This window comes from Microcoleus sp. Z1_A1 (assembly GCF_036700305.1).
Classification (GTDB): domain Bacteria; phylum Cyanobacteriota; class Cyanobacteriia; order Cyanobacteriales; family Microcoleaceae; genus Microcoleus.
Map to the genome: position 1 here is coordinate 99136 of NZ_JAUBOR010000003.1, position 46823 is coordinate 145958.

At 45.6% G+C, this 46823-nt stretch carries 31 protein-coding genes (1 of these 31 running past the window's edge); 13 read left to right on the plus strand and 18 right to left on the minus strand.

Features of this window, described 5'->3' with window-relative positions:
• Nucleotides 1–2006, plus strand: the 3' portion of a protein-coding gene (locus QT973_RS02865; RefSeq protein ID WP_333054991.1) for a PhoX family phosphatase. It extends 343 nt beyond the left edge of the window; the window shows 2006 of its 2349 coding nt (coding positions 344–2349); the start codon falls outside the window, past its left edge; it ends in the stop codon at nt 2004–2006.
• A 289-nt stretch (nt 2007–2295) separates the two neighbouring features.
• Here QT973_RS02865 and QT973_RS02870 read toward each other — a convergent pair whose 3' ends face one another.
• Nucleotides 2296–2859 carry a Uma2 family endonuclease gene (locus QT973_RS02870; protein WP_333205591.1) on the minus strand — a complete coding sequence of 188 codons (564 nt, stop codon included), beginning with the start codon at nt 2857–2859 and terminating at the stop codon, nt 2296–2298.
• 251 nt (nt 2860–3110) lie between these two features.
• Nucleotides 3111–4547 (minus strand): nickel pincer cofactor biosynthesis protein LarC, encoded by a 1437-nt coding sequence (larC, locus tag QT973_RS02875; protein WP_333390537.1) that lies wholly within the window; start codon nt 4545–4547, stop codon nt 3111–3113.
• A gap of 75 nt (nt 4548–4622) precedes the next feature.
• Here larC and QT973_RS02880 point away from each other — a divergent pair, with 75 nt between their 5' ends.
• On the plus strand, nt 4623–5288 hold the full coding sequence (locus QT973_RS02880) for an L-threonylcarbamoyladenylate synthase (RefSeq protein WP_333390540.1): 666 nt from the start codon (nt 4623–4625) through the stop codon (nt 5286–5288).
• 333 nt (nt 5289–5621) lie between these two features.
• Here the strand turns inward: QT973_RS02880 and QT973_RS02885 are convergent, their stop codons facing one another.
• Entirely contained in the window at nt 5622–5906 is a 285-nt protein-coding gene (locus QT973_RS02885) for a DUF427 domain-containing protein (RefSeq protein ID WP_333037862.1), read from the minus strand.
• 97 nt (nt 5907–6003) lie between these two features.
• Between QT973_RS02885 and recQ the strand changes: the two genes are divergently transcribed.
• Entirely contained in the window at nt 6004–8199 is a 2196-nt protein-coding gene (recQ, locus tag QT973_RS02890) for a DNA helicase RecQ (protein WP_333054987.1), read from the plus strand.
• Between the two features lie 609 nt (nt 8200–8808).
• Here the strand turns inward: recQ and QT973_RS02895 are convergent.
• The 8 genes from QT973_RS02895 to QT973_RS02930 all read right to left on the minus strand — a co-directional run bounded on the left by QT973_RS02895 (nt 8809) and on the right by QT973_RS02930 (nt 19248).
• Nucleotides 8809–9549: a peptidylprolyl isomerase gene (locus QT973_RS02895; protein WP_333208756.1), complete on the minus strand. Its 741-nt coding sequence runs from the start codon at nt 9547–9549 to the stop codon at nt 8809–8811.
• Between the two features lie 85 nt (nt 9550–9634).
• The gene (locus QT973_RS02900) at nt 9635–11551 is read right to left on the minus strand and encodes a hypothetical protein (RefSeq protein ID WP_333390542.1); all 1917 of its coding nucleotides are present in this window, start codon (nt 11549–11551) and stop codon (nt 9635–9637) included.
• Between the two features lie 149 nt (nt 11552–11700).
• Nucleotides 11701–11940: a hypothetical protein gene (locus QT973_RS02905; RefSeq protein WP_333054979.1), complete on the minus strand. Its 240-nt coding sequence runs from the start codon at nt 11938–11940 to the stop codon at nt 11701–11703.
• Between the two features lie 128 nt (nt 11941–12068).
• Nucleotides 12069–12329 carry a hypothetical protein gene (locus QT973_RS02910; protein ID WP_333054978.1) on the minus strand — a complete coding sequence of 87 codons (261 nt, stop codon included), beginning with the start codon at nt 12327–12329 and terminating at the stop codon, nt 12069–12071.
• Nucleotides 12330–12438: 109 nt separating this feature from the next.
• Nucleotides 12439–12699, minus strand: a complete 261-nt coding sequence (locus tag QT973_RS02915) for a hypothetical protein (RefSeq protein WP_333054977.1) — start codon at nt 12697–12699, stop codon at nt 12439–12441.
• A 723-nt stretch (nt 12700–13422) separates the two neighbouring features.
• Nucleotides 13423–13893 (minus strand): HetP family heterocyst commitment protein, encoded by a 471-nt coding sequence (locus QT973_RS02920; RefSeq protein WP_333054976.1) that lies wholly within the window; start codon nt 13891–13893, stop codon nt 13423–13425.
• 59 nt (nt 13894–13952) lie between these two features.
• Nucleotides 13953–15755 carry an HlyD family efflux transporter periplasmic adaptor subunit gene (locus tag QT973_RS02925; RefSeq protein ID WP_333390544.1) on the minus strand — a complete coding sequence of 601 codons (1803 nt, stop codon included), beginning with the start codon at nt 15753–15755 and terminating at the stop codon, nt 13953–13955.
• A 325-nt stretch (nt 15756–16080) separates the two neighbouring features.
• Entirely contained in the window at nt 16081–19248 is a 3168-nt protein-coding gene (locus tag QT973_RS02930) for an ABC transporter transmembrane domain-containing protein (RefSeq protein WP_333390547.1), read from the minus strand.
• A 779-nt stretch (nt 19249–20027) separates the two neighbouring features.
• On the opposite strand from QT973_RS02930, the gene QT973_RS02935 reads away from it, so the two are divergent.
• Together QT973_RS02935 and QT973_RS02940 are read left to right on the plus strand one after the other, a co-directional pair.
• A complete protein-coding gene (locus QT973_RS02935; RefSeq protein ID WP_333054970.1) occupies nt 20028–20165 on the plus strand; it encodes a hypothetical protein in 138 nt (45 codons plus the stop codon).
• Between the two features lie 468 nt (nt 20166–20633).
• The gene (locus tag QT973_RS02940) at nt 20634–20936 is read left to right on the plus strand and encodes a UPF0175 family protein (protein WP_333054969.1); all 303 of its coding nucleotides are present in this window, start codon (nt 20634–20636) and stop codon (nt 20934–20936) included.
• Nucleotides 20937–20944: 8 nt separating this feature from the next.
• On the opposite strand, the gene QT973_RS02945 is transcribed toward QT973_RS02940, so the two are convergent.
• Nucleotides 20945–21940 (minus strand): leucine-rich repeat domain-containing protein, encoded by a 996-nt coding sequence (locus tag QT973_RS02945; protein WP_333390549.1) that lies wholly within the window; start codon nt 21938–21940, stop codon nt 20945–20947.
• Nucleotides 21941–22075: 135 nt separating this feature from the next.
• Between QT973_RS02945 and QT973_RS02950 the strand changes: the two genes are divergently transcribed.
• From QT973_RS02950 to QT973_RS02960, 3 genes are all read left to right on the plus strand, one after another.
• Nucleotides 22076–24025: a long-chain fatty acid--CoA ligase gene (locus QT973_RS02950; protein ID WP_333390552.1), complete on the plus strand. Its 1950-nt coding sequence runs from the start codon at nt 22076–22078 to the stop codon at nt 24023–24025.
• A 154-nt stretch (nt 24026–24179) separates the two neighbouring features.
• Nucleotides 24180–24620, plus strand: a complete 441-nt coding sequence (locus QT973_RS02955) for a YlqD family protein (protein ID WP_333054966.1) — start codon at nt 24180–24182, stop codon at nt 24618–24620.
• Between the two features lie 173 nt (nt 24621–24793).
• Complete coding sequence (locus QT973_RS02960) at nt 24794–26089, plus strand: dihydrolipoamide acetyltransferase family protein (RefSeq protein ID WP_333055090.1); 1296 nt, start codon at nt 24794–24796, stop codon at nt 26087–26089.
• Between the two features lie 398 nt (nt 26090–26487).
• Here QT973_RS02960 and QT973_RS02965 read toward each other — a convergent pair whose 3' ends face one another.
• Complete coding sequence (locus QT973_RS02965; RefSeq protein ID WP_445305684.1) at nt 26488–31782, minus strand: AAA family ATPase; 5295 nt, start codon at nt 31780–31782, stop codon at nt 26488–26490.
• A gap of 713 nt (nt 31783–32495) precedes the next feature.
• On the opposite strand from QT973_RS02965, the gene surE reads away from it, so the two are divergent.
• Nucleotides 32496–33173: a 5'/3'-nucleotidase SurE gene (gene surE / locus QT973_RS02970; RefSeq protein ID WP_333261815.1), complete on the plus strand. Its 678-nt coding sequence runs from the start codon at nt 32496–32498 to the stop codon at nt 33171–33173.
• Between the two features lie 1283 nt (nt 33174–34456).
• Nucleotides 34457–35329, plus strand: a complete 873-nt coding sequence (locus QT973_RS02975; RefSeq protein WP_333056290.1) for a pentapeptide repeat-containing protein — start codon at nt 34457–34459, stop codon at nt 35327–35329.
• 146 nt (nt 35330–35475) lie between these two features.
• Here the strand turns inward: QT973_RS02975 and QT973_RS02980 are convergent, their stop codons facing one another.
• The 3 genes from QT973_RS02980 to QT973_RS02990 all read right to left on the minus strand — a co-directional run bounded on the left by QT973_RS02980 (nt 35476) and on the right by QT973_RS02990 (nt 39481).
• Nucleotides 35476–36690: an FAD-dependent oxidoreductase gene (locus QT973_RS02980; RefSeq protein ID WP_333390556.1), complete on the minus strand. Its 1215-nt coding sequence runs from the start codon at nt 36688–36690 to the stop codon at nt 35476–35478.
• 388 nt (nt 36691–37078) lie between these two features.
• A complete protein-coding gene (locus QT973_RS02985; protein ID WP_333390559.1) occupies nt 37079–38611 on the minus strand; it encodes an NAD(P)/FAD-dependent oxidoreductase in 1533 nt (510 codons plus the stop codon).
• A gap of 384 nt (nt 38612–38995) precedes the next feature.
• The gene (locus QT973_RS02990) at nt 38996–39481 is read right to left on the minus strand and encodes a CRR6 family NdhI maturation factor (protein ID WP_333390562.1); all 486 of its coding nucleotides are present in this window, start codon (nt 39479–39481) and stop codon (nt 38996–38998) included.
• Between the two features lie 380 nt (nt 39482–39861).
• Here QT973_RS02990 and QT973_RS02995 point away from each other — a divergent pair, with 380 nt between their 5' ends.
• From QT973_RS02995 to QT973_RS03005, 3 genes are all read left to right on the plus strand, one after another.
• The gene (locus tag QT973_RS02995) at nt 39862–40449 is read left to right on the plus strand and encodes an SMI1/KNR4 family protein (protein ID WP_333056296.1); all 588 of its coding nucleotides are present in this window, start codon (nt 39862–39864) and stop codon (nt 40447–40449) included.
• 200 nt (nt 40450–40649) lie between these two features.
• The gene (locus QT973_RS03000; protein WP_333056297.1) at nt 40650–41243 is read left to right on the plus strand and encodes a Hint domain-containing protein; all 594 of its coding nucleotides are present in this window, start codon (nt 40650–40652) and stop codon (nt 41241–41243) included.
• A gap of 6 nt (nt 41244–41249) precedes the next feature.
• Nucleotides 41250–41666 (plus strand): hypothetical protein, encoded by a 417-nt coding sequence (locus QT973_RS03005; protein ID WP_333056298.1) that lies wholly within the window; start codon nt 41250–41252, stop codon nt 41664–41666.
• A gap of 659 nt (nt 41667–42325) precedes the next feature.
• Here QT973_RS03005 and QT973_RS03010 read toward each other — a convergent pair.
• Both QT973_RS03010 and QT973_RS03015 read right to left on the minus strand, forming a co-directional pair.
• Nucleotides 42326–44254 carry a DUF3685 domain-containing protein gene (locus tag QT973_RS03010; RefSeq protein WP_333231916.1) on the minus strand — a complete coding sequence of 643 codons (1929 nt, stop codon included), beginning with the start codon at nt 44252–44254 and terminating at the stop codon, nt 42326–42328.
• A gap of 47 nt (nt 44255–44301) precedes the next feature.
• Nucleotides 44302–46509, minus strand: a complete 2208-nt coding sequence (locus QT973_RS03015; protein WP_333056301.1) for a hypothetical protein — start codon at nt 46507–46509, stop codon at nt 44302–44304.
• Nucleotides 46510–46823: the final 314 nt, after the last annotated feature.

A 46823-nucleotide genomic window follows, 5' to 3' on the forward strand; every position in this document is an offset into this window, starting at 1 on the left:
CGGCAGACTATTTCGGCTACAACTGCGACTACACCGGCTTTGTAGGCCTTCGCGGCAGCAATGACGACGGTTATCTCTGGGTTAACCACGAGTACGTATCCTTCCCAATGTCGAAAGAGGCACCCGATACCCCGTCAGACTTGGCATCATTTCCAACAACCGAGCGCGCCGTCCTCGGTATAGACTTATCCGTAAAGAATCGCGATACCATCGGCGAATTCCTGTACAATCTCGGTGGTTCGATCGTCCGCATCACCAAACAAGCCAACGGCAGATTTCAGGCGATCGCCGGCGACCCCCTCAACCGCCGTATTCACGGACTTTCCGGCCTCGGAATCAACAGCCAGCGTACCGACAAATACAAAGATGTCACCTCCTGGGGAACCAGACAAGGGGACGACAACTACCTCATCGGCACGGGCCCTGCAGCTACCCAAGTCTTCGCGCAAGTCAACACCGACGGACTCGGCAACCGCATCATCGGTACAGCCTACAACTGTTCCGGCGCCACAAGCCCTTGGGGAACAATCCTCTCCGCCGAAGAAAACTTCCAAGGTAGCGAAGCATTTTTCGTCGGGGTTCAGGAAAACGTCAAACCCAACGGTGGCCAAACCAGCTACGCCAAGGGCACTATCGGTGAGGAATTTGGCTTAGTCGGCGAAAAATACGGCTGGATGGTAGAAGTCGATCCCCTAGATCCAAGTTTCCGCCCCCGGAAGCACTCATGGTTGGGCCGTTTCCGCCACGAAAACGTCGCGATTCGCGCTGAAGCAGGCCGCAAGTTAATAGGCTACATGGGGGACGATCGGCGCGGCGGACACACCTGGAAATTTGTCAGCAACGGTAATGTCACCAATCCCGCAGATAAAAACAACAGCCGATTGTTTGAAGATGGGGTTTTGTACGTTGCCCAATATAACCGCAACGGTACTGGAAGATGGCTGCCACTGACATTAAATACCCCGACAAATCCGGTGCGTCCTTCTAGAGTTGGCGAGGCGGAATTAGCAAGTTTTGGCAAAGCTCAAAGAGATGCCGCTACTCGCTTGCCCAAACGCGCCGGAATTGCTGGTCAAACCGAAGACGGCGGTTCTTTTGTAGTAGATACAACCAATGAAGCAACAGCAATTTCGGGCTACCAAAATAAAACTCTGGCTAATTTCTACAGCAGCCAAGGCGCGGTTTTAGTTGATGCTTTCTTAGCTGCTAATTTGATTGGTGGCACTCCGACGGCGCGGCCGGAAGATTTGGAAGTTAATCCTACTACGAAGGAAGTTTTCATTGCTTATACTGACGGCGCACCGGGAAGCGACGGCTATCCAGATTCTCGCATTTTTAATGTTGCTAAATACGGTAGCGCAGTCAACAGCAATCAGCAGTCGGGAGGACTTTACAAAATAATTGAAGACAGTCCCGACGGTGCGGGTTTGACGTTCCGCTGGCAGCGTTTGGCTCAGGGTGGAGAAGCCGGTGCGGTAGATGGGGCGGGATTTGCTAATGCAGACAATTTGGATTTTGACCCTCAAGGCAATGTTTGGGTCGTCACTGATATGTCTACGAGCACGCACAACGGTTTTGATGTCGGTGCGAGTGGAGAGCCAAAGACGATCGACCACAACAAGACTGGAAATGTGTCAGATTTGACTGGTGTTTTTGGCAACAATTGGCTGTTTTATATTCCCACTTCTGGGCCGAATGCAGGAACAGTAATTCCGTTTGCTTACGGCCCGAACCGATGCGAAATGACGGGGCCGACTTTTGTGGGAGATACGCTGTTGCTTGCGGTGCAGCATCCTGGGGAAGATTGTCCGATCGATGATGGTACTGTACTGAGTCGGCAAATTGAAATGTTGGATTTGAACGGTGCTGTTTTTAATCAGACTCGTAGTGTTTCTCGCGGCAGTTTGTGGCCGAGTAATATTGAGAATGACAGGCGTCGTTCGCCGATGCCGTCGGTGATTGGAATTCGTCGGGTGCGATCGACTCCAACGGGCCAGTTTGTTTAAATAGGACTTACGATGGGGCTCAGAAACCGGGTTTTTTACGAAAAGACGCGTTGCAGTCCGAAGATTTGGTAAAAAACCCGGTTTCTTTTGTCGAGTGCGTAAATCCTGGTTAAGTAAGCTCATTTCAAAAAACTGAACACCCAAAGCCCCGACTTGGCTGAAGAAGTCGGGGCTCTGAAATATTAGCACCACACAAATGGTAAGGTGCGTCGCCACCCGTCAATCTGCAAGTTCCATTTCTCATCTGGTAGCGACGCACCCTACAAATTAGTAACACACAAATACGAGACTAAGAAAATTGTACTTGGCGATATAAATCGGCGATCGCAATTTCTAGATTCACCGATTCAAGTTGCAAGGAATCGCCCAAACCATACTCGGAGAGAACCCATTGCCCCTGTTGATTGCGCCGAAATATCTCTACTCCTGGCTGTTCAACTTGCACCAATACATACTCTTGCAGTGTTGAAAATTGGCGGTATTTAGCAAATTTTATGCCGCGATCTGCTGCTTCAGTGGAAGGCGATAAAACTTCGATAATTAAGGAAGGAAATTGCACTAATTGCGGATCGTTATCATGCTCATCACAAGTTACCACAACATCAGGATAAAAATATTTTTGCCCTCGTTCCACTTGGACTTTGACATCCGCGATGTAAGGTTCGCAAGGGCGATCGACAAGGGCATCATCTAGGATTCTGAAGAAATTTCCTGAAATTCGATTGTGATTGCGGGTGCCCCCACTCATGGCGACGACTTCGCCATCCCAATACTCGTAGCGTTCCTCTTGGGTGGGTTCCCAAGCCAGGTATTCTTCTGCACTCATCGATGGGCGATCGGGTAAGGCAACCATAATGCGATCGAGAATCAAGTATGTTTCTATAATAGCTTGAAGAAAAAGCGATTAAAAGGGCGGGTTTTTGAGATGGTCAATTATTGGCAGATATTTTTCGTGAACCCGCCCCTATCGTATTAGGGGTAATCGACCCGACATGATATCAGAGGTTTTGATTCCTCTGATTTAGATATTCCTCAAGCCTGCTGGGTCTGACTGATTGTCAGCCCGTCAGGGACTAAATTCCTCATGTAAGTCACTGTAATTGATTAAGTGCGATCGTACCAACTTTGCAGCGCCAAGCGGTGAACTTCCCGCCAGCTAATATTTTTAAGTCTGGCAATTTCCGCGCAATCTTCGTATTCCGGCTGTACATTAACAATCGTTTGTCCAGACTTCGCCACTTTGATCTTGACTTCGCCGTATTCTGTTTGAACAGTCTGGATTTCTCGGTGCAAAATAGTTCTCTGTTGAGTCGATCGCCTAATTCCCAAAGTAGTAGTCTCGCGAAAGATCACAGCTTCGCAAGCATCCTCAAATTCTGGATGACAAATGGCAGTTAACAAAACCCCAAGCCGCGACTTTTTCATCACAATTGGGGCAGTAAAAACATCCAGAGCTCCGGCGGCAAACAAAGCATCAAAAACATAGCCGATCGCCTGCGGACTCAAATCATCAATTTGCGTTTCCAGTACCGTAATAGTTTCTATGGAATTGGTAATTGGTAATTGGGAATCCGTAATTGGGAATTGAGTATTGTTTAAAAACTTCCCTCTTCCTTCTGCCCTCTTTCTGACATCCGTTACATCCGTTACAGAATCCGTTGCCGAACTTCCTTCTGACTTCTCCCCAATCCAGAGGCGCAAAATATTAGGAATTGCCAGGTTTCGAGAACCTGCACCCAAACCGATCGCCTGAACTTGCATCGACGGTGGCGGGCCGAAACCAGCGGCGAGAGTACAGGCGATCGCAGTTCCCGTAGGAGTGCACAATTCGCGATCGATCCCATTGCTATAAACCGGCACTCGGTGCGTTTCCCACAACCGCATCACCGCCGGCGTCGGCACCGCTAATCGGCCGTGGGCCGCCTTCACCGTACCGCCACCAGTCGGCATCGCCGAAAAGTAAAACTCCTCAATATCCAACCAATCCAAACCCAAACAAGTACCCACAATATCAATAATTGCATCCGTCGCCCCCACCTCGTGAAAGTGAACCTCGCTTGCGGGGATACCGTGTACGGCAGCCTCTGCCTCTGCTAATTTGCCAAATACGGCCAAACTCCAGGCTTCCACGCGCGGAGGCAATTTTGCAGAGACGATGATTTGCTCAATTTCGGGCAAATTGCGGTGATGAGTGTGGCTAATTTCTGCATCTTCTTCCCCGTGACTGTGAGAATGTTCTTCCCCGTGATGATGGTGGTGGCGGGCGTCGAAAGTCGGGGATTCGGTTTCCGAGGGATCGAGTTCGGTAGCGGGATTTTCTGGTTTTAACGACAAATCCGCAGCTAAATCGACATAAAATTTAGTTGCTTGTTGAGTATTCCGGTGGACTAATTCCGTCCGCAACTGGTACTCTGTCGAAATGCCGAGCAAATTGAGTTTTTCGATTAGGTATTCTAAAGGAACGCCAGCGTGGACAAGAGCTCCGATGCACATATCGCCAGCAATGCCGGTTGGACAGTCAAAATAAGCTATTTTATTCATTGTTAACAATTAATTTTTAGCATTGATTGTTTCACTCGATATTTCGATCGCCCACTTAGCCTGCAATATCTTAACATGGCAACTATTTACGAAGTGCATCCAGTTGCACCCCAAAGAGACCGGATCGAGAAAATTAACAAATCTCTAAAAGATGGGGCAGTGATGCTTTATCCGACAGATACAGTTTATGCGATCGGCTGCGATCTCAACTCCAAGTCTGCTGTAGAACGAGTCAGGCAGATCAAGCAACTATCCAATGATAAGCCTTTAACGTTCCTGTGTTCATCTCTGTCAAATATCACCGACTATGCTACAGTCAGCGATGAAGCATACAGAATTATCAAGCGGTTAATACCAGGGCCTTATACATTTCTGCTGCCAGCTACCAAGTTAGTGCCACGGTTGGTAATGAGCCCGAAGCGCAAAACCACTGGAATTCGCGTTCCAGACCAGCGGCTTTGTTTTACCATGTTGGAAGCCTTGGGAAATCCAATTATTTCAACATCCGCTCACATTACCACGGATGATGAAGGTGCTGCACCGGTGCCAGCAGAAAAAGCAGAAAGTTTTGGCAAAGCTGAACTTTTTGATTGTTTTTCAAAGTTAGTAGATATCATTGTCGATGACGGTTCCGATCCGGGATATCAAGTTTCTACCATTCTCGATTTGACACAAAGCGAACCGATTGTTGTTCGCCGTGGTTTGGGTTCGGAAGCTGTCGCCGTTTGGGAAAACGATTAAACTTTGAGGATGCTTTCGCTTCTCCAACAGTCCGCCGGGGGTTCAAAACCCCCGTCGAGAGAGCGAAAGTCCTCTCAAAGAGGACTGTTAAATATAGCGGTTATGGTATTGAATTTAATTAAGCTCTGTCCTATATTTTAAAGGATTGACAATTATCATAGGAGCAATCGCTATCAGTAGATATTAGATATTATTTCTATTTGAACTCATCGCAACTTATGTTATTCCTCCCTAATTTCCACAGTCGTCTTAAGACGACTTCAGCTATGAGCCAGGGAATTAATTCCCTGGCGGCCTGTCGGAATCGCCAGCTAACAAACCTGCGGAAAAAACCTAAGCCTCTACCTTAACTCCTTTCCAAAAAGCAATATATCCGGCAATATTTTTAGCAGCATCTTTTGGAGTTGGATAGTACCAAGCAGCATCTTTATTAACTTGTCCGCCGACTTCGACATTGTAGTAACTAGCAACACCTTTCCAACCGCAAGTAGTGTGAGTGCTGCTGTCTTTGAAATACTCACGGTTGATGGCATCGGCGGGGAAATAATAGTTGTTGTCTACAATTTCGCACTTGTCGCTCTCGGCCAAAACGGCACCATTCCAAATTGCTTTCGGCATCTGTTTTTCTGGTTAAATTGAGATTCTCAATTATTGTAACTGTATTTGTGCTCAAAAGGCATAGAATAGTTGAGAAGCCAACAACCAACTACTGCAAATGCCAGCGTCTCATCCGCCAATATCTTCTGTGCCACTGTCCCTGGAACAAGCTCTTAAACATTTTTTTGGCTATGACTCTTTCCGTCCGGGACAGCAGGAAATTGTCGAAGCTGCTTTACAAAAACGGGATATGATGATTGTCATGCCGACGGGCGGTGGCAAGTCTTTGTGTTTTCAATTACCGGCACTGTTGAAACCGGGATTGACAGTGGTTGTTTCGCCGTTAATTGCTCTGATGCAAGACCAGGTGGAGGCTTTGCAGGATAATGGAATTGGGGCGACTTTTCTCAACAGCACTTTGAGCTCTCAGGAAACCCGATCGCGCGAAACAGCAATTCTCGAAGGTAAGATTAAATTGCTCTACGTTGCACCCGAACGCTTGCTCGGTGAGAGATTTTTACCGTTTTTAGATATAGTAGCAAATAAGTTAGGAATTTCGGCATTTGCGATCGACGAAGCCCACTGCGTTTCGGAATGGGGGCACGACTTTCGACCAGAATACAGGCAAATGCAGCGAGTGCGCGATCGATATCCCGACATTCCCATTATGGGACTAACCGCCACCGCCACCGAGCGCGTCCGCCAAGACATCATCCAGCAGCTAACTCTGCGAAATCCCTACATCCACGTCGCCAGCTTCAACCGCCCCAATTTATACTACGAAGTTCGCCCCAAAACCAAACACAGTTTTGCCGAAGTTTTGCAAATCATCCAAAAAAAAGGCGGTTCGGGAATTATCTATTGCCTCAGCCGCAAAAAAGTTGACGAAGTTGCCTATAAATTGCAACAAAGTGGCATCCAAGCCTTACCATACCACGCCGGCATGAACGATGTCGATCGCGCCACCAATCAAACCCGCTTCATTCGCGACGACGTGCAAGTAATGGTAGCCACAATAGCCTTTGGTATGGGCATCAACAAACCAGACGTGAGGTTTGTAATTCACTACGACTTACCCAAGAATCTCGAAGGATACTATCAAGAATCCGGCCGCGCAGGCCGAGACAACGAACCCGCCCATTGCAGCTTATTTTTCGGCTACGGCGATGTCAAAATGATCGACTACATCATCGAGCAAAAACCCGACCCGCAAGAACAACGAATTGCCCGCCAACAGTTGCGTCGAGTAATCAACTATGCAGAATCCACCGAGTGCCGTCGCACAATCCAGTTAAGTTATTTTGGCGATTCATTCCCCGGAAACTGCGGTACTTGCGATAACTGTTGCAACCAAAAACCCGTAGAAGATTGGACGATTGAGGCAATGAAATTTCTTTCTTGCGTCGCCAGATGCCAAGAAAAATTCGGCATGAATCACATTATTGACGTGCTGCGCGGTTCCAAAAATCAAAAAGTATTGCAATACCAGCACCACAAACTTTCTACTTACGGAATTGGCAAAGATAGAAGTGCAGACGATTGGAAAAAATTGAGTCGTTCCCTGTTAAATCAAGGTTTTTTAGAGGAAAGAACAGACGGATTTCCCATTTTGAAACTGAATGAAAAAAGTTGGGAAATTATGAAACGTCAGCGCACAGTTGAAATCGCCATTGAACCCCAACGGGAAGTACAGGCGAAAGTTCGGTCTTTGGCAGTAGAAGTAGAAGCTTTATTTAGCATACTGCGGACACTACGCAAACAAATTGCCGACGAACAATTTGTGCCACCTTACGTAGTTTTTGCCGATAAAAGCTTGCGAGATATGGCAGAAAAACGCCCGCAAAATCTCAGAGAATTCGAGGAAGTTTACGGCGTTGGTAGCAACAAGCGAGATAAGTACGGTAAGGTTTTCTTGGAGGCAATACGCACTTTTTGTCAAGAACAAGGATTGCCAAGTGGTGCTGCATCTTCTGATGTCGCTAATCTTCCAAATCTTTCCAACGTTGCGTCTTATTCGCAGATGCAAACCTGGGAATTATACCGACAAGGTTTGACTGTTCAAGGAATAGCTAATGCGCGGGGGATGAGCCCTAATACTATTTCTGGGCATCTGATAGAATTGATGGAAATGGGCCGGGAAGTTGATATAAATTTGTTGGTAGAATCGGAACGCCAGCAGGCGATAGTGTACGCTATTGAAGTTATGGGGGATGAAAAACTGAGAGCAATTTATGATTTTCTGGAAGAACGTTATACGTTTGAGGAAATTAAGTTTGTGCGGGCTTGGTGGCGGCAAAATTATGTCGGTTTTTAACCGCAGATGTAGGCAGATGTACGCTGATGGACGCAGATAATTAATAGAGAGGAGGGAAAAATGAGAATGCAAAAAGTAGCTTTTGGGATAATATATTAGAGTGGCGTTTTTAACAGATATATTTTTTTCATTTGGCTTTGCTAGCTGGCGTATAGGGGGTGGGCAAAACTTAAATTTAACAAGTGATTTTAAGAGGGCTATAAGTCAGTAAGCTTGGGTTAGCTAAGTGTGTCATTGTTCGCTATGATTCGCGCAGTTGCGAGGGTACGAAGCAATCCAGAAGCTATCGCCGAGACTTTCTTTTGTTCTCAATTTTCGTGAGCTGCTAGGGCGATAAAATACCTTTTTAACTGAACCTTATTGAGCTATAAGTACCTCGTAAAACCAGTTTTTATCTAAGTAGTAGAGTGCGTGAGAGGGAGGAATATTTAAATGCACAAGCATGAGACTGTTTACACTCACGCACAGCCCCAAGGATTGAATAATATTGATGCAGCCGGAAACGATATTAAGTCTCTCTCTTCACCCAGAAGTACCCTAAGTTTTAGCATTGTACTTTGTTTTGGCAAAATTATATATAGGGGTTTTTGACGGCGAGAAATTAAGTTTCTACACTTTAGAAGTGTACAATAAATGGTTGACTTCGTTAGCCAGCCATTCGTTAAACAGATTGTGCAAAATTTCTTGATACCGTTCAGGGGTTAATTCCGCTGGGAGAAACTTTTCAACCAGAAACAAGTGATATCCTAGTTCTGTTTCAATTGGACGAATTACTTCTCCGGGTTGAGCGCTAAATACGGCGACGGCTATGTCTGGTTTTAAACCCCACCGATAAACCTTGCCTTCGCAACCGCATATATGCCGACGATTTTCGTCAATATCGTAAAGGTGAGCAGCATCGAAAAAGCTGATTTCTCCTTCTTGAATTTGATAAAATAGTTCCTGAGCAAGCTGGGGGTTGGCAACAATTATTTGATAAAGAATTATTTGGTCGAATTGCAATTTGTTTTGAACAAAAATCTTTTCTACTTCTTTGCTGAATAAGTGTTCGGCTAGTTTTTGGCTGAGAAGCCGATCGCGAATCCCGGCCTCTAAATCTTCTACAGAAATCATCTGATCGACCAGCCAAGCAATCGTGTCCGCCGCTTTCTCCAAACGCTTCTCGCGGCGGAGTTGGTCGCCCACAGCTTGAATTTCGTCTGGAGTCACAGTTAACTCCCGTTCCTTGGCTGCTTTCTCAATAACTTTTTTATGCAAAACCTTTTGACTAAATGTTTTTAATTGCATCTCTTGTTTGAGTAGTTCGATGATTTCACTTGCTTCAATCATTGGCCCGTAAAAGTCTTTCATCTTTCTCTCTCAACCTATATGAATTTATTAACTTCATCCCCCGAAGATTCCTGCGGGGTAGTTGGGGTTAACGGTTAAGGGTTAGCTACAAGATGTCATTTGGCAAACTAATAAAATCAGCATTGCTCAAAGTTGTTGCACCCGCTGCGTTAACTGTTCCCAAAACAACAGCTAAAATTCGATCGCCATTATTTGAACTAAACTTAAGCAGAGTGGCGTCTGTCGTACCGTCACCGTCAGTATCAAACGCGACGAGTGTCAAGTCTGTTACCGAAAGTCCCCCTGTCAGCCCAATTCGATCGCCTTGAGCGAAATTGAAATCAACGACTCGATCGGCTAACAATGGATTAGCTGCTGCACTCGCTGTTTCGGATCTAAAGGCAAAGGTATCAGCGCCGCTACCTCCAATCAATGTATCGGTGCCGAAGTCGCCGCAAAGAAAATCGTCGCCGTTGCCGCCAATCAGTAAATCCTGACCTTTTCCTCCCCGCAAAGTGTCGTTTCCATCGCCTCCATGAATCGCATCATCACCTTTGTTACCTGTGACAATATCGTCGCCGCTTCCTGCAAAAATTCGATCGCTCCCGCTATCGCCAGTAATCACATCGCTCTCGTTGGTGCCGAGCCAATATCCGTCGCCATTGCTGTCATAGCTGATAGTTAATGCGTCAGGATAGTTTTCTGGGGCGATCATTTCTGGAGGCGGCGTTGTCTCAGCATTGCTGTTGGCATTGTTACCGGGAAGTGCGATCGAATTATTGCTGTTACTGTTATCTGTCGGATTAGAAGCGATCGCGCTACTGCCACCACCACCCGTACCCGCATCCTGATTATTTGAGGGTGTTGGCGGTGTTGGCGCTGGTGTTGGCGCTGGTGTTGGTGTTGGCGCTGGTGTTGCGATGTTAGTTGTTGGTGGAGCGCCTGTAGCAGCGGTTGCTTCTGCACTCCCAGAAGTAGCTCCCGGAGTATAGGCTGTCTGAGTGCTAGTGCTACTGCCTGCGGGGGAAGTTACTGTCGCGCTGCTGTTGTTAGTAACGCCTTGATTATTGGCGATCGAGCTCGTTTCGCTCGAACTGCTACTCTCTGAGGGCGCAGGTGTTGGTGCTGGTTCAGGTGCAGGTGCTGTGGCGCTAGTAGTTGGCGGAGCATCTAAACCGCTGCTAGCTGAGGCGCTCGCACTGCTAGAAGTGTCGCCGGGAGTCGATGCTGTCTGAGTGCTGCTGCTGCTGCTGTTCCCTGTCGGAGAAGTCGCTGTCGCGCTGCTGCTGGCACCGCTGCTGTCTCCTAACGGTGCAGGTGCAGGTGCAGGTGCAGGTGTTGGCGCTGGTGCTGGGGCTGTGGCGCTAGTAGTTGGCGGAGCATCTAAACCGCTGCTAGCTGAGGCGCTCGCACTGCTAGAAGTGTCGCCGGGAGTCGATGCTGTCTGAGTGCTGCTGCTGCTGCTGTTCCCTGTCGGAGAAGTCGCTGTCGCGCTGCTGCTGGCACCGCTGCTGTCTCCTAACGGTGCAGGTGCTGGTGCAGGTGCAGGTGCTGGTGCAGGTGCAGGTGCAGGTGCAGGTGCAGGTGTTGGTGCTGGTGCTGGTGCTGGTGTTGGTGTTGGTGTTGGTGTTGCTGCCGGGGCTGAAGTTGTGGCACTTGTCGTCGGAGAAGCCCCCGCCGAGGCTGTAGCTGTAGCGCTACCGCTGCTGGAGGTGGCTCCCGGAGTATAGACTGTTTGGCTGCTGTTGCTAGATTCTCCCGTTGGAGAAGTACCTGTCGCACTACTTGTACTCCCTGCACCGCTGTCCGAAGTGGATGAAGTGGATTTGGCAGAACTGCTGCTGCCTCCTGAAACCTCGCTGGGAGTAGAAATGTTAGCTGTTGGGGCTGGTTCTGAAGATGCTGAATAGTTAGTAAGTTCACTATTACTTGCACCAGTTCCACCCGCTAACAAGCTAGAGCCACTTGGACTGCTGCTACCGACCGTTAGGGTAGGAGGAGCAGATGCGTCTAATTGAGGCATCGCTGTTAATCTCCTTAAAATTTGTTTTAAGCTGGATAAATCAACTGAAGATTGCTCTGGGTCAAAGCAATGGAGCTATACATTTTTATTTTGATTTCATTACCCTATCGAGATAATAAAAATTATTTAATTTCTATTATTCACGGAATCTAGTTTCGGAACTTGGGAAATGACGGGGGAGTGTAGGCGATCGCAAATACCTGACCGTAACCAACCGCTAGAGAACCACCGTAAGGCGAAGATACTGCCCAAGACTGAGAATTAGCAGCAGTTGAGGTGAATGCACCGATCGCGGAGGTAAAAACACTGATATCGACTGAAGCAAAACCGCCAACAATATTGCCTTCGTCAGAAAATTTATCCAAATATGTCAAATCCTCAATTCTCATTGATTTTTACCTTTATCTGATTATTATTCTTGGATACGCCTGTATTTTTGACTTGAGAAATGTGTAATTTTATCGTTCCGCTGCCAGTAGTGCGGACTTAATTATACTAGCAGCGGGCGACTGAATTCCTAATCGGAAACCGATACAGAAAATGCACCGGATGAACTCGAAAAAGGAGTCGTAAATGTGCTGGTAGCAGCCTTGGTAAATGAGCCATAACCGATCGCACCGGCACCAGCGTCGGCTACAGCTACGTTACCAATTGCTAGACCAGCAGTCAGTGAAATGAAAGAAACGTTGCCGACAATCAAATCAAATTCTGTGAAACCGCCTTCGATTCTGGTTGCTTCGGACACAACTTCTACATGGTTCAGATCAGAGATAATCATGGTTTTTTGCCTTTACTATTGCAGGTTTGTTTGACTAAAAAACTGTGTAATTCTATCGTTTTGCTGCCAGCAGTTCGGACTTATTCAACTAGCAACTGGCGACAAATTTTTAATCGGAAACCGATACGGAAAATGCACCGGATGAACTCGAAAAAGGAGTCGTAAATGTGCTGGTAGCAGCCTTGGTAAATGAGCCATAACCGATCGCATCGGCACCAGCGTCGGCTACCGCTACGTTACCAATTGCTACGCCAGCAGTGAATGAACCGAATGAAACTAGGCCGACAATCAAATCAAATTCAGTGAAACCGCCTTCGATTCTGGTTGCTTCGGAAACAACTTCGACATGGTTCAGGTCAGAGATAATCATGGTTTTTTCCCTTGTTGGTTAAGTGCTTGCTCGAAGCAATCTTGTTTGCTTTCGATGTACCTAATATATCTGGACTAATTAGAGCTGTGTTGCCAATTTGGCAGATTTGTGAAAATTAAAATGTAAATTCAAATTCATGAATATTTGTAAATTATTCGTCCAAAAGCTACAAAAAATCGAGGTATTTTGAAATACAAAAATCAGCCTCGTTTTAGAGTTTATTAACGAGACTGGAAGATTGTAGTATTTAGCTCAATTGATAACTTGTATAGATAAAGACTGCCCAGGCTAAACCGCAGGAATTACAGGTCAACCGATTTGAGATTTGAGATTTGAGATTTGAGATTGAGTCAACGTAAAAGGTTATTATCTTAGATACCCGACTTCTTAAAGAAGTCGGGTAAGCTGTGGAGCATTTAAACCAGTAACGAGGCTAGTAGGGTGCGTCAGGAGTGAACCCTTACGCTGAAACGGAAAACCTTAGATGCTGACGCACCTTACGCAAGTCCTTTAAATGCCGAACAGCTTATCTGGGTATTCCCTTTTTTTAGGTTGACCTACTTAACAAAGTATTAGGTACGATCGCCACACGAGGTTGCCATTTTGGCAGATTTATCGGAAGTGCGGATGTTCGACACTCAAAAACCCGATCGCCCGCGGTGAGTCAACCAAAGAATTGGTACACCCAACGCCCGCAATCGGGTTGTCGATCTCTCGACTAAATTACTTACCCGCCAAATTAAACAAGCGCGTCTTAAATCCCGCAAAAAATCCTTGACTTGGAATTGGCAAACACTCAACCTTCGGCATCGAGAGATATTGCCCTTCCTTGACTTCAAGTCCAAAACCTGCGGTATCTGAGTGCAACTCGGTAAAAGCCTCTGTTACATAACCCCCTCGAACTCCGGCTCGTTTTTCCCTCACCACTTCCACATAATCTAAATCAGCAATTTTACCCAATGCAGGCTTAGCTTCCGATTTACTCGACTTGCCGATTTGACTGTTTTCCTTAAGCAAGCGGTTGGAAGTACGGTAAGGGATATAGTCGAGGGGGTTGTAACCCGTGCACCGCAAAAGTAAAAAACAAGCCCAAGAATACTTTCCTGCCAGGATGGCTGAAATTATCTCATCCAATTGTTCTGGTTTGATTCCAACTTGGGAATGATTGGCAGAATGGTGAAATTGGGAATTCATTATTTTATCCTGTTTTGTGTATAAAGAGTGACAAAGGACAACAACCACTTAACTAAGTTCTACAAACTCATGCCGCCCTTTTGTAGCTGCTTGAGAGGATCAAGCAAAATGTCGGCTATGCTGCGCTGGCGAATGACAATTTCCGCAGAAGCTGTTTGGCCAGCTTTGAGTTTCCAGGTTTGGTTTTTGGCTTTCACTGAGTCTCGATCCATACTCACTTCCACCCGGTAAAAAACACCCAATCGCTCGTCTGTTTTGGCATCCGGCGAAATAGATAAAACTTTTCCCGGAATCACGCCGTAATTTTGATAAGGAAAAGCATCGAATTTGACTTGCACCGGCATTCCGGTTTTGACAAATCCCGCTTCTCGGTTCGGCAAACTCACTTCCAGCACCAGAGGAGCGTGATTCGGAGTCATTTCTGCAATAGTTTGACCCGGTTGAACTACTTCGCCTTTGTTGTGAACGTTGAGTGCGGAAATGACTCCGCTGACGGGTGCGTAGAGAAATCTTTGTTTGAGCTGATTTTTTGCTTGATCGAGCAGGGTTTGGGTTTCGGCAATTTTGGATTTGACTTGATTTAATTGCATTTCCAACTGCTGAATTTTTTGCTCTTTTTCTAACTGCATTTGGCGCGCTGCGGCTTGTTTGCTGGCGGCTTCGGCTTGCAGTCGATCGACTTCTGCCAGTTGTTGAGTTAATTCACCTTGGGTTCTAGAAATGGCGCTAGTTCGATCGCGCAAATTTTGCTCGACTTCAAACAACCTTTCCTTAACCCCAGTTGCCTCAGACAGTTGACTCCTGATGGCAGCACTTTGCCTGTCGCGAACGGTTTGCTCGACTTCAAAGGCACGATCGTCAGCCTGAGTTGTCTCTCCCAACTGGCTTCTAATCACGGCATTTTCGCTTTCCCGCAGAGCTTCCTCAGCTTGAAACAATACGTCTTTTGACAGTGCTCCTTCATCTACCAAAGGTTTGAGACGCGCGATCCGCTCTTTGTGAGCCACCACTTTTGCTTGCAATTGCGACAGCAATTCTTGAGTCTTGCGTTGCAATGGTTTCACCCGATCGCGCCGCCCTTGCTGGGAGTTAATATCTGTTTTCAGTTGCGAGAGCAAGTCTTGCACATCCTTTTCCAGAGGTTTGAGCTGTTGTTGCCGCGCTTGCTGAGACACTACATCTGCTTGCAATTGCTCGATTTGAGACTGCGTGGTGGCCGCTGAAGCGATCGCGCGGGCGATCGCAGCTTCAGCCCCCCGCTTGTCAGCAGCAGCAATAGCTTGGCTAGCTTCCGCTTCCAGTTTAGTTCTCTCGATCGAACTCATCTCTTGCATCAATTGAATTCGATAAGCGTCCAAAACTTGATCGAGACGCTCCACCTCGCTCTGGGCATTCGACGGGTCTAATTCCGCCAATAATTGTCCAGCTTTGATTTTTTGACCTTCTTTGATAGCGAGGTTAATAATTTTTCCCGTCTCCGTCGGGTGAATTTTGTAAACAGCGCCTTTGGGAACTAATTTACCCTGAGCATGACCAACCTCGTCAATTTTTCCCAAAGTTGCCCACGCTCCAAAAGCTACGGAAAAAACCATTCCTCCTAATATCAACCGCTGGGGAAAATATACTGGCGGCTGGTCGAGTACCGAGTGCAAAGAAGTAGACCAATTATTCGCATCAGGCTGCCGCAACTTGGCAATATTGATACCGTCATGAGTTTGAGAAGAGCGATTTTGAGATTCGACAACTTCTAAAGAGCGCTCTTTTTTTCGGATTTCGTTTTCTTGCCTAGAAGCTACGCCCCCATAGACTTCACCTATTTCGTTAGGAGCGCGGCCTAATTGTTTGCCATCTTCTGAAAACATTGTCTTTCCTCCAAATTAGTCTTTTGACTGTTGGCAGTTGGCAGTTGTTAGGAGCTATCAGTCAGGAGTCAGAAGTAAGTGATATCATTTCCGGTCGAGCGAGATCGATTTTTGTAGGGGAGGGTTCGCCAACAATACCTGCTAATAATTGACAATCTCAAAAACCCGCCCGACCGGGATATTATGGTTAATCGATCGGACATGATATGAAAATTATCTTTAGCCTTGTCTTGCTAATGACTAATGACCAATGACTAATGACCAATGACTAATGACCAATGACTAATGACCAATAACTAATGACTAATGACTAATGACTAATGACTTAAATATCCAGTTGTTGCTGAGCGAGGTGATAGTAAAGTCCGCGTTCAGCCATCAATTCGTCGTGGTTGCCTTGTTCGGCTAAAATGCCTTTGTCTAGAACCAAAATTCGATCGGCATTACGCACCGTAGACAACCGATGAGCGATAATAAACGCAGTGCGATCGCGACTAATGCGGGCGAGATTTTGCTGAAACCTGCGCTCAGATTCGGTATCCAGCGAAGAAGTTGCTTCATCCAAAACCAAAATCCGGGGATCGCCCAAAAGAGCGCGGGCGATCGCAATTCGTTGTCGCTGGCCCCCAGACAAACTCGTTCCCCTTTCCCCCACAGGAGTTTGATAACCCAGCGGCATATCTTGAATAAAAGCGTGAGCTTCTGCTAGCTTCGCCACTTCTATCGCCTGTTCCAAGCTTGCAGAAGCAGCATCGCTTCCGTTTTTATACAGCGTAATATTTTCCAAAATCGTTCCCGAAAACAAGAAACAATCTTGAGGAACAACACCCAACTGAACTCGCAGCGACTGCAAAGAAATGTGCCGAATATCGTGGCCGTCAATTGTCAGCCGCCCCTTTTCTGGATAATAGAAACCTTGCAGCAACTTTACCAAAGTGCTCTTACCCGAACCGCTGCGGCCGACAATTGCCACAGTTTCTCCAGCTTGCACCTCAAAGGAAAGATTTTGCAGCGTATTGCGTTCCTCATCCTGAGCATAACGGAAAGAAACATTGTCAAACTTGACGTTTCCCTGAATGCGAGGCAGCACCAGCATTGGCTTGTAAGGGCTTTCTTCAGGTTGGGCAGAGAATACATCATCCAAACGCTCGATCGAAACCAGCACTTCTTGAAACTCATCCCAAAGTCCCACCACTGAAAGCACAGGAGAAATTACGCTCCCAATCATCATATTAAAAGCCACAAATTGACCGATCGTCAACTCGTCTTGAATCACCAGCATTGCCCCATACCACAGCAAAGCCGTACTCCCCAAAGTATTAATCCCACCCCCGATCACCTGCAAAGAATTCGCCAACTTCTGCCCGCGAAATTTAGCATTAATCATGCAGGTTAATTGGTCTTCCCAGCGCCAGCGCATTTCTCGCTCAGCAGCAGTTGCCTTAACCGTCGCTACCCCAGTAATCATTTCCACCAAAGATGAATTTTGCTTGGCACTTTCGGTAAAAACCTCCCGCGACACTTTTCGCAGAAAGGGAGTTGCAACTAAAGTCAAAATCACGATCGGCGGAATCAACGCCAGCACCAACAACGCCAGACGCCAGTTATAGTAAACCATCAGTCCGATGTAAACTACAGCCATCAAAGCATCCAACCAAGCCGTAATAGCTTGGCGAGTCAAAAATGCCTGAATTTTTTGATTTTCCTGAACCCGCGTCAAGATATCGCCCACTTGACGAGATTCAAAAAACTTGATCGGCAAACTGAGAGTGTGACTGATAAAGCCGCTAATTAAAGTCAAGTCAATGCGGTTCGACAAATAATCCAGCAAATACTGTCTCGTTGCACCCAACAGCGTTCGCCAAACACTAAACAGCAGCAGCCCGATCGCAAAAACGTGCAGAGTTACTACGCTTTTGCTGACAACCACTTGGTCGAGAATTACTTGGGTAAATAGGGGAGTAACTAGACCAAATAATTGGAGCAACAAGGAGAGAATCAGAATTTGGGCGATCGCACCCCGGTAGGGCCAGACTATGCCCACAAAATTTTTAAGTTTGATACCTTGATGTTCGGCAGTGTGATTGCGGTATAGTTCCGCTGTTGGGTCTAAAATTAGGGCGTACCCAGTCCAATTTTCGGTAAAAGTTTTAATGCTCATCCACCGCTTGCCCGCCGCCGGATCGGCCACTAAAACCTGTTGATTTTTAAAGCGATAAACTGCCACGTAGTGATTGCCTTGCCAGTGAGCAATCCAGGGATTTTGATTTCGCAGCGGAGTTAAAGAAGCTCGCACGGGACGGGTTTGAAATCCCATCCTTTCCGCTGCTTTTGCCAGACTCTTGAGCGACGCGCCACTGCGGCCGATTTCTGCCAATTCCCGCAAGTAATTTAGGCTGAATTTCTTACCCCAATATTCGCTAATCATGGCTAAGCAAGTAGCTCCACAATCTGCTGAACTCTGTTGTTGAATGAATGGGTGTCTGCTGCTCAACCAGCGCCGATGCTTGGGTTTGGGAAAGCTGATGATTCCGGTTGCGGGTTTTTGCTGAGCAACTGCGGTTAATTTTGATGGCTCGGTTTGTGAGGTAGAGCTGGCCTTTTGGGGCGGCGTTACTAAGCTTAAGATTGGAGGTTTGCGGATGATTTTAGGGCGGGAATTGCTTTCGGAACTAATTGTGGCGTTGGCGATTTCCCACTGTTCGCTGCTAAGCTGGTAAATTATCAGGTCTGTTACCGCTATCCAGTCGCTCTTTACGTCTGAATGTTCCCAGTTACTGCCGAGAATGGGCGGTGCTTGACCTTGAATTTGACCGCTGCGGAGCCAAAAATGATTGTTGGAGTTTTGGCAGTGCTCGGTGAGGGAAACTCCGGCAGGAATTCGGATTTCTTCTATGTAAGGAACTAAGTGGGGCCACAGAAGCTGTTGTTTGTGGGGAGGGAGCGATCGCAAATCTGTTTGTGTCTTGAAAAAGATTAACCGCTGTCGCTTTTGAAATTCTTGCCGCCAGTGCAGTTGCAGTTGCGGGAATTCTTCTAAAATCAGCTCCAATGTGGTGGCGGAAATTCGACCGATTTGGCAAGTCCCAGCCGCAATAGCCCTGTAAGGCAGTCCGCTTTCAATAAATAGGTGATCTGTGCCAAATATTGCTCCGACTTCCAGTACCACCGCCGAAATCTCCTGCTGTTGCGACGCTTCTACCGCTAGCAGCCTGACTCTTCCCTCGCAAACTAAATAAAAATTGCGTGAAGCGAAGCTATCCCGTAGGGAATCGCTCTGTTTTTTTTCAAGGAAATTTTTACTATCTGATGTTTGATATTGAGTGATTTCATCTCCGAGTTGAAACTCGCAAATTTCACAGGCTGTATTTAATTTCGCCACTAAAGTCTGCCCTGCACCGACTTCCTCGAAAATTTTCTGAATAGCCGGGAAATTTTCCAAGGCTTCTGGGGTTTTAAAAAGTTGATTTCCCACCCCTAATTTTTTTTTCATAACTTACCCTGTCAAAAAGTTGTTTCATTTTTTTTGAATGGCAACTAACCCGGTTATGAGCGATTTTTATTGGTTTAGTTGCAACCTAGTTGGCTTACAAACTGTTTGTCGATATGTCCGATTAACACCTCTTAGTTACGGCATCCCTTCAACGCCTTTAGGATATATAAAATTGCGTTTTTTCAGGATTTTGTGGTGATTACGTAAGTGTGGTTTTGGCTGGCTCTCAGTTTAACTTACAGAATCGTGGTTTTGGCTACCTTTAAGGGCAATCTTTACGTAATCTTTATAAACCTACAGTAATTATACGGATATTTGTGAAGATTCTGTGAAGCTGGGCGAGGCAGGTGTTGTGTCGGGTATACGTATATATACACAGAAATTGACATTCACAACTCAAAAACCATCAATTTTCGACGCTTGTTTGTGAAATCCAGGGCCGGATCGTGGTAAAGAAATATTGATGGCTGTTAATTTGTAGCAGCAATTCAAGCAATTAATTGACCCTCTGGTCTGGGTATATAACGGATTAAAGTAAGATGGAAAGTTTTGCTATTGATAACGGTCTTCCATTTGGGGGTGACTTCTGTGATGGCCTAAACCCATCACTATCGCTACCCATCACTATCAATCTAAACCCCGATTAAAAGTATCGGTTTCTCTGCTTAAGGAATTTTGTGCGATCGCACTCAGTGTATTGGTTCTCCAAAAGCATGGAATAGTGTAGAATCCAACAACCAACTCAGGAAATTGTCGAACCTGCTTTACAAAAACTGGATATGATGATTGTCATCCCGACGGGCGGTGGCAAGTCTTTGTATTTTCAATTACTGACACTGTTGAAACCAAGATTGACGGTGGTGATTTCGCGGTTAATTACTGTGATGCAATGCCAGACACTTGTGGCGACTAATTAACTATGCAGAATCCAGCGATTGAGAGCATCTCAATGAAAGCCGCCCTCCGCTAGAAATTCGAGTTAGGAGTCAGGAGTCAGGAGCCAGGAGAAAAGAGGAAGAAGGAAGAAGGAAGAAGGAAGGAGCCAGAAAAAGTGTTTTTACAAATATGAGATGCTCCCCAGCGATTGCCGCCGCACAATCGAGTTAAATTCTTTTGGGGATGGGAGGAAGGGTACTTTTCGGCACATCTTAGCCCTATCATCTGTTGTTGAATTCACCCTATTTCATGCCGCTTCACCTGAGTTGTGCTCAGTCAAGGCAACTGCTAGTAATTGAGCAGCCTGCACGTTACTCATTGCGACTTCCCAAATGCCTTTTGCACAATAGCTGTAAAAGTTAGGAACAGGCAGAAACAATGAATCAAAGTTTAATGAATCTGTAAGATCGCACTTCAGAGACAATTGAAATTAAAATGTACTATAAATCATGCAAATTACGATCGACCTTCCCGACAATCTCCCCCTGACTGAAGCCGATGTGAGGATAGAATTGGCGATCGTACTTTATCAGCAGCACAGCCTCAGTCTCGATAAAGCCGCTCAACTCGCTGTAATGTCTGTGGACGACTTCTACCAACTATTAATCAGTCGCCATATTGTCCCCCCGCCCGCAGATCCCGATGACGATCCTGCCGAACTCGTCTTAGCCAGCCTCTGTAACTCCCTCCAGCAAATTAAAGAAGGCAAATTACACCCTATTTCCGAACTGTGGGAAAGTTTTAGCATTTAATTCTAGAGTTACCACTTACAGATAGACTCTGGCTTGAGAGGACAAGTTTTGGGATAAATTGGATTTTCGTTGAGATATAAAGCACGCAATTCTGTCAAAAATTGCAAAGATTTAATGTCACTGATTTGATTATTTATGAGGTGTAGTTTAGTCAATTTAGTCAATAATTGTAAGGGTTTGATGTCGCTGATTTTATTGTTGTCGAGATCGAGATAATCCAGTTTAGTCAAGGATTGTAAGGGTTTGATCTCGCTGATTTTATTGGTGTTGAGACCGAGAACAGTCAGGTTAGTCAAGGATTCTAGCGGTTTGATGTCGCTGATTTCATTGTCGCTGAGGAACAGCCTAGTCAGTTTAGTCAATGATTCTAGCGGTTTGATATCTTTGATTTGATTGTTTTTGAGAGGGATCACAGTCAGGTTAGTCAAGGATTCTAGCGGTTTGATGTCTATAATTTGATTGTCGCTGAGGAACAGCCAAGTTAGATTAGTCAAAGATTCTAGCGGTTTGATGTCGCTGATTTTATTGTCGCTGAGGAGGATCTCAGTCAGGTTAGTCAAGGATGCTAGCGGTTTGATGTCTATAATTTGATTGTCGTTCAAGCTCAGCCCTTTCAGGTTAGTCAAGGATGCTAGCGGTTTAATGTCTATAATTTGATTGTTGTCGAGGGATAGTACACTCAGGTTAGTCAAGGATGCTAGGGGTTTGATGTCGCTGATTTTATTGTTTTCGAGGCTGAGGTTTGCGAGACTCGAAAGTTTCTGATTAGCTTCATCGCACTCAGTGGCTCCTGCTTTCTCCAACAGCACTTCTACTGTATGTTTAACTTCAGGACTCAAGGAAGCTTTTTCGCGACACCAATCAGCAAACGTTCTGTTTCCCGATCGCACTTCTGCGGCCTTCACTCCGAGGCTAGTTCCAGATAATGCTACGATCGCACTCAAAGCAACTACTATCAAACTTGCTAAATTTATGTGTTTCTGTGCAACTATAAGTTTCATCATCTTGTACCTCTAATTTCCTGAATAGACAATGGCACGTTGGTAAACTGTCACGAGACTGCCAGATAGTTCTAAAATAACTGTGATATTAAACTTATAGCCAATAACTTTATCTGCACAAACTCAGGAAAATACCTTATGAACAGCACAGCATCTTACGCATCATCTCAAATGGCAGATCGCGAACGCGCGAACCTCAGCAAGCTAATCGATTACAGTTCCATTCGATCGATACCCGAAATTTGGGCGATCGTCAAACAAAAATTCGGTCAAACCGTCGCCCTCCACGACCCCCACACCCAGCCAGAAATCAAGCTGACCTACACCGACCTGTACCAACAAATCCAGCAATTCGCCGCCGGCCTCCAAGCCCTAGGCATCGAACCAAATCCCGAAGAAGCAGTCCCTCCCCGCGTCGCCGTCTTCGCAGACAACAGTCCCCGCTGGCTGATAGCCGACCAAGGTATCATGATGGCCGGGGGCGCCAACGCCGTTCGAGGCGCCACCGCCGACCCCGAAGAACTCCTGTACATCATCCAAGACAGCGGCAGCACCGCCTTGGTAGTCGAAAACCTGGCATTACTCAAAAAACTGCAACACCGCCTCCCAGATTTGCCCATCCAACTCATCGTCCTCCTCTCGGACGAAGAACCGGAAATCAGCCAAACCCTGAGCACAGTCAAATTTTCCCAAGTCATGACCACAGGGGCCAACCGTCCCCTCAAACCCACCAACCACAGCCAGCAAACCCTCGCCACCCTCCTCTACACCAGCGGCACCACCGGCAAACCCAAAGGCGTCATGCTGACTCACGGCAACCTGCTGCACCAAGTCACCACTTTAGGTACAGTTCTCCAGCCAGAACCGGGCGAATGCGCCCTCAGTATGTTGCCCAGTTGGCACGCTTACGAACGCAGCGTCGAATACTTCCTGCTTTCCCAAGGATGCACGCAAATTTACACCAATATTCGCTATTTCAAACAAGACTTTAAAACTTACAAACCCCAGTACATGGTCAGCGTTCCGCGCATCTGGGAATCGATTTATGAGGCCGTACAAAAGCAATTTCGGGAACAGCCGCCTAACAAACAAAAATTGGTGAATTTCCTGTTATCTGCCAGCCAGCAATACATCGAGAACCGCCGCATTTCCCAAGGATTAACTCTCAGTTTGAAACCGGCTTCTGCTTCCGAAAAACTAATCGCCCGCATCAAAAGCATTCTGTGGTCGCCCGTACACGGCCTGGCAGAAAAATTGGTTTACAAAAAAGTCAGGGAAGCTACGGGAGGACGCTTAAAATGGGCAATTAGCGGCGGCGGTTCTTTGGCAACGCATTTAGACAATTTCTTTGAAATAGCGAATATCGGTTTGTTGGTGGGATACGGTTTAACCGAAACTTCGCCGGTTTTAACTGTGCGCCGCCCTTGGCACAATCTTAAAGGTTCCGCAGGACAGCCCATTGCCCATACGGAAATTAAAATAGTAGACCCAGAAACCAGACAGCAACTGCCCACAGGCCAGCGCGGCTTAGTATTGGCGCGCGGGCCGCAAATCATGGCAGGTTATTATCTTAATCCCCAAGCGACTGCCAAGGCGATCGACTCCGAAGGCTGGTTCGACACCGGGGATTTGGGCTGGCTGACACCGGGAAACGACTTAATCTTGACCGGGCGGGCCAAAGATACGATCGTCCTCACCAACGGCGAAAACATCGAACCCCAGCCCATAGAAGACGCCTGCGTCCGCAGCCCCTACATCGACCAAATTATGCTAGTAGGTCAAGACCAGAAATCCGTCGGCGCCTTAATTGTCCCCAATGCAGAAGCCGTGCAGAAATGGGCAGAAACTCAAAATCCCCCCTTACACGAAATTGACTGGAATAGCAAGACAATTCAAGATTTATTTCGCAAAGAATTGAACCGAGAGGTGCAAAATCGCCCTGGATACCGCGCGGAGGATCGCATCGGCCCGTTCCGCTTGATTCAGGAGCCATTTTCGATCGAGAATGGAATGTTGACCCAGACCCTGAAAATTAAGCGCCCGGTTGTGACGCAACACTACCGCGATATGATTGACGGGATGTTTTGAAATATTCGCTGGACTTGGGGAATGGAAAAGAAAAAATTATCCCAACACCCGAGTCCCGATTCCGAGTCCTCAGTCCTGGGCCATTAGTTCAGGTTTACCAACTAATGACTCATGACTAATGCCTAATTCCTAATTGACAAGCAACAACTTTTTTATGGAACCACAATTACTCTTGAAGCGATCGATTAACGTTAAAGTCGTCGTTACTCCTCGCTGGAAAGAAGAAGCTCAACAGCAACTCCAAGCCCAAATCAACCAAATAGACTCTCAGCTACAACAGTTAGAAATGCAAGGGCAGCGGATGATTTCAGAAATCCAAAAGTCAAATTTGCAGCCCCCAGGCCCGCAAGTAATGCAGCAAATAGAAAACATTCAAGTGCAGGTGAATCAAAGAAAAAGCGAACTGCTAGAACAGAAAAACCAAAACCTGCAACAGCTTCAGCAAGTGCAGGTGCTAGACCTGGAACAAGAAGTGAGTCAAGGTCAAATTGACGGCACGTTCACTGTCGGGCTGGGAGAAAACTTGATTCAAAAAATGCAAGTAGAAATTCTCCTCCGCGACGGCATAGTCGAAGAAATTCGAGGTGATATTTAGAAATTGGTAAGTGGTAATTGGCGATCGGTAATTGGCAATTGATTTTGAGTCAACAGTCACACATCAAGAATGCGAGACACTGGCATAATAATAAGTATTGCCGGTGGCCGATCGCCAATGCTCAATTGCCAAATACCGATTACCTATTACCAACACAAAAGGACTTTTTACAGATGATTCGCGAAGTTTTCATGCCAGCCCTGAGTTCTACCATGACAGAGGGCAAAATTGTTTCCTGGGTCAAATCCGCCGGAGACAAAGTAGAAAAAGGCGAAACGGTGGTAGTCGTTGAATCCGACAAAGCCGACATGGACGTGGAGTCTTTCTACGAAGGCTATTTAGCAATAATTATCGTACCTGCGGGCGAAGTTGCTCCGGTGGGGGCGGCAATCGCCCTGGTAGCAGAAACGGAAGCCGAAATCGCCACAGCTCAGCAGCAAGGAGCCGCCGCCCCAACCGCAGCCGCAGCCCCGGCTCCCAGCCCCGCTCCTGTCAGCGCAGCTACATCCTCAGCAGGTTTACAGCAAAATGTTAGTCGCCAAAACGGCCGCAGCGTCGTTTCTCCCCGCGCTCGCAAATTAGCCAAAGAGTTTAAAGTAGATTTGAATTCTATCAAAGGCAGCGGGCCCAACGGTCGCATTGTCGCAGAGGATGTGGAAGCAGCAGCCGGCAAAGCTCAACCAGCTCCGGTTCAGCAAGCGGTAACAGTTCCCGCAGCACCCGCACCGGCATCTGCAGCACCCGCCCCCGCAGCAGCCAAACCCGCACCCGCACCAGTCCCGGCGATCGCACTTTCGGGCCAAAAAGTACCGATGAATGCGCTGCAAAATGCGGTGGTGCGGAATATGGAAGCAAGTTTGAGCGTGCCTTCTTTCCGCGTCGGTTACACAATTACTACTGATAATCTGGACAAACTCTACAAACAAATTAAGTCGAAGGGCGTCACGATGACGGCTATGCTGGCGAAGGCTGTAGCTGTAACTTTACAAAAACATCCTCTGCTGAATGCTTCTTATGTGGAGTCGGGAATTCAATACCGCGCTGATATTAATGTGGCGGTAGCGGTGGCGATGGATGGCGGTGGTTTGATTACGCCGGTGTTGCAAAATGCCGATCGCCTCGATATTTATTCGCTCTCCCGCACTTGGAAGGATTTAGTCGATCGCGCCCGCACCAAGCAGTTAAAGCCTGATGAATACAGCACGGGGACTTTTACTCTTTCCAATTTGGGAATGTTTGGAGTAGACAAGTTTGACGCGATTTTGCCGCCGAATCAAGGCTCGATTTTGGCGATCGGCTCTTCGCGGCCGCAAGTAGTGGCTAATGAAGATGGTTTGATGGGAGTGAAGCGCCAAATGCAGGTGAATATTACTTGCGATCACCGGATTATTTACGGTGCTGATGCTGCGTCTTTCTTGCAAGATTTAGCGAAGTTGATTGAGACAAATCCTCAGTCTTTGACGCTTTAGCGATCGTCCTAAATCTCCCTTTTACTGTTATTGGCAGGAAAGGGGGATTTAGACTTAGCTTTTAATGAGATGTCTAATTTTGGAATGATTTAACCGCAGAGACCGCAGAGGACACAGAGTCAGAGAAGAGAGAGATGAATAATTCCGATACCAACGGATTTGATATTACTCATTAAGACGATGAAAGTGCAAGTTTTGTCTGTTCAACCTGCGATTAGCTCTAATACCAATTCGCCCGATCGCCCAACTTAGCACAGACGTAGCGCTCAGCTTTCGATCGCACCTTCCTGAGTCCGCGCACCATTTCCCAAATTGTTGGGCGTGAAGTCGGTTTCGATCGTCGGACGCTCAAACAATTTACCAATTACCAATTACTAATTACCAATTACAAACTTGCGTTATTTCTGTTTTAGGACTACCAACGTAATGTCGTCAAAAACTTTATGTTTGTCAATATGTTGCAGCAGATGATCAATTACTGCTTGTCGAATTTCTTCAGCCGTTTTGTGGCGATTTTCTTTGGTCACTTGGCACAATCTTTCTATGCCGTAATACACTTTATTTATATTTACAGCTTCGGTAATTCCATCTGTGTAAAGCACTACTACATCCCCTGGATTAAGATGCACTTGAACTTGGGAAACAAAATCAGCAATATCTTCCTCTAATCCCAGAGGGAAGCCGAGTTCGATTGTATCGATCCGTTCGATGTTACCATCAGTACGGACTACAATTATTTCTTCATGTTGACCGCTGATGGTAAAGTTACTATCTTGATAATCTAACAAAACCAAGGTCATGTTTTTAGATGAGTCGATGCGCTCGATATTGGCATAAAGGGTGCGGTTTAACACATCAAGAAACTTCACCGGATCGGTTTCGTTCATTTTTTGGAGAGTGCGGACGGCGGTTTGCGCCATAATCATTAATACGCCACTTTCTAAACCATGTCCCGTAACATCGCCGATGGTAATTTTTACCCGATCTTTTTGGGTTAGTACGTCGTAGTAGTCGCCACCCACTTCATCGGCAGGTTCCATATATCCAGCTATTTCTAATCCTTTAATTTTATCTAGTTCTGATTGTTTGGGCAAGATCATTTGTTGCAGTCGTTTGGTGACTTCTAACTCAGCACTGAGGCGGATGTTTTCGGCTTTAAGTTTGTTATTGAGGCTGCTAATTTCCTGGTTTGCTTGGGCGAGTTGGGCGGTGCGTTGTTGCACTTTATCTTCTAAAGTTTGATAGAGGCGGGCATTTTCGATGGAGATCGCAGCTTGGGCGGAAATGATGTTGAGGACTTCTAAGCGATCGCGCGTAAAAGCCCCCGCTGTTAAATTATTTTCTAGGTATAAGATGCCTACCAACTTACCTTGATTGATCAGGGGGCTACACAAAATAGATTTAGGTCGCTGCTGAATAATATACGGGTCAGAGGCAAACCTGCTTTTATTCGTTGCATCATCGATCGCAACAGTTTCTTGCGTGCGTTCTACATAATTAACCAGGGAGATAGGAATCTCTTGACTTTCAGTCGCTGACTTGGATATTAATTGACATCGTTCACCCGTACATTGAGCTTCAATTGTCCACTTACCTGCTGGGTCAGGTATGATAAAATAAAACTTTTCTGCTCCCGCGTTTTCCAGCAAGACTTGCATCAAGTTCGAGAGTAACTTATCTAAATTAACTTCCCCTGAGAGCGCTTGGGAGGCTTTGATAATTGTTGATAAATCCAGCTCGTTTGCAGCACCTGAACTGGTAGAAGTGACAGTGGTTCTGCTCTGAACCATCGTTTCGTCTCTTCCACTCGTCAGGCTATTTTTCCTACCGACGATAGGTGCGAGTAATTCAGCATGGCGCTCTTCTAAATCTTTAACTTTTGCCTTTGCTCCCCAGCGAATATAAGCATAGTAAGCGTCTATCATGTAGGTACGCGCTACTTTCTGACGACCTAATGCTAAATAGAATTCTCCAGCTAATTCATTGGCGAGGGCTTCATCCTGTACATATCCATTTTCCTTGGCTCCATCTATAGCCAGGTCGTAATATTCCATTGCTGAGAAAGATTGCCCTAAGACGCGGGCTTTTTCGGCCTCTACTAAGTCATACTTATGCTGGTGATTCATTGGGCAATGGAACGCCCAATTTTTTATACTTTTCTGAGTTTCTTCGACTTGAATAAGGTATTTTTGTTTCTTTTCTTCCTCTCCTGAAATTGCTTCAAAATGGGCTAAAAGAATCAGACAATAGTAAAAGCTATGTTCAATAAAGCTAATATTTGATTGAACGTAAATTGAATATTTCAACCCTTCCCTAGCAAATTCTAGAGCTTCTTCATATTGCTTAAATAAATAGCAAACTACAGTTTTCGCATAATAAACCCTGAATAAGCACATAAAATTTTTTACTTCTCTTAAATAAGAGATAGCTTCTTCCTCATTTAATATGCTGCCAATCAAAAGCAGTTTATTATCTGTCATCCCCCTTAAATTTTCTACTAATTGACCGAGGATTTTGAGTAAATATAACTGGTGTTCTTGGGACAAGTTATCGGCAAAATCAATATAGTGTTTTTGTTGTTCTTGCACGTAGTCTAGATGCTCGCCCTTAAAAAACAGATGAGCGCAGTAGTAATCAGCAGCATGACAAGCATATTCTATATCTCCAAATTCTAAGCCGCTATTAATTGCTTGACGAAGGGGTTCTAGAGTTTCCCTAGTATGCTTTTTGAAGTGCGTAATACCGATCGAAACATTAACCAATATTTTAGAACGAAACTCTTTGGCATCTAACTGCTCTAATACTTGTAAAGAAAGTTCACCAAGTTGATAGGCCAAATCTATATCTGGTATGAGCCAAGACACGAATATTCCGTAAATGGAATATGCAAAAGTACACTGTGGCGAATTCCCATACTGACGAGAAAGTTCGATCATAGTATATAGAATTGGTAGCGATAGCGGGCTTTCTGCAAAGCAAGCAGGTGCGAATATAAGAACTAAAAACTGCATAGTCGCCAGCTTGTAGGGATCGGTCATTTCTGCCAGGTTAGCTAACTCCTCAATATTGAGTTCTTGCGGCGGTGATTGAGATATGGTCACTCCCAGCATTTCTAGAACTTGCAGTCCGGTATCTACCGCAGAATTGTTCTGGTTTTTAGCGAGGTTAAGCCTAATTTTCAGTGCGTATAAGTTGACTTGTTCGAGGATTGTTTTGGCTTTTTTGAGAGTGCGATCGCACAAAATTTCCGCACGTTCTAAATTGGCATTGAGATATTCGGCTTCCGCCGCTTCCCGATAAAAATTAAATGTCACATCGTATCTACTTTCCCAGCTATCTTGACTCAGGAGTTCTATACCTACATTCAAATAATTAACAGGGGCTTCATAGGCAGTAGCTGCCTTTGCTTTCTGTCCAGCAATCAGGTTTAATTGGGCTAACTCATCTTTTTCTGACTGATTAGTTAGCAAATCTGTGCCAAAATTCAGTTGGTTAACCAGAGCAAAAATATTATCTTTTCGCTCTTGCTCTGTTGTATTATTCAGCAGTAGTTGACCAATTTTCAGGTGAGTGGCTTTTTTCTCCGATTCTGGAATCAAAGAATAGGCTGCTTGCTGCACGCGATCGTGCAAAAATTTGTAGTCAACTTTGATATCGCGTATAGATGCCAACTCTTCCTGGGCAAAGACTAGAGGAATTTTGTAATTTTCAGACAGCGGCAGAATCAAACCCGCTTGCATTGCCTCCCACAAATGAGCAGCCGTCGCTAAGTTTGATTCTTCATTGACAATTGATAAAACTTCTAAGTTAAATTGGTTGCCGATGCAAGCCGCTAATTTTAATGATTTCTGGTTTTTTTCAGGGAGTTTGCGAATATTGCGACCAACCAGTTCAACAATATTGAAATCTGCGATACCAATCGCCTGTATTTGTTGAATATCCCACTCCCAGCGGTCTGTATCTACTTGATAAACCAGCAGATTTTCCGAGTACAGGGTTTTGAGTAGCTGCGTTAAGAAAAACGGATTGCCTTGGGTTTTATTAAAAAGTAACTCGGAAAAAACTTTGATTTTGTCTGAATTTACGCTGGCATCGAGAGTGTCGGCGATTAATTGGTTGACGCTATCCAAAGCCAGCGCCTGAATGGTGATATTATTCACCGCCGTTTCAGTTTCTTGAATTTTTTCTATTGTCTGAATTAAAGGATGAACGGGACTGACTTCGTTATCTCGATAAGCTCCAATCGTTAACAAATATTTGCTATCTGGGTCAGTGACTAAGAGTTGAATTAACTTTAGAGATGCCGAATCTGCCCACTGTAAATCGTCTAGGAATATGACTAGCGGGTGTTCGGGTTGACAAAAAACGCGAATAAATTGTTGAAAGACCCGATTAAATCTGTTTTGGGATTCCGATGAACCCAGTTGAGGAACTTCAGGCTGTTTACCGATAATTAGTTCGACTTCGGGGATAACATCAATAATAACTTGACCGTTATTATCTAGCGACTTTAATAAGTTTTCTTTCCAAATAGCAATGTGTTCGGAAATTTCTGTTAATAGCTGACGAACTAATTCTTGAAATGCTTGGATTAACGCCGCATAGGGAATGTTGCGCTTAAACTGGTCAAACTTACCCGCAATAAAATATCCCCTAGCTGCTACAATTGGTTTATGAACTTCATTGACGATTGAAGTTTTACCAATCCCGGAATAACCGGAAACTAACATCATCTCGGTGGCACCGAGGCTGACTCGTCCAAAGGCATCTAGAAGAATTTGGACTTCGGTTTCTCTACCATAAAGTTTCTGGGGAATGAGTAATTGGTTGCCGCGATCGCGTTGACCGATGGCAAAATTTTCAATCTTTCCAGTTGTCTGCAATTGCTGCAAACAAGTTTCCAGGTCAAATTTTAATCCCGCCGCACTTTGATATCGGTCTTCCGCATTTTTTGCTAACAGTTTCATCACAATATCTGAAACCGCTTGAGGAATTTCTGCTACCTCTTTAGGTGGGACGGGTTGTTTGGCAATATGACAGTAAACCAACTCCATCGGATCGGTGGTACTAAATGGCAACTGGTTGGTCAGCATTTCATAGAAAGTCACTCCCAAAGAATAGAAATCCGTGCGGTAGTCAATTGCGCGATTCATCCTTCCCGTTTGTTCGGGTGACATATAAGCGAGAGTCCCTTCTAGCAAGTTGGGATTGCTAATGCTTTGGTTTTTCAATTCCAAGCGCGATGAAATACTAAAGTCAGTCAGTTTTACTTTTCCTGTCGCTGGATTGATAATGATATTTGAGGGCTTAATGTCTTTGTGAATGATCGGTACTTGATGGAGATAGATCAAAGTTTCGGATAGAGCGATCGCTACCCTCAGCCACTCGGTTATTGACAGGTTATTGGCTGCCATAAAATGATAAAGGGATAGACCCCCAAAATCTTCTAATATCAGCGCTAAACTATTCTGATAATTCTCTAACTTGTAAGTTTTGACAATTCCTTCACACTCTAAATTTTGAGTGATTATAAATTCTTGCCTTAAATTGGTGATTTGTTCAAGGCTAGGATAATCATTTTTTATTATTTTAACGATGACAAGCTGTCGATCCCGATTTCTTATCCCTCGATAAACAACGGTTCTGACTCCTTCGTAAATATTTTCTATAATTTCGTATCCTGAAAGAATGATCGTTTTTTTAACCTTACCCTTTTCATTAACTATTCTAAATCGATGCGATCTAGTTCTTCCCGACTGGCGCTCATAATCGACTGAGGAACTGGGGGACAGCCTGCTTTGGTATTGCTTTGAGTGGGTTCGTTCATCTGGCTCTCCTGAGTTAAAATGTAATAATGGTAACAGTGTATATAATTATTTGATTTATGAATGGGAAATGAGGACTGTAACTTAGATACTATCTTTGATAAAGATTTCAGATCTATTCTCCCCTCCCTTGCGTCAAAGCGCAATTGAAATCGACATTAACTTATTATCGGCTCTCTCGTACTTATGGTGATAACGCAAGCTAATAATTTAGCACGATCGAGGGTTTGAACGTTCAGTCGTCAGATACTTAGTATCATCTGCTACTTTTAACACCAAGCATCGGGGAGAGCCGAGGAAAAAATTATGTGATTAGATGTTTGCATCGACACTGATGTCATGAATGCTGCACTGGGGCAAACGTAACAAGTCGCTTTAACTGACACATCAAGATGCGGCGGGGCTAAAATGTGGCGCGCCACATTTCTGGGGCAACTGTTCAATTAATGCGATGATATAAATGTGTGGCAATGCTCAGACTGACGATCGCCACCAATCAACAACCAATTTAGGCTAGAACTACCAGAAGGTTGCCAGCCTCTGCGCTCTCAAATCGGTTCTATAAAACCGACACATTTTTAATGACGATAATTTTAACCAACGACGACGGCATCGATGCTCCGGGCATTCAAGCACTTTTGCAAGCAGTAAGTGGCAAAACAATTATGGTGGCTCCGCAGGGGCAATTGTCCGGCTGCGGGCATCAAGTGACGGCTCACAGTCCGATTCATGTCGATCGGCGATCGTCCGTGGAATATGCTGTAGGGGGAACACCGGCCGATTGTGTCCGTATCGCTCTTCATCACGTTTGTGCGAAGCCGGATTTGGTGCTTTCGGGTATTAACGCGGGCGGCAATTTGGGGGTTGACGTTTATATTTCGGGTACGGTGGCGGCTGTGCGCGAAGCAGCGATGCACGGTATTCCGGGCATCGCAATTTCCCACCGGATTAAAAGGCCGCTCGAAATTGACTGGGATGTCGCTACTCGCTGGACATCGCGGGTGTTAGCAGATTTGCTCAACCGGGAACCCAAGTCTGGGTGTTTCTGGAATGTGAATTTGCCGCATTTAGCGCCGGGAAGTGCGGAACCGGAAATTGTGTTTTGCCAGCCTTCGACGCAGCCACTGCCTGTGGTTTACCGGGTGGAGGGAGAATACTTTTATTATGCCGGAGAGTATGGATCGCGCGATCGGGCGGCGGGGACTGATGTTGACGTGTGTTTTGAGGGTAATATTGCGGTGACTGAGATATCGCTGTGATAGATTTGATGGGATTTGATGGGATTGGGCGATCGAACTATCTTTTTTTTCAACCAAGTCTAAAAAAATGGTGTTAAATTCGATCGGCGACAGAATGTTTGATATTCATGGCTAAAAACAGATTTCATTATACTTTGGGTTTAGCACTGCATATTCCCTAGATATAATAAACCTGTTTTCGGATTATCCCAAAATAGGATATTTAAATCTGTTAAAAATCGATAGTAATGACAATTACACAAAATTAATCGCAATTCCGAGAGTGGCCGCTATCTCTACTTGCGGCCGTCCGTGCTACCATAATTTTTTTTGTCATCCTTCGGCTTAGCAACACCATCAGGTTGTTTCTTTGGCTTTTTGACTTCTTTGTTGCTTTTTCTTTCTTTTGACATGATTCTTCCTCAATTTTGACTCAGCATAACATAGATTGACACATTTGCCTAACTGCCAGTAGAGGGGGTGATTCTATACAGATATTACTCGCTGTTAGTTTTGTACCATCTGCACTATATTATCCGCTAGGTCTTGAACGAATCCCCTCTACCGTTAGGCATATCGATAAATTCCTTAGAAGTACAATTTCTGAAATTACTTTTCACCCGATCGACTAAAGGAAATATTGAAAAGCACGAGCAGAACTGCTGCGAGACTACCGAGAAAAATTCGGGCTGATTAAGCTGTTGTTCCACATCTAATTTTCCTGAAAAATGACAAGCGAATTTCTTCATGTGGTACCCGCCACGTGATTTATCCGTGGAATCAATCCAAAATCTAAAATCTAAAATCCTCACGCCCCCGAATTGATCTCGCGCAAGTCAATCCAAAATCTAAAATCTAAAATCTAAAATCGAATGACAGTAGATAAAATATGGAGCTATGACCATGCCAGCCTTCGCGACACCGGGCGCAAAAACAACAACAAATTTGCCGTCTCCGTTTAAAAAAAGCTGTTAGCCACAGTGGACAATAAGAATATTGATTTTAACTATTGATTAACACTTCGGACAGGGTTTGATGGCTTACCTACTGAGAATAATGGTTTCACGGATCTCAGTACGATCGCAACCCTTGCCCAAGCACACTAGAGGCTAAGTAAATCAAGGGTTTCAGGTTATGACCTCAAAACGATCGGGACTAGGGAAAAAGCACCAAGTATATGTATAAATATAAAGTTAATTGTCCGCTTTCAAGAAAGTGCGATCCAGTCCGCTCCTTTTGAGATAAAATACTTATAAAGAGTGTTTATTTCTAGATTAATTTCCGCTATAAGGAATGTGACCCGTATGGAAGTAACCGAGCTGCTCAAAGAATACGAAAATGGAAACAGAGACTTTGCTGACGCAAACCTCAGCGGAGCAAACCTCAGCGGAGCTATGTTAGTTGGCGTCAACCTTTCAAGGGCTAACCTGTCGGGAGCTAACCTGAGTCGGGCGCATCTCACCAAAGCAGAACTCAACGACGCAAACCTTTACAGGGCAAATCTGAGTTTTGCCAAAATGGGTCAAGCCAGACTAGCCGATGCAGAGCTGACAAAAGCCAATCTCAGCGGAGCTTTCCTCGTCAAAGCAAAACTGCCCAGGGCAAAGTTGAGTGGCGCCCAACTCATCGGTAGCAACCTGCGGATCGCCATCCTCTGGAACGCCAATTTGTGTACAGCCGACATGCAATTCATCAACCTGCGAGGCGCCAACCTCACGGGAGCCAACCTCAACTGGGCAAACTGCGGAGGGGCAAAACTCAGCGGTGCAAAGCTTTTTGGCGCTCAACTAACAGGCATCTATCTCAGCAAAGCTTATATCAATGGCATCGACCTGAGCAGGACGGATCTCAATGGCGTCAACCTGAGTGAAGCCAAACTAAACGGGGTAAACCTGGAAGGCTCGAACTTGTTAGCTGCCAATCTCAGCGGGGCTCAGTTGCGGGGCGTCCAGTTGATGGGAGCAGATTTAACCAGGGCAAATCTGGTGGGGGTTTCTTTGGTGCAGGCAAACCTTGATTGGGCTAGGCTGTGCTATGCAGACTTGAGCGAAGCCGACTTGAGCGGCGCAAGTTTCACGGGAACCAACTTTGAGGGTACTCAGTTAGCCGGATCAACAATCCCCCCATCTTTGAGCAATGATGTCTACTTAACTGCAGCACGTGGTGTCGCAGCTTAGGCAAGGCCAAAAATTAATTTCGCATCCGAGTGTACGACTCTCGCATTGGTTTAACTTTTGATGCCGACATCATTACTTTTGTGAGAGTGTTGCACCGGCAAGAAATTTACTGATATTTGCGAGAGTTTGTAGCATCACAATTGATCTCACCCGATTAATTTCGCGACTCGCAAAGCAGAGGTAATGGCTCCTTCGTGCAAACCATCCCCCAAATAAGCTCCCGCATGATAAGTGTTGTTCTCGCCATTAGTCTCGATAACTTCATTTCGATATCGAAAAGACTCGACAGTGTACAGCGGCGTGTGATGTTTCTGAATGTGAATAATCTGCTTTTGGGCGATCGACTCCTGCAGTTGAAAAGCTAAACTGTACTCTCGTGGGGAGGAGATACCGCAAAGCTGATTCAAGCTCGCATTATATCCCCATCCCTTGTCCGTCTCGAAAAAATCAAATTCTGATAACTTGCGGATACCATAGCGATCGTACATCGATGTATCCGAATGCAGTACAGTGGTGGCATAATTGGCTTTCCACGCCGAAAACCGCTTCGTTTCCGCATCAGTCGGATCAGACAATAACCTCATCACTCGATCTGGTGGCATCGCAAAAACCACCTTCTCAAATTCCTGGATTTCCCCATCAGAAAGCACAATTTTTACAGCATTCGCACTTCTAAAAATATTGGCAATCTCCACATTTAGCCGTATATCGCCCTTAAATCGCTCCAAAATCTTTTCAATGTAAGAATACACCCCGCCTTTAATCCTCACCCAGTTGACAGAGCCATATTCGCGCAAAACAGGCATCGCTAATTCTGCCGGGAAATTGTCGAGCAATTCAAACGGTATCGAGTAGCTGTACATCGTCAGCAACTTCAGCCAATAATTGCGGATGCACGAACTTTTCAAACTCTGAGAAAGCGGCACATCGTAGAAATCATGCTGTTTAGCAAACCGCATTTTTAAAATAAATCCCGCCGAACGAGCGTAAAGACTATCAAGTCGCAAATACTCGATTAGGCGTTGGATTCCGGTGAAATTCTTTTGGATAGATACCGCAGACAAAAAGTGAGTGCCATCTTTAAAAAACAGCGCTGAACCAATCTGCACGGGTTCTAATTGCACCCCTAGATCCTGCATAAAAGCCACGAAATTGTAAAACACAGTGGGAAATTCCAGCACCCCATTTTCTAATATTTCATTGCACTCCGATTGGTTGGGTACAACATTTTTGTTCAGCGTCCGAATGTGTCCGCCTAAAATCGGCTGACTTTCCAACACAGTGACGTGATGTCCCTGTTTATCGAGCCAGTAGGCTGCTGCCATACCGCTCGCTCCGCCCCCAACAATTGCAATTCTCATAGTTCACTCCTAGATTGATAGGTTATACCATTGTGGATTTTGTATTTTCGATTTTTGATGAAATAATTGGGAATAATTGATGAAGCTCGTGGTCGGAATATTGCCTACGGTTGCATTCTTTTGACGAATTGTATTTGATAGCTATTACAACACTTACCTCTAAGGTTTATATGTAGGTACACACTGCAAACTGTACCGCTATTGATTAGTTGAATAGATATTAATTGAATGCCGATATTATCGGTACGAAACGGCAATCATCTATCCCTACAAATCTTGCCGGCGAGGGACAGGGCATTGCCGTTTCCTGACAGATATCAGCAAATTTTGGGTTTCGCAAAGCCTCAACCCAACCTACGAGATATCGCCGTTATTTAATTGGCATTGCTTAGCCTAAAATCGCATCGCCGGATAAACGTTGATAAAGCAGCGCCCCCGTCCAAAATGTCGGTGCAAAGCCTGGATAGCCCGAGGAGGCGTTGCAGAAATAGAAATTGTTGAGGGATGTTTCATGATTTAGCCGATCGACCCCCATGTTGCGGGGCGTCAGGCTGGAACCGTAGGAATTACCGTTAGGACACCAACAGAAGCGCTCGTTAGTCGTCGGACTTCCAGTAATATGAAACACCATGTGTTTGCGGAAATTCGGAACATAGTGTTTTTCAACTACATCTAAAATCGAGTCCAGAATCTCTTGTTTCTTCTGTCTGTAAGCTTTGCGATCGCTCTCCCAAAGCTGTTTAAAATAGCTGTAATTAGCAACAGTCAGAAATTCGACAATTTGACAATCTTCTGGACAATCCCGCCGCGCTTGGGTCAGTAAAGTTGGCGTTGTAATTGCAAAACTCGGACGAGAAAAATCATTTTGCTCATACATTTGAGCAAACGCTTCATTTAGATCCAAGTGTTCAGAATGAAACGTATTCCACTTGCCAAATCCATAGTCTCGGAGATCGATATCTTTGACAACGCAGTACACCATGTAGTTAGAGGCAGAATACTCATAGTTAAGTTTCCGCCGCACTGTTTTAGAGAACAGTTCCTCTCCAATCATTTTGGCCGCTCTTTTCGGGTCGAGGTTGCAAATCACCGTGTCGCCCGTGAATTCATGGGTTTGATTGGTGGTCAAATCCATCGCTTCAACACCAGTTACTGTTCTATTTATCACCCTAAAATTCGTGACTTCATGGTTTAGTAGAACTTTCCCCCCGTTGGATTCAATGACTTTAACTAAAGAATTGATAACATCTTCAAAATGCTGCGTCGGGTAAAATGCACCTTCTTGATAGCCTCTAAACAAGGCAATCCAAGCATAGAAAGAAAGCTGATTTGGAGGCAGCAAAAAGTCCGGCCATTGCAGGGCTAATAGGGTTTGGGCGGCTTGCGGGAGTTGGAACTTGTCGAAAACGTCCTGAAGTGTACTGTTGAGGTGTTGGACGGCACAGAATACGTCCCCGAAATTTTTGAGCAATTCAATTGGTTTGACGGGAGGAGCGAGTTTTCTTAGTCCTTCGCCGGTTTTCTCGACTTCGTTGACGAATTTGCGAATTCTCTCGCCCGCTTCGGGAAACAGCGCCGACAATCGGCGGATCAGTTCCTCTGGTTCCGAGGGAATATCCAGTGCATACCCAGGCATCCTCATGTGGTCGTAGCCATTCGGATCGTACCGCTCAAAGGTGACATCTCGATCGAGACCGAGTTTTTTGAGAACTCGATTGACTGTATGTCCTTCGCCGCAGTCCCAAACGTAGTGGAATTGGGCATTAAAGGTGTATTTTTTGGCCATCGTAAAGGTGTGACCAAAGCCTCCGGGATGTTCGTGAGCTTCGAGGATTTGTACGGTTTTGCCGGAGTTTGCCATCAAAGCTCCGAAAACCAGTGCTGATAAACCACTGCCGACGATGAGGTAATCTGTTTTCATGGTAAATTTCCTCGATCGATTGAATCGGGCGATCGTTATTTATTTAAACTAGCTCTCAATTCTGAGGAAATTCTGAAGAGGGCTTACCACGCTATTTGTGGGGTACGCACTGCGTACCTTACGCCTTTTTGGGCGGGCGGGACGCCCACCCCACAATAGTGTGAAGCATCTAAATTTAGGATCGCGAATTAAATAACTTACAATTTTAATTGTTATTGTGGGATGGGCGTCCCGCCCGTCCTTTTTGGGCGGGCTAGAAGCCCACCCCACAATAGTGTGAAGCATCTAAATTTTACAGTCAAGTTTGAGCAAATTCTTCTGGGGAGTAGGGGTTGGGCGTCCCGCCCACCCAAAAAATACAATTTAGGTGGGCTTACTTACAGCTTATTTGTGCGGTACAATCACATCAAAAAAAGCATCCTCCAAATCATAACCAAACATCTGCGACATCGCCATCAACTTCGATTTACTGGGGATTCCCTGCTGATTCAACCAATCAGTCAACACAAAAATTTTGCTCATCAAAAACATTTCTAAAGCTTCAGGATTATACTGAATACCTTGGGTGCGGTGGAACTGGTGCGGCACCAACATCGCCGCATAGCGCGCCAATTCTCCCGCTTTCCAATCCAGCAAAAATGGCAGCCAAGGATAACAAGCATCCAAGCGAATAAACCACAGCCGCACTTCGGGAATTTCCGAAATTTCTCGCGGATCTAACTCTTCGCGCGGATACTCAATTTCAAATTGTAGCTGTTGTTCGTTTTGGGCGATCGCTCCTTCGGCCAGCCACTTTTCGATCGCAGTCCGCACCGGAGACAAATCTAAACTGTTTATGCGATCGGCATCTATCGCTATCATAATACTCATAAAATGTCAACCTATGTTAGATTTTAGTTTGCTTCTACCGATGAATCCGGGGGAAAGAGACCCAATTGCTTGATTGTCAACTGGATAGCATTTAGTTATAATACCACCAGCCATAAACATTTTATAGCAGAAGCAAGAACGAAGGAGGAATAAGGAATAAAAAATAAGGAATAAGGCAAATGCAATAAAATCAATGTGTCAGCAATGGAAAATCCCCTAATTACCGAAAAAATTGCTATTAATCATTAATAAATCAACAAATCACCAAAACCGATCCCTATGTAGATCTAGGTGCTCATGCTATCCCAGTTCCCCAAGGTACTCACATTGGTTTAGGTGGATCATTTCACCACAAATAAAAATAAAAAGATATTCAAGATATGGAAAATTTATTATTTAAATTGCCTGAAATTATAGAAAAAATGAAACAGCTTTTTCTGGGAATTCCGACTGAGATTAGATCGGATTTTAGTGATTTAATCATAAAGCAATCTAACATAAATATTGAAACTTTAAAACAAGTGGAATCTATTTTGAAAACAAAACTTCCAGAATCTTTTCAACAAATTATTCTTCAATATGATTGCGGCAACCTAACATTAGGTGGAGTTTGGTTTGGTAATAAGGAAAATTATGCAGAATATCTTGTCAAAAATAATATAAAGCAAGAAACTGTTTTACGTTGGTGGGGAATTGGCGAACGTCCCTATAACTATTTATTAATAGCAGGTTCTGATGGATACGTGATTTTATTAAACACTGAGACTGCACAAATAATGGCTTATGCTAGATGGCAATCTTATCAAGACTCTAAATTAATAGCTTCGGATTTTACTATTTTTTTTCAAGCTGCTGCAACTATATACATACGAAGTAGAACTGGCGACAATAGTAAAGATATATTAATGAAAATTCCTGAAATTGTAGGCTCTACCACAGATAGTGAATTTTGGCATGAAATTATTTAGATGCCCGAAAACCTGAAAACATTATAGATTTTTTGCAAAAGATTGAAGCCAATTTCAAACTGATTCCCTATGCAGGCAAAGAAGATGACTATCTTCAAGAAATGTTACCTAAGATTGAGCTAATGGTACTAGAGCGATGCAATCAACTTTTGAGAACTCCTTAAATAGAAAATTTCCGGGGGATTGAGACGCGGCAGGTTTTGGAGACTTTTGTACGGGAAACTCATGTGCTGGTTGACCTTTATGCAGATGGGGAGGTAATTTCTACTACGGGAGAACATCCTTTCTGGATACCGGATAAAGGGTGGATTGAGGCGAAGGATTTAGTTGTTGGGTCGTTGTTGCAGACTGGAGATGGTCGGGTTGTTGAGGTCGATCGGGTTGAGAAGCGGGAAGGACCGTTTGAGGTTGACAATTTTAATGTTGAGGGTATCCCGACTTACTTTGTCTCGGAGTTGGGGGTGCTGGTTCATAATACTTGTGCTGGAGGTGGAGATCCAATCAGCCTTGATGAAGCCCTTGAAAGAGCTGAGCAGTTTCTGGAACCCGATGTACCAACGCGATTCATTGAAACTCCGACTGGTGTTCAAGCAATTCAAGAGTTTGCAAATACTACGGGTACAAGAGTCACACGACGTGTAGGTTTTGATGTAAATTCTAACACTCCTCATGTACAGCAGTTAGGATCGCATCTTAATCTTCAAACACAGTTTGACGGTGTTATTCAAGGGGGTGCTTTAGCAGATCCTCATATTCCAATTGACCCAACAACAATTACGCCAACAGATTACTAAATAAGGATGCAAGCTATGTATATTTTATTTGATGGTAATTGGAACGAACCAGAAATACAAATATCTGATTCGGCAAGCGGTCTAAGCAAACTGGGAACGCTTTTCCTTGGAATTAGTCAAGATTTAACTATTCATGCAGAGCAAGTAAAGTCCAAGTTTTATCCTGAAAACTTGGAAGCCATTTCAATAAAGTTATTACCAATGGAAAGTCCGGGGGGAAAAAGTTTAATTAAAATTTGTATCACTAATAATCGTCTGATTTTTGAAGGTTCTAAATCTGCTTTTAATATACTGGGTAGGTCATTGGTAAATTTCTTCCCTCATGATAGTAAAAAAGGTGACCATTTTCACCTAGACGATGTGGGAGGAAATTCTTTATTAGCACCTCCTAATTATTCCCTAATATTTGCGTGTACAGGTTAAATTAGTTAGTGTAATTGCTCTACTCGCCAGTACCAACTACCCAAGAGCATCAAATTTTAACTATCGCAATCCTAAATGAGTCATAAATTTTTTACCCACCCCAACCCTCCCCGAAGCCGCGGGGAGGGAGTAAGAAATTCACAAATGATTTAGGATTGCTATATCTACAAGCTCAAAGCATAAGATTTATAATCCGATGCACTTTTAAAACTCCCCCGCGACGGCATCAACATCGTCGCTCAATCGAACGCCATCACCTTCATCGAATCTCTGAGCGCACAACCTTTAGAAGACACCAAAATTCCCGCTGTTATCCGCAAATACTTTGAAGCACTACCCCGCACAGACTACCAAACTTTAAGCATCTATCCCACAAGCTTCGTCACCTTTGAAGAGAGAGATGAAAATGCAGCCTCGGAGTACATTACCTCGGCTTTACTCTCGAAGGACACTTGGTCTGATGTTGGGAAAACTCCGGTAAAAGCTGCTGTTAATTTAGTCTACGCCTGGGAACGGGGAGAACCCTAATTGAGCGTTACCGAAGCTTTGTTGCAGCTACAAGATGCCGACCAAACTCCGGGTTTATGAAGTACAGTTTAATTTTCCTGTTAATATACTGGCTTTAGTGTACTCTATAACCTAGAATATCCTGTAAATAATTACCCATTTTTCCCAAACTTGCTATCCTGCAAAGAATTACCAATCCCCTGGATAATTCCCCGCCCTATCAAACCAATTCCCCGCCCTATAACCTGAGTTAAAACGTAAACAACGCCAGCACCCAACAGCGAAATAACTGCGCGAACTCTAGGTGCGATCGCATCCCTGGTTTCCAGCAGCAAAGTCAAGGCTAACTGCCACCCAGACAACTGTGCTAACTCTAGATTTCTAGGAGCATAAATAGAAATTCTCTTAATTCCTGAATCGCCCAAAACAAACAGCCAAAACCTGCTTTCAAAAATAGCTTTCGGTTCCACAAAATATCTATCCCAGCTATATCTCCAGGACAAATCATTGCGAAATCTCTCAATTTCTCGCGTCGAAATCAACTTTCCATCGTAAAAAATTTGCTTGATTTCTTCAATATTTGCCAAATTATTTAGTAGAGGCTGTACCACTCCGCTAGCAACTTGAATTGCCAAATTTTCTAACAAAGCTTCAGCTCGCTGCATCGCTTCCGGGCTGCCAGCAACACAAGAAACATTGTCAACTGTGAGAGGAGTTTCAAATAGCAAATGTGCAAAAAAATCAACAGTCATCGGTATTTTGTCAAGGATTTCGGCTGCAACTACATCAGCATCTGCTAGCAACTGCGGTACAACTTCTACGCCGCTGCCTGCCCAGATATCAGCAGCGCTTTCCCCTTGACTTTCTCCCAGTGTCAAGCTGGTTTGACTGCCATCAAAAACCATATTTTCTTCCGTTTGCAGTGTATAGTATCTGCCAAAAAAATCTATGATTGTCGCCTGCCACAAATCCCGTAAAATAGCAGGCATTTTTTGCGACAATTGAGTTTCCTGCACTTGCGAAAAGCGCAATTCCTCCAGCAAATCCTTTAACTTCCGCAGGATGGAAGTCATCAATTCACGCTTTTTGGTCGATCGCAAAATATCGATTTCCAAAGGCAAGCCAGTCAAATTCACCAAATCAAACTGCAATTTAGCTGCCGCCGAGTCAAACAAGCTACCTTGCCAATTAGTTGCAACCACCAAAGATCCCGCCAAAACTTGGGACTTCGCTAATTGCGATTGAGAATTCTTTAACAAATTCTCGCCTCTAATTTCTTCTTTCTCCCCTCTGCCTTCTTTCCTCTGCTTTCTGCCTTCTGCCTTCTCCCCTTTCCCTTCAAATAATAACTGACTGACTATCCAGCGAGCTGCGAGCAATTCCCTGCGGCGCCCGCTGAGTACAACCCCATCTAAAATAGAGGGCAAATCTGTCGGTTCGGCGGATCTGATCTCTTGCAAATCAGCTTGAACAACCGCCAAAGTTGCATCTATTTCGCGCAGTCCAGAGAGGCACAAATGAGCCAGCATTTTTTTGTGTACTGGCGTATCAACTGTCGAATTCTCTGCATTTTTATCTACAATTACTGCGGATTTTTCTACTGTTTGAACCACCGCTGCGTTTAGTTCTATTTCCGAGTTAGCTCTCGCATCCGGCGCCCAATAAGTGCAACCAGACGCCACAGCGCGAATAGCTTCGATTGTCAGGGAAATATCTCTACCTTTAGGACAATAGCCATTCGCGCCCGTCGCCTGTAACTCCGCCAACAGATCCGGTGTCAGCTGCCCGCCTAGCAGCAACAGAGGCAGGTTGGGGTACAAACTTTTGAGTTGGCGACAAAATGCCACCGCCTCTATTTGACCCGATCGCAAATTTAGGGTCTCAACAGCCAAAATTACCAAATCTGCGGGCTTCTTGGCTGCTCCAGAGTCGAGCGAGCGAGTTTCTAGAACTCGCAAAGCCTCGGTTGGGGTTGAAACCTCTGCAACAACTTGCAAGTCTGGATACTGCTCGCAAGCGATTCGCAGCCCCAGCCGGAAAATGGGGTCGCCTTCGATCGTCAGCACTTGGAAATTACTCACTTGATTTTAGTTTTGAGATTTTAGAGAGCGATCGCGCGAAAACCCAATTACTCCGGGAGCAAATTAGCATCAGGAGGCCCAACCGATTCAGGAATCGAGGGTGGCGCCGGTTCTGGAGCTGGAGCCGGAGGAGCCGGTTCCGGAGCCGGGGCCGGCGCCTCTTCTCTCGCGGGTGGATAGTAAGGTTCCGGCTCCGGAGCGGGTGGATAGTAAGGTTCCGGTTCCGGCTCTCTCGCAGGCGGATAGTAAGGTTCCGGCTCCGGAGCGGGTGGATAGTAAGGTTCCGGTTCCGGCTCTCTCGCAGGCGGATAGTAAGGTTCTGGCTCTGGCGCGTACTCCTCCTGTCGCGGAGCTGGCGCGTACTCCTCTGCTGGAGCTGGCGCGTACTCCTCTGCTGGAGCTGGCGCGTACTCGCGAGCGGGCTCCGGCGCGTACTCGCGAGCGGGTTCCGGCGGGGGCGCACTGTTGGCTCTGAGTTCAGCACTCCAGCGCCCGATCGCACCTGCCGCCTCTGAATACAGCGCCCTACCGTAACCGATTTGGGAAGCAGTATCGATCGCCGCTCCTAGACTGCCTTGAGATGCCAATTCCGCAGCGCGATCTAGAATCGGTCTGTCTTGAGCCACTTGCAGTTCGCTCACCCACTGATAGACATTATCCTGAGCTTTCGCGTACAAAATCCTACCGCTCTTAATTGCCGAAGCTTTTTCAATAGCAGCACTAAGTTTTCCTTGCTTCGCCAGGGCGATCGCTTCATCCAAAAAAGGCTGATCTTGAATAACTTCTATGCGTTTCGTCCACTCAGCCAAGAGAGTTTGCGCTTCTATTCTGCGGGGCCGGTTTTGAGCAACCAGGACTAACTGAGCCATGCCGCCCTTGAGTCCTTCAACCGTTTGCGTTTCTGCCAACTGCTTCGCCAGAGTCAGAAAAGATTGGTCTTCTATCCGCTGAATTTCTCGGCGCCAAGCAGCCACCAAAGTTTGAGCGTGAATCCGCCGCGGCTGATTGATTCCGATAGTTTGCGCTTGCTCGATCGCGAGTCCAAACGTCCCTATGTGACCGAAACTCGCGATCGTGCTGGCCACTTGCAGACGCAGCAAATCTTGAAACTGCACCTGCAAACTTTCAATTTGAACTTGAGCTTGCTTATACAGAGGGCGACCCGGAGCTATTTGGCTCGCCGCCCCCTTCCCTTCCAGCAAGCTAAAAATGTGTTGCGGCAGCGGAGTTGATATCGACTGGTTCCACGTCACTGCCTGAGCCCTACCCAACTGCATCAAATCTTGAGCTTCCGCAAACAGCGGGGAATCCTGCGGCACAACTGAAGCAGCCTCGATCGCCCCCGGCAAATCTTTCGCCCCCAACCGCTTAGTCGCCATTGCCAGCAAAGTCCGGCTCCAGCCCTCAATTTCCTTCTCAGCTTTAGCGCGGGCAAAAAGCTGCGAGTCTATTTTTCGAGCTAGGACGATCGCCTCAGCGAACTTTTGCGGAGTCTCGTCCTTCGCCAAATCTCTAGCCTCTTGCAAGCGCTGCCAGCCGTTTCTTTCCAAAGAAATCTGCCCTATCAGCTCGTTGTAACGCTTCTGACTCCAGAAAATATTTTCCAGCTTGAACAAAGCTTGAGCATAATCCCAAGCCTTCCTTAAATCCTCACTTTTCAAAGCTGCTAGGGCTGTATCGTAGAGTTTTTGGCCCTCCTGCCAATTTTTTTCCCAAGCAGTCACAGCCTCTTCTACTTCGGGGTAAGACCGACTGGTTTTCGGAATTTTCGCCACAATCTCCAGAGCACCTTTCAAATCGCCCCTCTCAATTTTTGCCCTGGCAAATCCCAGAATGGCCTTCGACCATTCCCCTATCAAATGTTGACCTTGCGAGTATAGCGGATGTTCTTTCGGCCAAGCCTGCACCAATGCCATTGCCGATTCTAGCTGTTCTAGCTTGCCCGACTTAGCAGCTTGCTGAGCGCAGTAAAGTCGCTCTCCGTCCGCCGCCAGCGGCGACAGTTGCTGGCAATTGGGCGGTGGAGGCATCGTCAGCAACCACAGAAATGCAGCGGCCCCCGTTACTCCAAATCCCACCAGGAGACTCAGCCAGATAAGCTGCCACTGCCAAAAAGTTCTTTTTCCTTCGGTCGGCGCAGCCGTTACGAAGGAACTCGCATCGCCTGTCGCCTCTGCACTGAACTGTGCCGTCGGTTTAGGGGATGGGTTGTATTGCGGTGGTGTGTGGAATTGGTCAGATTGTCGTCTCGCCATTACTTCAGCCTGTCCTGTAATGCGCTCTAGAATGTGACACTCCTACATCAAATCTATAGATTGTGATGTGGGCTTCTGACTCCTGTTAAGGAGATCGAGAACTTCCTTCAAGGTACTGGCAATCTTTCCCTCTACGGCGTTTTATAGTGAGGTTTGTGTCTGGCCCCACTGGTTGCTTCCGAGTATTTTATGCTCTCGAAGCACGTAAATCATACCAGTTATCAAACATTTATTGACATATTCCGGGGCAGTTTAGCAGAAAAAACAGTATAAAGCCCGTCAGTCTAGCAATTTTAGATTTTAGATTTTAGATT

Excerpts from the sequence above, each read along its gene's own strand:
- QT973_RS02955 (WP_333054966.1), top strand. The coding sequence starts at position 24,180 with ATGGAACCACAATTACTCTTGAAGCGATCGATTAACGTTAAAGTCGTC.
- larC (WP_333390537.1), bottom strand. The coding sequence starts at position 4,547 with ATGAATAAAATAGCTTATTTTGACTGTCCAACCGGCATTGCTGGCGAT.
- QT973_RS02975 (WP_333056290.1), top strand. The coding sequence starts at position 34,457 with ATGGAAGTAACCGAGCTGCTCAAAGAATACGAAAATGGAAACAGAGAC.
- QT973_RS02885 (WP_333037862.1), bottom strand. The coding sequence starts at position 5,906 with ATGCCGAAAGCAATTTGGAATGGTGCCGTTTTGGCCGAGAGCGACAAG.
- QT973_RS02980 (WP_333390556.1), bottom strand. The coding sequence starts at position 36,690 with ATGAGAATTGCAATTGTTGGGGGCGGAGCGAGCGGTATGGCAGCAGCC.
- QT973_RS02990 (WP_333390562.1), bottom strand. The coding sequence starts at position 39,481 with ATGAGTATTATGATAGCGATAGATGCCGATCGCATAAACAGTTTAGAT.
- QT973_RS02930 (WP_333390547.1), bottom strand. The coding sequence starts at position 19,248 with ATGAAAAAAAAATTAGGGGTGGGAAATCAACTTTTTAAAACCCCAGAA.
- QT973_RS02900 (WP_333390542.1), bottom strand. The coding sequence starts at position 11,551 with ATGCCTCAATTAGACGCATCTGCTCCTCCTACCCTAACGGTCGGTAGC.
- QT973_RS03005 (WP_333056298.1), top strand. The coding sequence starts at position 41,250 with ATGCAAGCTATGTATATTTTATTTGATGGTAATTGGAACGAACCAGAA.
- QT973_RS02920 (WP_333054976.1), bottom strand. The coding sequence starts at position 13,893 with ATGAATTCCCAATTTCACCATTCTGCCAATCATTCCCAAGTTGGAATC.
- QT973_RS03015 (WP_333056301.1), bottom strand. The coding sequence starts at position 46,509 with ATGGCGAGACGACAATCTGACCAATTCCACACACCACCGCAATACAAC.
- recQ (WP_333054987.1), top strand. The coding sequence starts at position 6,004 with ATGCCAGCGTCTCATCCGCCAATATCTTCTGTGCCACTGTCCCTGGAA.
- QT973_RS02940 (WP_333054969.1), top strand. The coding sequence starts at position 20,634 with ATGCAAATTACGATCGACCTTCCCGACAATCTCCCCCTGACTGAAGCC.
- surE (WP_333261815.1), top strand. The coding sequence starts at position 32,496 with ATGACGATAATTTTAACCAACGACGACGGCATCGATGCTCCGGGCATT.
- QT973_RS02870 (WP_333205591.1), bottom strand. The coding sequence starts at position 2,859 with ATGGTTGCCTTACCCGATCGCCCATCGATGAGTGCAGAAGAATACCTG.
- QT973_RS02945 (WP_333390549.1), bottom strand. The coding sequence starts at position 21,940 with ATGATGAAACTTATAGTTGCACAGAAACACATAAATTTAGCAAGTTTG.
- QT973_RS02985 (WP_333390559.1), bottom strand. The coding sequence starts at position 38,611 with ATGAAAACAGATTACCTCATCGTCGGCAGTGGTTTATCAGCACTGGTT.
- QT973_RS02895 (WP_333208756.1), bottom strand. The coding sequence starts at position 9,549 with ATGAAAGACTTTTACGGGCCAATGATTGAAGCAAGTGAAATCATCGAA.
- QT973_RS02910 (WP_333054978.1), bottom strand. The coding sequence starts at position 12,329 with ATGATTATCTCTGATCTGAACCATGTAGAAGTTGTGTCCGAAGCAACC.
- QT973_RS02995 (WP_333056296.1), top strand. The coding sequence starts at position 39,862 with ATGGAAAATTTATTATTTAAATTGCCTGAAATTATAGAAAAAATGAAA.
- QT973_RS02960 (WP_333055090.1), top strand. The coding sequence starts at position 24,794 with ATGATTCGCGAAGTTTTCATGCCAGCCCTGAGTTCTACCATGACAGAG.
- QT973_RS02880 (WP_333390540.1), top strand. The coding sequence starts at position 4,623 with ATGGCAACTATTTACGAAGTGCATCCAGTTGCACCCCAAAGAGACCGG.
- QT973_RS02915 (WP_333054977.1), bottom strand. The coding sequence starts at position 12,699 with ATGATTATCTCTGACCTGAACCATGTCGAAGTTGTTTCCGAAGCAACC.
- QT973_RS02905 (WP_333054979.1), bottom strand. The coding sequence starts at position 11,940 with ATGAGAATTGAGGATTTGACATATTTGGATAAATTTTCTGACGAAGGC.
- QT973_RS02950 (WP_333390552.1), top strand. The coding sequence starts at position 22,076 with ATGAACAGCACAGCATCTTACGCATCATCTCAAATGGCAGATCGCGAA.
- QT973_RS02925 (WP_333390544.1), bottom strand. The coding sequence starts at position 15,755 with ATGTTTTCAGAAGATGGCAAACAATTAGGCCGCGCTCCTAACGAAATA.
- QT973_RS02935 (WP_333054970.1), top strand. The coding sequence starts at position 20,028 with ATGATGATTGTCATCCCGACGGGCGGTGGCAAGTCTTTGTATTTTCAA.